The 47,936-nt window shown below is 68.1% G+C and carries 47 protein-coding genes and 1 pseudogene; 30 read left to right on the forward strand and 18 right to left on the reverse strand.

Translation table 11 applies throughout. The features are described 5' to 3' along the window. Positions 1-175 precede the first annotated feature (175 nt). Both A5622_RS23235 and A5622_RS23240 read right to left on the reverse strand, forming a co-directional pair. Positions 176-1,009 carry a carbon-nitrogen hydrolase family protein gene (locus A5622_RS23235; RefSeq protein ID WP_066881478.1) on the reverse strand — a complete coding sequence of 278 codons (834 nt, stop codon included), beginning with the start codon at positions 1,007-1,009 and terminating at the stop codon, positions 176-178. Positions 1,010-1,163: 154 nt separating this feature from the next. Further along, positions 1,164-1,688: a DUF2505 domain-containing protein gene (locus A5622_RS23240; RefSeq protein WP_066881480.1), complete on the reverse strand. Its 525-nt coding sequence runs from the start codon at positions 1,686-1,688 to the stop codon at positions 1,164-1,166. 26 nt (positions 1,689-1,714) lie between these two features. Here A5622_RS23240 and A5622_RS23245 point away from each other — a divergent pair, with 26 nt between their 5' ends. Continuing rightward, complete coding sequence (locus A5622_RS23245) at positions 1,715-2,830, forward strand: UDP-N-acetylmuramate dehydrogenase (RefSeq protein ID WP_066881482.1); 1,116 nt, start codon at positions 1,715-1,717, stop codon at positions 2,828-2,830. 71 nt (positions 2,831-2,901) lie between these two features. After that, positions 2,902-4,233: an Ig-like domain-containing protein gene (locus A5622_RS23250; protein ID WP_066863003.1), complete on the forward strand. Its 1,332-nt coding sequence runs from the start codon at positions 2,902-2,904 to the stop codon at positions 4,231-4,233. Here the strand turns inward: A5622_RS23250 and A5622_RS23255 are convergent. Continuing rightward, a complete protein-coding gene (locus A5622_RS23255) occupies positions 4,217-4,966 on the reverse strand; it encodes an SDR family oxidoreductase (protein WP_066881484.1) in 750 nt (249 codons plus the stop codon). The two genes, A5622_RS23250 and A5622_RS23255, sit on opposite strands and share 17 nt — an antisense overlap. A 236-nt stretch (positions 4,967-5,202) precedes the next feature. Between A5622_RS23255 and A5622_RS23260 the strand changes: the two genes are divergently transcribed. The 6 genes and pseudogenes from A5622_RS23260 (at position 5,203) to regX (ending at position 11,381) form a co-directional block, all read left to right on the forward strand. Further along, positions 5,203-6,480, forward strand: a complete 1,278-nt coding sequence (locus A5622_RS23260; RefSeq protein WP_197498107.1) for an ROK family protein — start codon at positions 5,203-5,205, stop codon at positions 6,478-6,480. Positions 6,481-6,541: 61 nt separating this feature from the next. Continuing rightward, the gene (mshA, locus tag A5622_RS23265) at positions 6,542-7,816 is read left to right on the forward strand and encodes a D-inositol-3-phosphate glycosyltransferase (RefSeq protein WP_066881487.1); all 1,275 of its coding nucleotides are present in this window, start codon (positions 6,542-6,544) and stop codon (positions 7,814-7,816) included. Continuing rightward, positions 7,813-8,353 (forward strand): annotated as a pseudogene (locus A5622_RS23270) (YbjN domain-containing protein); the annotation flags it as partial. The gene mshA and the pseudogene A5622_RS23270, both read left to right, overlap by 4 nt. Before the next feature lie 108 nt (positions 8,354-8,461). Continuing rightward, positions 8,462-9,211, forward strand: a complete 750-nt coding sequence (locus A5622_RS23275) for a phosphoglyceromutase (protein ID WP_066881489.1) — start codon at positions 8,462-8,464, stop codon at positions 9,209-9,211. A 154-nt stretch (positions 9,212-9,365) separates the two neighbouring features. Continuing rightward, positions 9,366-10,595 carry a cell wall metabolism sensor histidine kinase WalK gene (locus A5622_RS23280; protein WP_156753065.1) on the forward strand — a complete coding sequence of 410 codons (1,230 nt, stop codon included), beginning with the start codon at positions 9,366-9,368 and terminating at the stop codon, positions 10,593-10,595. Between the two features lie 102 nt (positions 10,596-10,697). Next, on the forward strand, positions 10,698-11,381 hold the full coding sequence (gene regX / locus A5622_RS23285; protein ID WP_007768263.1) for a two-component sensory transduction protein RegX: 684 nt from the start codon (positions 10,698-10,700) through the stop codon (positions 11,379-11,381). On the opposite strand, the gene A5622_RS23290 is transcribed toward regX, so the two are convergent. From A5622_RS23290 to A5622_RS23300, 3 genes are read right to left on the reverse strand one after another with little or no spacing between them, the layout of a single operon-like run. Beyond that, entirely contained in the window at positions 11,378-11,869 is a 492-nt protein-coding gene (locus A5622_RS23290; RefSeq protein ID WP_066881493.1) for an NUDIX domain-containing protein, read from the reverse strand. The genes regX and A5622_RS23290 overlap by 4 nt on opposite strands. Continuing rightward, positions 11,866-12,810, reverse strand: a complete 945-nt coding sequence (locus A5622_RS23295) for a hypothetical protein (RefSeq protein WP_066881495.1) — start codon at positions 12,808-12,810, stop codon at positions 11,866-11,868. The genes A5622_RS23290 and A5622_RS23295 overlap by 4 nt, the downstream gene beginning before the upstream one ends. Before the next feature lie 43 nt (positions 12,811-12,853). Further along, on the reverse strand, positions 12,854-13,648 hold the full coding sequence (locus A5622_RS23300) for a hypothetical protein (protein ID WP_066881497.1): 795 nt from the start codon (positions 13,646-13,648) through the stop codon (positions 12,854-12,856). A gap of 119 nt (positions 13,649-13,767) precedes the next feature. Between A5622_RS23300 and A5622_RS23305 the strand changes: the two genes are divergently transcribed. The 9 genes from A5622_RS23305 (at position 13,768) to A5622_RS23340 (ending at position 21,287) form a co-directional block, all read left to right on the forward strand. Then, entirely contained in the window at positions 13,768-14,784 is a 1,017-nt protein-coding gene (locus A5622_RS23305) for a Ppx/GppA phosphatase family protein (RefSeq protein WP_066859593.1), read from the forward strand. After that, on the forward strand, positions 14,781-15,767 hold the full coding sequence (locus A5622_RS23310; protein ID WP_066881499.1) for a hypothetical protein: 987 nt from the start codon (positions 14,781-14,783) through the stop codon (positions 15,765-15,767). The genes A5622_RS23305 and A5622_RS23310 overlap by 4 nt, the downstream gene beginning before the upstream one ends. Before the next feature lie 15 nt (positions 15,768-15,782). Next, positions 15,783-16,625: a sugar phosphate isomerase/epimerase gene (locus A5622_RS23315; protein WP_066881501.1), complete on the forward strand. Its 843-nt coding sequence runs from the start codon at positions 15,783-15,785 to the stop codon at positions 16,623-16,625. Positions 16,626-16,649: 24 nt separating this feature from the next. Then, positions 16,650-17,492, forward strand: a complete 843-nt coding sequence (locus A5622_RS23320) for a thioesterase family protein (RefSeq protein WP_066881503.1) — start codon at positions 16,650-16,652, stop codon at positions 17,490-17,492. 27 nt (positions 17,493-17,519) lie between these two features. After that, a complete protein-coding gene (gene proC / locus A5622_RS23325; RefSeq protein WP_197498066.1) occupies positions 17,520-18,395 on the forward strand; it encodes a pyrroline-5-carboxylate reductase in 876 nt (291 codons plus the stop codon). Between the two features lie 138 nt (positions 18,396-18,533). Beyond that, on the forward strand, positions 18,534-18,791 hold the full coding sequence (locus A5622_RS23330; protein ID WP_040629292.1) for a cell division/environmental response transcriptional regulator: 258 nt from the start codon (positions 18,534-18,536) through the stop codon (positions 18,789-18,791). Positions 18,792-18,936: 145 nt separating this feature from the next. Continuing rightward, the gene (locus A5622_RS28625) at positions 18,937-19,038 is read left to right on the forward strand and encodes a 30S ribosomal protein bS22 (RefSeq protein ID WP_003402602.1); all 102 of its coding nucleotides are present in this window, start codon (positions 18,937-18,939) and stop codon (positions 19,036-19,038) included. Between the two features lie 51 nt (positions 19,039-19,089). Further along, on the forward strand, positions 19,090-20,217 hold the full coding sequence (locus A5622_RS23335) for an SDR family oxidoreductase (RefSeq protein WP_066859608.1): 1,128 nt from the start codon (positions 19,090-19,092) through the stop codon (positions 20,215-20,217). Then, on the forward strand, positions 20,199-21,287 hold the full coding sequence (locus A5622_RS23340) for a lysophospholipid acyltransferase family protein (protein WP_197499477.1): 1,089 nt from the start codon (positions 20,199-20,201) through the stop codon (positions 21,285-21,287). Before A5622_RS23335 ends, A5622_RS23340 begins: the two co-directional genes overlap by 19 nt. Positions 21,288-21,348: 61 nt before the next feature. Here A5622_RS23340 and A5622_RS23345 read toward each other — a convergent pair whose 3' ends face one another. The 6 genes from A5622_RS23345 to A5622_RS23360 form a co-directional block, all read right to left on the reverse strand. Further along, on the reverse strand, positions 21,349-22,278 hold the full coding sequence (locus A5622_RS23345) for a cyclopropane mycolic acid synthase family methyltransferase (protein ID WP_066859614.1): 930 nt from the start codon (positions 22,276-22,278) through the stop codon (positions 21,349-21,351). Then, positions 22,279-22,800, reverse strand: coding sequence for a MaoC family dehydratase N-terminal domain-containing protein (locus tag A5622_RS23350; protein WP_066859616.1), 522 nt, complete (start codon positions 22,798-22,800; stop codon positions 22,279-22,281). A gap of 42 nt (positions 22,801-22,842) precedes the next feature. Continuing rightward, a complete protein-coding gene (locus tag A5622_RS23355; RefSeq protein ID WP_066881505.1) occupies positions 22,843-23,751 on the reverse strand; it encodes an HAD family phosphatase in 909 nt (302 codons plus the stop codon). A 318-nt stretch (positions 23,752-24,069) separates the two neighbouring features. Then, on the reverse strand, positions 24,070-24,285 hold the full coding sequence (locus A5622_RS28630; RefSeq protein WP_082994669.1) for a hypothetical protein: 216 nt from the start codon (positions 24,283-24,285) through the stop codon (positions 24,070-24,072). Between the two features lie 67 nt (positions 24,286-24,352). Next, positions 24,353-24,985 (reverse strand): hypothetical protein, encoded by a 633-nt coding sequence (locus A5622_RS28635; protein WP_082994672.1) that lies wholly within the window; start codon positions 24,983-24,985, stop codon positions 24,353-24,355. A 16-nt stretch (positions 24,986-25,001) separates the two neighbouring features. After that, complete coding sequence (locus A5622_RS23360; protein ID WP_232003028.1) at positions 25,002-27,074, reverse strand: glycohydrolase toxin TNT-related protein; 2,073 nt, start codon at positions 27,072-27,074, stop codon at positions 25,002-25,004. 268 nt (positions 27,075-27,342) lie between these two features. On the opposite strand from A5622_RS23360, the gene A5622_RS30335 reads away from it, so the two are divergent. Then, positions 27,343-27,576: a hypothetical protein gene (locus tag A5622_RS30335; protein WP_232003029.1), complete on the forward strand. Its 234-nt coding sequence runs from the start codon at positions 27,343-27,345 to the stop codon at positions 27,574-27,576. Here A5622_RS30335 and A5622_RS23365 read toward each other — a convergent pair whose 3' ends face one another. Together A5622_RS23365 and A5622_RS23370 are read right to left on the reverse strand one after the other, a co-directional pair. Further along, positions 27,577-27,867, reverse strand: a complete 291-nt coding sequence (locus A5622_RS23365) for a WXG100 family type VII secretion target (RefSeq protein WP_066859627.1) — start codon at positions 27,865-27,867, stop codon at positions 27,577-27,579. Continuing rightward, positions 27,860-28,168, reverse strand: coding sequence for a WXG100 family type VII secretion target (locus A5622_RS23370; protein ID WP_066881507.1), 309 nt, complete (start codon positions 28,166-28,168; stop codon positions 27,860-27,862). Before A5622_RS23370 ends, A5622_RS23365 begins: the two co-directional genes overlap by 8 nt. A gap of 59 nt (positions 28,169-28,227) precedes the next feature. On the opposite strand from A5622_RS23370, the gene A5622_RS23375 reads away from it, so the two are divergent. The 7 genes from A5622_RS23375 to A5622_RS23405 all read left to right on the forward strand — a co-directional run bounded on the left by A5622_RS23375 (position 28,228) and on the right by A5622_RS23405 (position 34,497). Beyond that, positions 28,228-28,497: a glutaredoxin family protein gene (locus A5622_RS23375; protein ID WP_066859639.1), complete on the forward strand. Its 270-nt coding sequence runs from the start codon at positions 28,228-28,230 to the stop codon at positions 28,495-28,497. 125 nt (positions 28,498-28,622) lie between these two features. Beyond that, positions 28,623-29,993 carry a glutamyl-tRNA reductase gene (locus tag A5622_RS23380; protein ID WP_066859629.1) on the forward strand — a complete coding sequence of 457 codons (1,371 nt, stop codon included), beginning with the start codon at positions 28,623-28,625 and terminating at the stop codon, positions 29,991-29,993. A gap of 13 nt (positions 29,994-30,006) precedes the next feature. Next, positions 30,007-30,954 (forward strand): hydroxymethylbilane synthase, encoded by a 948-nt coding sequence (hemC, locus tag A5622_RS23385; RefSeq protein WP_066881522.1) that lies wholly within the window; start codon positions 30,007-30,009, stop codon positions 30,952-30,954. 23 nt (positions 30,955-30,977) lie between these two features. After that, a complete protein-coding gene (locus A5622_RS23390) occupies positions 30,978-32,639 on the forward strand; it encodes a uroporphyrinogen-III synthase (protein ID WP_066881508.1) in 1,662 nt (553 codons plus the stop codon). A gap of 52 nt (positions 32,640-32,691) precedes the next feature. Then, positions 32,692-33,675 carry a porphobilinogen synthase gene (gene hemB / locus A5622_RS23395; protein WP_082984722.1) on the forward strand — a complete coding sequence of 328 codons (984 nt, stop codon included), beginning with the start codon at positions 32,692-32,694 and terminating at the stop codon, positions 33,673-33,675. A gap of 13 nt (positions 33,676-33,688) precedes the next feature. Continuing rightward, on the forward strand, positions 33,689-34,240 hold the full coding sequence (locus tag A5622_RS23400) for a DUF3093 family protein (RefSeq protein WP_066868617.1): 552 nt from the start codon (positions 33,689-33,691) through the stop codon (positions 34,238-34,240). Continuing rightward, positions 34,237-34,497: a hypothetical protein gene (locus tag A5622_RS23405; protein ID WP_066881510.1), complete on the forward strand. Its 261-nt coding sequence runs from the start codon at positions 34,237-34,239 to the stop codon at positions 34,495-34,497. The genes A5622_RS23400 and A5622_RS23405 overlap by 4 nt, the downstream gene beginning before the upstream one ends. On the opposite strand, the gene A5622_RS23410 is transcribed toward A5622_RS23405, so the two are convergent. Next, positions 34,481-34,921 carry an STAS domain-containing protein gene (locus A5622_RS23410; protein WP_066881512.1) on the reverse strand — a complete coding sequence of 147 codons (441 nt, stop codon included), beginning with the start codon at positions 34,919-34,921 and terminating at the stop codon, positions 34,481-34,483. The two genes, A5622_RS23405 and A5622_RS23410, sit on opposite strands and share 17 nt — an antisense overlap. A gap of 366 nt (positions 34,922-35,287) precedes the next feature. Between A5622_RS23410 and A5622_RS23415 the strand changes: the two genes are divergently transcribed. Together A5622_RS23415 and A5622_RS23420 are read left to right on the forward strand one after the other, a co-directional pair. Then, on the forward strand, positions 35,288-36,523 hold the full coding sequence (locus A5622_RS23415) for an acyltransferase (protein ID WP_066881514.1): 1,236 nt from the start codon (positions 35,288-35,290) through the stop codon (positions 36,521-36,523). Between the two features lie 90 nt (positions 36,524-36,613). Next, positions 36,614-37,300, forward strand: a complete 687-nt coding sequence (locus A5622_RS23420; protein WP_066868600.1) for a GDSL lipase — start codon at positions 36,614-36,616, stop codon at positions 37,298-37,300. A gap of 1 nt (position 37,301) precedes the next feature. Here the strand turns inward: A5622_RS23420 and A5622_RS23425 are convergent, their stop codons facing one another. The 3 genes from A5622_RS23425 to A5622_RS23435 form a co-directional block, all read right to left on the reverse strand. Continuing rightward, complete coding sequence (locus A5622_RS23425) at positions 37,302-40,619, reverse strand: LuxR C-terminal-related transcriptional regulator (protein WP_066881524.1); 3,318 nt, start codon at positions 40,617-40,619, stop codon at positions 37,302-37,304. Between the two features lie 278 nt (positions 40,620-40,897). Then, the gene (locus A5622_RS23430; RefSeq protein ID WP_082994670.1) at positions 40,898-43,021 is read right to left on the reverse strand and encodes an acyltransferase family protein; all 2,124 of its coding nucleotides are present in this window, start codon (positions 43,019-43,021) and stop codon (positions 40,898-40,900) included. A 51-nt stretch (positions 43,022-43,072) separates the two neighbouring features. Next, positions 43,073-43,936, reverse strand: a complete 864-nt coding sequence (locus A5622_RS23435; RefSeq protein WP_197499568.1) for an esterase family protein — start codon at positions 43,934-43,936, stop codon at positions 43,073-43,075. Between the two features lie 446 nt (positions 43,937-44,382). Between A5622_RS23435 and A5622_RS23440 the strand changes: the two genes are divergently transcribed. The 3 genes from A5622_RS23440 to A5622_RS23450 all read left to right on the forward strand — a co-directional run. Then, positions 44,383-45,528, forward strand: coding sequence for an LLM class flavin-dependent oxidoreductase (locus tag A5622_RS23440; RefSeq protein ID WP_066868594.1), 1,146 nt, complete (start codon positions 44,383-44,385; stop codon positions 45,526-45,528). Between the two features lie 6 nt (positions 45,529-45,534). Further along, positions 45,535-46,881, forward strand: a complete 1,347-nt coding sequence (locus tag A5622_RS23445; RefSeq protein ID WP_066881518.1) for an MFS transporter — start codon at positions 45,535-45,537, stop codon at positions 46,879-46,881. Between the two features lie 42 nt (positions 46,882-46,923). Beyond that, a partial coding sequence (locus tag A5622_RS23450) for an amino acid permease (RefSeq protein ID WP_066881520.1) occupies positions 46,924-47,936 on the forward strand: 1,013 nt, incomplete at its 3' end.

Consider the following 47,936-nt stretch of genomic DNA (forward strand, 5'->3'; position numbering starts at 1 on the left):
GTCGTCGCCTCGGCCGGCTCGCAACCGCAGCTGGTGGTGGCCGGCATCTTCGTCACCGGGCCGCCGGTGCTGATCCGTTCGGTCGGCCGCTCGGTGGGGGGCTGGCCGAAGGGCCCCTGGTTGGAGGGACGGGCCCACTTCGACGGGTCCGGGTTCGGTGGTCCTTGTGGGTTCGTCACCCGACCGATTCTGCCCTATCAACCTGAGCAAAGTCCGAGCGGTTGTGCAGGACCGCGATGCTCTTGCGGGCCTCGGCGACCCGGTCGACGTCGATGTCGGCCACCACCAGCTGCGGTTGCGAGCCGGCCGAGGCGACGACGTCACCGAAGGGGGAGACCACCAGGCTGCCGCCGACGCCGGTCGGTGCCCCCGAACCGGATCCGTGGGCGTCACCAGGATCGGCCTGGCCGGCTGCCGCGATGTAGCTCATCGAATCGAGCGCGCGGGCGCGGGCCAGCAGCGTCCACTGGTCGAGTTTGCCGGGACCCGCGCCCCAGGACGCGCCGACGGCGATCACCTGGGCGCCGCGGCGGGCCAGTTCGGTGTACAGCGCCGGAAACCGAATGTCGTAGCAGACGGTCAGCCCGACGTGGATGCCGTCGACCATGATCACCACCGGGTCGTGTCCCGGCGCGACCGTGCGCGATTCGGTGAAACCGAAGGCGTCGTAGAGGTGGATCTTGTCGTAGTGGGTGTCCGGCCGGCCGGGGTCGTCGGCGCCGGCCGCGAGGAGCGTGTTCTTCACCCGCCCATCGCCGGACGGGGTGAACATGCCGGCGACGACGGCGATGCCGGTGTCGGCCGCGATGCGCCGCACCCCGTCGGCCCAGGGCCCGTCGACCGGCTCGGCGACCGGCCCCAGCGGCACTCCGAACCGGCACATGGTCGCCTCGGGGAACACCACCAGCTTCGCGCCCGCGTCGGCGGCCCGGCGGCTGTATTCGTCCACCAGCTGCAGGTTTGCTGCCGGGTCGGTGCCGCTGAGGATCTGCGCCAAGGCGATTCGCATGAGCGCCAGCTTAGGCCCGGCGACGATGCGCGCCGCTACGGCGGCGGGCGGAGGAGCTGGGCAATGCAGCTTAGGCCCGGCGACGATGCGCGCCGCTACGGCGGCGGGCGGAGGAGCTGGGCAATGCAACTTAGGCGTGGTCGGGACCGAAGGCTCAGGCCGTTTTGGCGATCCACTCCGTGGTGAAGCGCTGCTCGGCGGCGACCAGTTCGGCCAGCCGGGTGCCGATGATGTTCTCCAACTTGCCGCCGATGATCGGGACGCGCACCTGGACGGTGGCGCGGAACGTCAGCCGGGCACCGCCGGTCTCTTCGATGGGCTCCAGGACGGCGGTGCCGGCGAGGTTCACCGGCGCATCCACGATCGATCCCACCACCGACCCCGTCGCCGCCCCGCCGGTGACCGGCCCCCACGTCTCCTCGCGCCGGATGCGCAGGTCACCGCTGTGCAACTGGGTGACCATGCCCGGCAGCTTGTCGCTGCGGATCACCTGCAGCGTGACGACCTCGACGGTGTCCTCGTCCCCGGACTCCCCGCCGACCCGCATCGACTCCAGCGTGGCGAGGTCGACACCGGACCCGGCCAGCCTGGCCCGCCAGTACTCCTCGTCGGTGAAGGCGCGATGAACCTCGTCAACACTGCCGTCGTAATCGGCCGACAAGTCGAATGAACGCGGCATAGCAGGTCAGGCTACCGTTACGGGCCATGAAATCCAGCGGTGCCGGTGCGGAGTTCGCCGGCGCGGCGGTGGCCGACGCGGTGCCACTGGCGCCACTGACCACCCTGCGGGTCGGACCGACCGCGCGCCGCCTGATCACCTGCACCACCAGCGAGCAGGTGGTCGCCACGTTGCGGCAGCTGGACGCCGAAACCGCTGGCGGGCAACGCGACCCGGTGCTGGTCTTCGCCGGCGGCTCCAACCTGGTGATCTCCGACGGCCTGACCGACCTGACCGCGGTGCGGCTGGCCAATGACGGCATCACCGTCGAGGGCAACCTGGTCCGTGCGCAGGCGGGCGCGGTGTGGGACGACGTCGTGCTCACCGCGATCGAGCACGGCCTCGGCGGGCTGGAATGCCTGTCCGGCATCCCCGGCTCGGCCGGGGCCACCCCGGTTCAGAACGTCGGGGCCTACGGCGCCGAGGTCTCCGACACCATCACCCGCGTCCGGGTGCTCGATCGCGCGAGCGGGCAGGTGCGCTGGGTGCCGGGTGACGAGCTGGGCTTCGGCTACCGCACCAGTGTGTTCAAACGCGCCGGCAGTCGACTCGAAATGCCTTCCGTCGTACTGGAAGTGGAGTTCGCGCTGGACGCGTCCGGGCGCAGCGCGCCGCTGCGCTACGGCGAGCTGGCCGCCGAGTTGAACGTGGCCGGCGGCGAGCGCGCCGACCCGCGGGCCGTCCGCGACGCGGTGCTGTCGCTGCGGGCGCGCAAGGGCATGGTGCTCGACGCGGCCGACCACGACACCTGGAGCGTGGGCTCCTTCTTCACCAACCCGGTGATCGCCCCGGACGCCTACGAGCGGTTGGCCGCCGCCGTCGACGGGCCGGTGCCGAACTACCCCGCGCCCGACGGCGTCAAGCTGGCCGCCGGCTGGCTGGTGGAGCGGGCCGGATTCGGCAAGGGCTACCCGGATCCGGGGCCGGACGGCCTCGAACAGCCCTGCCGGCTATCCACCAAGCACGCGCTGGCGCTGACCAACCGCGGCGGCGCCAGCTCACAGGACGTGATAGAGCTGGCTAGAACGATCCGCGACGGCGTCCAGGCTGTGTTTGGCATCACATTGGTCCCCGAGCCCGTCCTGCTTGGCTGCAGGCTGTAGCCGCAAATTTCGCCGACGCGTGCCCGGGCCCGTTTTGTCGTGGCCGGGCTGGCCGATTTTCCCCGGTATCTTTGATTTTCGTGACCCCGTCCAGCGCCCCGCGGCCGTTCAACCGGCGTGCGGCTTTGGCGACCCTGGGACTAGGTGTGTTCGCCCCCAACGTGTTGGCCGCCTGCGGCGGCACGACGGCCAAACAGGCCGAGAAGAAGGAACAGCCGGCACCGCAGCTCAAGTACCAGCCCGCCAACGCGACCGAGAACGTGGTGCCGATCGCCCCGGTCAGCGTCGAGGTGAGCGACGGCTGGTTCCAGCACGTCGCGTTGTCCAATTCGTCGGGCAAGGCCGTCGCGGGCGCCTTCAATCAAGACCGCACCGTCTACACGACCTCCGAGCCGCTCGGCTACGACCAGACGTACACGTGGAGCGGCTCGGCCGTCGGGCACGACGGCAAGGCGATCCCGGTGGCCGGCAAGTTCACCACGGTGTCTCCCACCAAGAAGATCGGGGGCGCCTTCCAGCTCGCCGACGGCCAGACCGTGGGCGTCGCGGCGCCGATCATCATCCAGTTCGACGCGCCGATCACCGACAAGGCCGCCGTCGAAAAGGCGCTCACCGTCACCACGAACCCGCCCGTCGAGGGCAGCTGGGCCTGGCTGCCCGACGAGGCCGCCGGTGCGCGCGCGCACTGGCGCACCCGCGAGTACTACCCCGCGGGCACCACGGTCAACGTCGAGGCCAAGCTGTACGGTCTGCCGTTCGGCGACAGCGCCTACGGCGCCGAGGACATCTCGCTGAACATCCAGATCGGCCGGCGGCAGGTGGTCAAGGCCGAGGTTTCCTCGCACCGTATCCAGGTGATCCGCGACGAGGGCGTCATCATGGACTTCCCGTGCAGCTACGGCGAAGCCGACAAGGCGCGCAACGTCACCCGCAACGGCATCCACGTGGTCAGCGAGAAGTACGCCGACTTCTACATGTCCAACCCGGCGGCCGGCTATAGCCACGTGCACGAGCGCTGGGCGGTCCGGATCTCCAACAATGGCGAGTTCATCCATGCCAACCCGGCCAGCGCCGGCGCGCAGGGCAACACCAACGTCACTAACGGCTGCATCAACCTTTCGACGGGTGACGCCGAGCAATACTTCCAGTCGGCGATGTATGGCGACCCGGTCGAAGTCACCGGCAGCACGATCCAGCTGTCCTACTCCGACGGCGACATCTGGGACTGGGCCGTGGACTGGGACACCTGGGTGGCCATGTCGGCGCTGCCGCCGCCGACCGCGCGCCCGCCGTCAACCCAGATCCCGGTCACCGCGCCGGTCACTCCGTCCAACGCGCCGACCCTGTCCGGCACTCCGACCACGTCGACGTCACCGGCCGGCACCGCTACCCCTGGCGGTTAAAACGGGAGGTCGTCGCCTGATCGCGCGGCTTCATCACGATCAGGTCCAGATCGACGTGCGACGGCCGCGAGGCGACGAATCCGATCACCTCGGCCACATCCTCGGCCACCAGCGGGGTGATGCCGGTGTAGACGGCCTCCGCGCGTTGTTGGTCGCCGTCGAAGCGCACCAACGAGAATTCCGTCTCGACCGCGCCGGGCGCGATCTCGGTCAGCCGCACCGGCTTGCCCAATAGCTCGCCGCGCAGCGTGCGGTGCAGCGCTCCCTGGCCGTGTTTGGCCGCCGTGTATCCGGCGCCGCCGTCGTAAACCTCAAGTGCCGCAACGGAAGTGACGGTGATGATCAGCCCGTCGCCGGAGTCGATCAGCTTGGGCAACAGCGCGCGGGTGACCCGCAGCGTGCCGATGACGTTGGTCTCCCACATCCATCGCCAGTGCTCGAGGTCGGCGTCGGCGACCGGCGCCAGGCCCCGGGCGCCGCCGGCGTTGTTGACCAGAACGTCGACCCGGTCCACTTTGCTCGCCAATGTTTCAACCGCCACCTCGTCTGTGACATCGGCCACAATCGCGGTACCGCCGATTTCACTGGCCAGGGCCTGAATCCGGTCGGATCGACGCGCCACCGCGACGACATGAAAGCCCTGCGCAGCCAGGATTCGGGCGGTTGCTGCACCGATCCCCGAGCTGGCCCCGGTGATTACTGCGACTCGTTCATTCCTGCCAGTTTTAACCATCGAAACAACCTTAATGAACGTGCTAGATTTTGCGTGTGCTCCTTAGCGCCCTGTCCAACACCACGACCACCGCGTGTCTTTGCGCGGCGGGTGCGTGTTGTTGCTGCGCACTTTGCCGCTCCTGACCCAGCCAGGTGTGGCCAAGACGGCCAGCAAAATTCGGACAAATAAGGACGCTCGTGCGCACGAATACCCTCACCCATACCCATCATTCGCCCAGCCGTGCCGTCGGGCACCTGCCGGGCCAAAAGGGCCACCGCTCGGTGCGCCGGCAGATCGTGCCGCCGGCGCTGAACATCCCCGACTCGGCGGCGGCCTCCGTCTTCCGGGCCGTCCGGCTGCGCGGCCCCGTCGGCCGCGACGTCATCGCCGGCGTCACCTCGCTGAGCATCGCCACGGTCAACCGTCAGGTCATCGCGCTCCTGGAAGCCGGCCTGCTCCGGGAACGCGCCGACCTCGCCGTCTCCGGCGCCATCGGCCGCCCGCGTGTGCCGGTGGAGGTCAACCACGAACCCTTCGTGACGCTGGGCATCCACATCGGTGCCCGGACCACCAGCATCGTGGCCACCGACCTGTTCGGCCGCACGCTCGACACGGTCGAAACCCCGACCCCGCGTAACCCGGCCGGGCCCGCTCTGGCGACGCTGGCCGACAGCGCCCGCCGCTACCTGCGGCGCTGGCATCGCCGCCGGCCGCTGTGGGTGGGGGTCGCCATCGGTGGCACCGTCGACGGCGCCACCGGCCAGGTGGACCACCCCCGGCTGGGCTGGCGGCAGGCGCCGGTGGGGCAGGTGCTCGCCGACGCCCTGGGCCTGCCGGTATCGGTGGCCTCGCACGTCGACGCGATGGCCGGCGCCGAGCTGCTGCTGGGCATGCGGCGCTTCCTGCCGAGCTCGCCCACCAGCCTGTACGTCTACGCCCGTGAGACCGTGGGCTACGCGCTGGTGATCGGCGGGCGGGTGCACGTGCCGGCCAGCGGACCGGGCACCATCGCGACCTTGCCGGCGCAGTCCGAATTGCTCGGCGGCACCGGCCAGCTGGAGTCCACCGTCAGCGACGAGGCCGTGGTGGCCATCGCCCGCCAGCAGCGCATCCTGCCGTTCGCCCCGACCAACCGCGCCAGCGGCTCCGCCGCCGGCATCTCGGATCTGTTGCGGGTGGCCCGAGCCGGCAACCAGCAGGCCAAGGACCTGCTCGCCGAGCGGGGCCGCGTGCTCGGCGAGGCGGTGGCGTTGCTGCGCGACATGCTCAACCCCGACGAACTGGTGGTCGGCGGCCAGGCCTTCACCGAGTACCCGGAGGCAATGGAGCAGGTCGAGGCGGCGTTCCTGGAACGCTCCGTGCTCGGACCCCGCGACATCCGCCTCACCGCCTTCGGCAACCGGGTGCAGGAGGCCGGCGCGGGGACCGTCTCGCTGTCGGGGCTCTACGCCGACCCGCTGGGGGCGATGCGGCGCGCCGGGGCGCTCGATGCCCGGCTGCACGACGTGACTCGCGACGAGTCGTCCGCCTGACACGACGGGTGTGTCCAGCGCGCTTGGGCTGGCCGGCGAACCATCCTGTAAAGATGACAGGGTGCGCCACGATGACGTTTTCCGGCTGAACGAACCGCGCCGGGTCGCAGTGTTGGCGGTCCACACCTCACCACTGGCCCAGCCCGGCACCGGCGACGCCGGCGGGATGAACGTCTACGTGCTGCAAACCGCGTTGCACCTGGCGCGGCGAGGCATCGAGGTGGAGATCTTCACGCGGGCGACCGCCTCGGCCGACCCGCCGGTCGCGCGGGTGGCGCCCGGCGTGCTGGTGCGCAACGTGGTGGCGGGCCCCTTCGAGGGCCTGGACAAATACGACCTGCCCACCCAGCTGTGCGCGTTCGCGGCCGGGGTGTTGCGCGCCGAGGCGTCGCACGAGCCGGGCTATTACGACATCGTGCATTCGCACTACTGGCTGTCCGGTCAGGTCGGTTGGCTGGCCCGCGACCGCTGGGCGGTGCCGCTGGTGCACACCGCGCACACGCTGGCCGCGGTCAAGAACGCGGCGCTGGCCGAGGGGGATTCGCCCGAACCGCCGCTGCGCACGGTCGGCGAGCAACAGGTCGTCGACGAGGCGGACCGATTGATCGTCAACACCGATGACGAAGCCAGGCAACTGATCTCGATTCACCACGCCGACCCGGCCAGGATCGACGTCGTCCATCCCGGGGTAGATCTCGACGTGTTCCGCCCGGGCGATCGCCGGGCCGCCCGGACCGCGCTGGGGCTGCCGCTCGACGAAGACGTCGTGGCGTTCGTCGGCCGGATCCAGCCGCTGAAGGCGCCCGACATCGTGTTGCGCGCCGCCGCGAAACTGCCCGGGGTGCGCATCGTGGTGGCCGGCGGGCCCTCGGGTAGCGGTTTGGCCTCCCCGGACGGGTTGGTCCGGCTGGCCGACGAACTCGGCATCACCGAGCGTGTGACGTTCCTGCCGCCACAGTCCCGCCCGAATCTGGCCACGTTGTTCCAGGCGGCCAATCTTGTTGCGGTGCCCAGTTATTCGGAGTCGTTCGGTCTGGTCGCCCTTGAGGCGCAGGCCTGTGGGACGCCGGTGGTCGCGGCCGCGGTCGGTGGGCTGCCGGTGGCGGTGCGCGACGGCGTGACCGGCACGCTGGTGGCCGGCCACGACGTCGGGCGGTGGGCGGACGCGCTGGGCCGGCTGCTGCGTTTGCCTGCGCCGCACGCCGATGCGATGGGCCGGGCGGCCGCCGAGCACGCGGCCACGTTCTCCTGGGATCACACCACCGACGCGTTGTTGGCCAGCTACCGCCGCGCGATCCGCGAGTACACGACCGAGCGCCGCGGGGTGGGCGCATGAGCCCATCGGTAAGCCAGGTGATCGAGGATGCCCTGCAGGACAGTGGGTTGAACTACTCGAAACACGCTGGGGCGCATGGCGGTCTGCCCGGTCTGGTGGTGGAACTGCCCGGCGATCGCAAGCTCAAGACCAACACCATCCTCAGCATCGGCGAGCATTCGGTGCGGGTCGAGGCCTTCGTGTGCCGCAAGCCCGACGAGAACCACGAAGGCGTCTACCGCTTCCTGCTCAAGCGCAACCGCCGCCTCTACGGCGTGGCCTACACGCTCGACAATGTCGGGGACATCTATCTGGTGGGGCGCATGTCGCTGGCTTCGGTGGACGCCGACGAGCTCGACCGGGTGCTCGGGCAGGTGCTCGAAGCGGTGGATGCGGACTTCAATACGTTGCTGGAGTTGGGGTTTCGCTCGTCGATCCAGAAGGAGTGGGAGTGGCGGGTGTCGCGCGGTGAGTCGCTGAAGAACCTGCAGGCGTTCGCCCATTTGATCGACGACGACGAAGACGACGATGCAGAGCGCGAAGCGCGATGGTGAGGAGTCGAGCATCGGGTCACGAAGACGACGATGCAGAGCGCGAAGCGCGATGGTGAGGAGTCGAGCATCGGGGCACGACCGCGACGAATAGGGCCGTGAGAGACTGACCGGCATGGGTGACACCGCCACGCTGGTACTGCTTCGCCACGGCGAAAGCGAATGGAATTCGCTGAACCTGTTCACCGGTTGGGTCGACGTCGGCCTCACCGACAAGGGTCGGACCGAGGCCGTGCGCAGCGGCGAGCTGCTGATCGAGAACAACCTGTTGCCCGACGTCCTCTACACGTCGCTGCTGCGCCGGGCCATCTCCACCGCGCATCTCGCGCTGGACGCGGCCGACCGGCTGTGGATCCCGGTGCGGCGCACCTGGCGCCTCAACGAACGCCATTACGGGGCGCTGCAGGGGCTGGACAAGGCCGAGACGAAGGCCCGCTACGGCGACGAGCAGTTCATGGCCTGGCGGCGCAGCTACGACACGCCGCCCCCGCCCATCGAGAAGGGCAGCACCTACAGCCAGGACACCGATCCCCGCTACGCCGACATCGGCGGCGGCCCGCTCACCGAGTGCCTGGCCGATGTGGTCGTGCGCTTCCTGCCCTATTTCACCGACGTCATCGTTCCGGATCTGCGCAGCGGCAAGACGGTGCTGATCGTGGCGCACGGCAACTCGCTGCGGGCCCTGGTCAAGCACCTCGATCGGGTGTCCGACGACGAGATCGCCGGGCTCAACATCCCGACCGGCATCCCGCTGCGCTACGACCTGGACGCTGACCTGCGGCCGGTGGTTGCCGGCGGCACCTATCTGGACCCGGAGGCGGCCGCCGCGGGCGCCGCCGCGGTGGCCAACCAAGGGCACGGCTGAGCTGGGCCTGCCCGCGCCGATCCGCGAGATAAAGGCGATTTAGCCAAACATCGCGTGAACGGGAGCGGAACACCTGTTGCGCAAGGTGTGACTTGTCCGATTTTGGCCTCGTTGCGCTAGGGCAGCGTTCAGGAAGATTTGTAGGATTTGCTATGTGACTGTGTTCTCGGCGCTGTTGCTGGCCGGGGTTTTGTCCGCGCTGGCGCTGGCCGCGGGGGTGCTGGTCGGGACCCGGCTGTCACCGCGGGCGGTGCAGCGCCGCCAGCGGGTCGGCACCGAGTGGACCGGGATCACCGTCGCGCAGATGCTGCAACGCATCGTGGCGCTGATGCCGCTGGGCGCGGCGGTGGTGGACGCCCACCGCGACGTCGTCTACCTCAATGAACGGGCCAAGGAGCTAGGCCTGGTGCGCGACCGTCAACTCGATGACCAGGCCTGGGAGGCGGCGCAGCAGGCCCTGACCGGCGTCGACGTCGAATTCGACCTGCAGCCGGCGAAACGGTCGGGTGGCCGGTCGGGGCTCTCGGTGCACGGGCAGGCGCGGTTGCTCAGCGAAGAAGACCGCCGGTTCGCCGTGGTCTTCGCCCACGATCAGTCCGACTACGCGCGGATGGAGGCCACCCGGCGCGACTTCGTGGCCAACGTCAGCCACGAGCTCAAGACCCCGGTGGGCGCCATGGCACTGCTCGCCGAGGCCCTGCTGGCGTCGTCGGACGACTCCGAGACGGTGCGGCGGTTCGCCGAGAAGGTGCTCGTCGAGGCCAACCGGCTCGGCGACATGGTCGCCGAGCTGATCGAGCTGTCCCGGCTGCAGGGCGCCGAACGGCTGCCCAACGTCATCGAGGTCGACGTCGACGAGGTTGTCAGCGAAGCGATTTCGCGGCACAAGGTGGCGGCCGACAACGCCGACATCGAGGTTCGCACGGACGCGCCCAGCGGTTTGCGGGTGCTGGGCGACGAAACGCTGTTGGTCACCGCGTTGGCCAACCTGGTGTCGAACGCCATCGCCTATTCGCCGCCAGGTTCGCCGGTGTCGATCAGCCGCCGTCGCCGCGGGGAGAACATCGAGATCGCGGTGACCGACCGCGGCATCGGGATCGCCCTGGAAGATCAGGAACGGGTTTTCGAGCGGTTCTTCCGCGGGGACAAGGCCCGCTCACGGGCTACCGGCGGCAGCGGGCTGGGCCTAGCCATCGTCAAGCACGTCGCGGCCAACCACAACGGCAGCATCGGCGTGTGGAGCAAGCCGGGCACCGGATCGACGTTCACTCTTTCGATCCCGGCGGCCAGGGTGTCTCATCAAGACGATGGTGAATCCGAGCAATCGCAGGGCCGCGACGTGCGGCCCAACCGCTCACAACGAGAGGAAGAACTAAGTCGATGACCCGCGCGTATGACGCTGCACCATGCAGCGATGAGGAGGAATCGCGCCGATGACCCGCGCGTATGACGTTGCAGAGCGCAGCGATGAGGAGGAATCGCGCCGATGACCAGTGTGCTGATCGTGGAGGACGAGGAGTCGCTGGCCGATCCGCTGGCGTTCCTGCTTCGCAAGGAAGGCTTCGAGGCCACCGTGGTGACCGACGGTTCGGCCGCGCTCGCCGAGTTCGATCGGGGTGGCGCCGACATCGTGCTGCTCGACCTGATGCTGCCTGGGATGTCCGGCACCGACGTCTGTAAGCAGCTGCGCGCGCGGTCCAGCGTGCCGGTGATCATGGTGACCGCCCGCGATAGTGAGATCGACAAGGTCGTCGGCCTCGAGCTGGGCGCCGATGACTATGTGACCAAGCCGTATTCGGCGCGTGAGCTGATCGCGCGCATCCGCGCGGTGTTGCGCCGCGGCGGTGACGACGATTCCGAGATCAGCGATGGCGTGCTCGAGTCCGGCCCGGTGCGGATGGACGTCGAACGTCACGTGGTCTCGGTCAACGGCGACACGATTACGTTGCCGCTCAAGGAGTTTGACCTTCTCGAGTACCTGATGCGCAACAGTGGCCGGGTGCTGACCCGCGGGCAGTTGATCGACCGGGTGTGGGGCGCCGACTACGTCGGTGACACCAAGACGCTCGACGTCCACGTCAAGCGGCTGCGGTCCAAGATCGAAGCCGACCCCGCCAACCCGGTGCACCTGGTGACGGTGCGCGGGCTGGGGTACAAGCTCGAAGGTTAGCCCGCCGGTGGCGGACCGTCGGTGTCGAAGACGGTCCGCTCGTCGTCGTTGGCGCTCAACGTGATACGTCGATGCATGTCCGCTGTCATCGGCGGAAGGTCATCGAGGTCGAACCAGGCGGCGGCAGTGCTCTCGTCGTCGGCCGCAAAGGGCTCCCCGGACAGCCACTCCATCCGGAACACGTGATCCAGGTACTGGGCGTGGTCGCCGTTGGCGTGCACGGTCGGCCGGGTCACGTGCACCCACGCCAATCTCGTGGCCCGCGCGCTGACCCCGGTTTCCTCGCGCACTTCGCGGGCCGCGCAGTCGGCCGGATTCTCGCCGGGCTCCACGATCCCGGTCACGGCCGTCCACGCGCCATTGTCGGATCGCTTGACCAGCAACACTTTTCGGCCGCGGATCGTGACGGCGGTGATGCCCGACAACCACAGCGGCGCGTGGCCGATTCGGCGACGAAGCTCGACGATGAATTCCGGAACCGGCGTCACGTCGCGGTTCTCTCGTTGATCGCGGGCGCCGCGTCCCCGCGCAGGCCCACCTCGGCGTGTCCGAGCACCGACCAGCGCCGGTGACCGAGCTCCACATGGATTTCCGCGCGTTCGGTGTTGGTGCACACCGCGGTGCCGCCGTCGGGATCGGTGTAGCCCAGGCTCACGCACCGGTCCGGCGGCTGGTCGACGCTGATGCGTACCCGCCGACCGCCGATGCGACCCACCAGCTGCCAGCCTCGTGGGTCGAGCCTGGTCCGCATCGCAAGCGATGGCAAAAGTATTGTGGGCCAATCTTTTCCGTCGAGCCGAAAGCGCACGAACGCCAGCGGCGCGAGCCTGCGCAGTACCGGCCGGTGCGACACGGCGGTGACCACCTCGAGGACGTCGCCGCCACCGAGGTCTGCGTGGATCCACCCCCAGCGCCGGGCGTTGCCGTGTCCGTAGATGTGGGCGACGGCGCCGCGCCAGCCCGCGATGGGCGCGGCGGCGTCGTGGACGGTCAGCGACCCGGTGAAGTCGGCGGTGGGGGCGAGCACGACCTGCGCGCCGGGCAGCAGCTCGCGTTCCCACGTCAGACGGGGGAAGGTCCACAGCGGACGCGCGGTATCCGTCCAAGACAGGTCCCACGCCAGCGATTCGGCCCGTCCGCGCAGCCGCCCGTCGGCCACTCGCGCCCCGGCGGCGCTGAACCAGTCGGCGCCTGCCGCGGGCCGCGCGGGCTCGGGACCGAAGCGTTCGGTGCGGGGTGACCCGTCGAGCGGAAATCGGGTGACCCAGCCGTGCGCGTAGGGAGCGCCCCGCACGGGAGCGACCGTCTCGCAATGGATCCACAACCCCGCGCCCGTCCGTGGATCTGAGAGGGTCGCGTACCACACTTCGAGGCGCCCGGCCTCACCGCGCCACCGCGGAGCCGCGGCCGATCGCTTTTCGTCGTCCATCGCTTGCTCCCGTGGCCTGCCGGACCCAGCCGGACCGGTGCAGCTACTCGGCGATGCGAGTGGCCGGGTGCACCGCAATGAGCCCTAACTTGCTGCGCCGCTTGCACATTGCCGCCAGCTCCGAGTAGGCCTTGGCGCCCAGCAGCTCGGTGAGCTCGTCGGCCAGGCTTTCCCACACCTGCTTGGCGCCGACGTGGGCGGCCGGGTCGCCGGTGCAGTACCAGTGCAGGTCGGCGCCACCGGAACCCCAACCGCGGCGGTCGTATTCGGTGACCCACGTCTTGAGGATCTCGGTGCCGTCCGGCCGGGTCACCCACTCCTGGCTGCGACGGATCGGCAGCTGCCAGCAGACGTCGGGCTTCATGGTCAGCGGCGGCACCCCCAGCTTGAGAGCCTTGCTGTGCAGCGCGCAGCCGACGCCGCCCGGAAAACCCGGCCGGTTCAAGAAGATGCAGGCGTCTTTGTGCTTGCGGGTGCGGTACTGCGGTTGGCCGTCGTGCTCGTCGAGCTCCAGATAACCCTTGCGGCCCAAGCCTTTTTCGCGGAACTGCCAGTCGGCGTCGGTCAACTTCTGCACCGCGTCGTCCAGGCGGGCGCGGTCGTCGTCGTCGGACAGGAACGCCCCGTGCGAGCAGCACCCGTCGTCCGGGCGGCCCTCCACCGTGCCGCGGCAGGCCGGAGTGCCGAACACACACGTCCACCGGGAGAGCAGCCAGGTCAGGTCCGCTGCGATCAGGTGTTCGGGTTTGTCGGGGTCGTAGAACTCCACCCATTCGCGGGCGAAATCCAGCTCGACCTCTTGTCCGGGTGCGGGGTGCGAATTCGCCACGCAGTCCACGTTAGACCACGATTCGGGCCATCCGAGTCGCTGACACTCGGGCCCTGTATGGCCGTGATCACGGCGGGTTAGCCGGGTCGCGCAAAGCACCGCTGCTGCGGCTTCGTTAGTTTGTTTACGTGCGATTGGGCGTTCTCGACGTGGGCAGCAACACGGTGCATCTGCTGGTGGTCGATGCCCACCGGGGCGGTCACCCGACGCCGATGAGTTCGACGAAAGCCACGCTGCGCCTGGCCGAGGCGACCGACAGCGCCGGCAAGATCACCAAACGCGGTGCCGAGAAGCTGATCTCGACGATCGACGAGTTCGCCAAGATCGCCGACAGTTCGGGCTGCGCGGAGCTGATGGCCTTCGCCACGTCCGCGGTCCGCGACGCCGGCAACTCCGACGACGTGCTGAGCCGGGTGCGCAAGGAGACCGGCGTGGAACTGCGGGTGCTGACCGGCGTGGACGAGTCGCGGCTGACCTTCCTGGCGGTGCGCCGGTGGTACGGGTGGAGCGCGGGCCGCATCATCAACCTCGACATCGGCGGCGGCTCGCTGGAGATGTCCAGCGGCGTGGACGAGGAGCCCGAGGTCGCCTTGTCGCTGCCGCTGGGCGCCGGGCGGCTGACCCGCGAGTGGCTGCCCGACGACCCGCCCGGCCGGCGCCGGGTGGCGATGCTGCGGGACTGGCTCGATGCCGAGCTCGCCGAGGCCAGCGTGAACATCCTCGAGGCGGGTAGTCCCGACCTGACGGTGGCGACATCGAAGACCTTTCGGTCGCTGGCACGACTCACCGGCGCGGCGCCCTCGGGCGCCGGACCGCGGGTCAAGAGGACGCTCACAGCAAACGGCCTCAGGCAACTCATATCTTTCATCTCTAGGATGACGACCGCTGACCGGGCGGAACTGGAAGGAGTGAGCGCCGAGCGGGCACCGCAGATCGTTGCGGGCGCGCTGGTGGCGGAGGCAAGCATGCGAGCGCTGTCGATCGAATCGGTGGATATTTGCCCGTGGGCATTACGGGAAGGTCTCATCTTGCGCAAACTCGACAGCGAAGCCGACGGATCGGCCCTCATGGAGCCTTCGGTGCGTAATGCTGGAGGTCAGGTAGTTGATCGGAATCAGCACCGATCGAGAGGCGACAAACCATGACCGGACCGCACTCCGAAACCGAGAACCCGGGCACTCGGCCGATCTCGGTGGCCGAATTGCTGGCCAGAAACGGAACCATCGGTGCCCCGGCGGTCACCCGGCGGCGCCGCCGCCGGCGCGGCGACAGCGACTCAGTGACCGTCGCAGAACTGACCGGCGAAATTCCGGTGGTGCGAGATGACGAAGAAGCCGACCACGGCGCCACCGACTCGATCGAGGTTGCCGAGCCGGCTCCGGCCGAACCCGCTACCCAGGACGTCGTCGCCGAGCCGGTGACCGAAGACGAACCCAAAACCCCTTACTGGTCGGAGCCCGAGCCACGCTGGCCCAAGTCACCGCCGCAGCCCAAGCGGGCGCCGGGACCCGAGCGCAGCGAATATCCACGGCCGTTGCCCGACGCCGGCCGACCCGGCTCGTCCCGCTCGTCCGTTAATGGCACCGGGCAGCCGGGGCAGGCCTCCGGGGCCGAGGGCATGAGCCCGGACCCCATGGACCACTACGCCGACGTCCCGGTGGACGTCATGGACTCCGAAGTGCGCGAGGCCGAGCCGGCGCTGGAGGACTCCGCGTACGTGCGCTCGTTCTTGCGGTCCGGAGATGCCGAGCTGGACGAGGACGCCGAGGGATCAGTGGGCGCCGGGGTGCTGGGCGAGGAGCACCTCGATGACGACGGGCACGCGGACGCGGACCTGGCTGCCCACCCGGAGCACGGCAGATTCGACACGCTGTGGCGCGGCGGCGTGGTCGTGCTGCAGTCGATGCTCGCCGTGGCGTTCGGCGGCGGGTTGTTCGTGGCCTTCGATCAGCTGTGGCGGTGGAACAGCCTGGTCGCGCTGGTGCTATCGGTGCTGGTCATCCTGGGCTTGGTGGCCGGGGTGCGGGTGGTGCGCAAGACCGAGGACATCGCCAGCACGTTGATCGCGGTCGCGGTGGGTGCGCTGATCACCCTGGGACCCTTGGCGCTGTCGTTGCAATCGGGTTAGCGGCAACCGTAAACAGTGCGCCCAGCCATCAAAGTCGGCCTTTCCACGGCTTCGGTGTACCCGTTGCGGGCCGAGGCCGCCTTCGAATACGCGGCCCGGCTCGGCTACGACGGCGTCGAGCTGATGGTGTGGGCCGAGTCGGTCAGCCAGGACGTCGCCGCCGTCGAGAAGCTGTCGCGGCGCTACCGCGTCCCGGTGCTGTCCGTGCACGCGCCGTGCCTGCTGATCTCGCAGCGGGTGTGGGGCGCCAACCCGGTGCCCAAACTGGATCGCAGCGTGCGCGCCGCCGAACAACTGGGTGCGCAGACCGTGGTCGTGCACCCGCCGTTTCGCTGGCAGCGGCGCTATGCCGAGGGTTTCTCCGAGCAGGTGGCGTCGCTGGAAGCATCCAGCGACGTGCTGGTCGCGGTGGAGAACATGTTCCCGTTCCGGGCGGACCGGTTCTTCGGGGCCGGCCAGTCGCTGGAACGGATGCGCAAACGCGGCGGCGGCCCCGGCCCGGCGATTTCGGCGTTCTCGCCCTCCTACGACCCGCTCGACGGCAACCACGCGCACTACACGCTGGATCTGTCCCACACCGCGACCGCGGGCACCGACTCGCTGGACATGGCCCAGCGGATGGGTAGCGGCCTGGTCCACCTGCACCTGTGCGACGGCAACGGCCTGCCCGCCGACGAGCACCTGGTCCCCGGGCGCGGCACCCAACCCACCGCCGAGGTGTGCCAGATGCTGGCCGGCAGCCAATTCGCCGGACACGTCATCCTGGAAGTGTCGACGTCCAGCGCGCGGTCCGCCAACGAGCGCGAGGCCATGCTCGCCGAATCGCTGCAGTTTGCCCGCACGCACCTGCTGCGCTGACCAAGCCAGGAGAACCCAGACACCATGAGTGCGCTATTCACCACCGCGATGACGTTGCGGGAGGTCGGTTCCGGCGTCTTCGAGGGCGAACTCGACAAGCGCTGGACCATCGGCCCCAAGGTGCACGGCGGCGCGATGCTGGCGCTGTGCGCCAACGCCGCCCGCACCGCCTGCGGCGGCCAGTCGGCCGGCGTCGAACCGGCTCAGCAGCCGGTCGCGGTGTCGGCGAGCTATCTGTGGGCGCCGGATCCCGGGCAGGTGCAGTTGGTGACGTCGGTACGCAAGCGGGGCCGGCGGATCAGCGTCGTCGACGTCGAGCTGAACCAGGGCGACCGCACCGCGGTGCACGCCGTGGTCAACCTCGGCGAGCCCGAGCATTATCCGGTCGACGGTGCGGCCAGGCCGCTGCTGTCGGCCCACCCGGTGGCCGACCTGATGGCGCCCGAACCGCCGGACGACATCGAGCCGATCGGCCCCGGGCATCCGCTGGCCGGCCTCGTGCACCTGGGGGAGGGGTGCGACGTGCGGCCGGTGCTGTCGACCATGCAGCCCCGCACCGACGGGCGTCCGCCGGTGATCCAGATGTGGGCGCGCCCCCGCGGGGTGGCCCCGGACGCGCTGTTTGCGCTCATGTGCGGTGATCTGTCGGCGCCGGTGACGTTCGCGGTGGACCGCACCGGCTGGGCGCCCACGATCCAGCTGACGGCGTTTCTGCGCGGCCTGCCGGCCGACGGCTGGCTGCGCATCATCGCGACCTGCACCGAGATCGGGCACGACTGGTTCGACGAGGACCACACCGTCGTCGACAGCCTGGGCCGCCTGGTGGTGCAGGCCCGCCAGCTGGCATTGGTCCCTGCCGCTCGCTAGTGCGCGGGGTCTGCGATGCTGTCCGGCATGGCAAGAATCGCGATCATCGGTGGCGGCAGCATCGGGGAGGCACTGCTGTCGGGTCTGCTGCGGGCGGGTCGGCAGGTCAAGGACCTGGTGGTGGTCGAGCGGGTTCCGGAGCGGGCCAAGTACCTGGCGGACACGTATTCGGTGCTGATCAGCTCGGTGCCCGACGCGGTCGAGAACGCGTCATTCGTCGTGGTCGCGGTCAAGCCCGCCGACGTCGAGTCGGTGATGGCCGAGATCGCCCGCGCGGCCGGCGCCGCCGAAAGCGACACCGCCGAGCAGGTGTTCGTCACCGTCGCGGCGGGGATCACCATCACCTATTTCGAGTCGAAGCTTCCCGCCGGGACGCCGGTGGTGCGGGCCATGCCCAACGCGGCGGCCCTGGTCGGCGCCGGGGTCACGGCCCTGGCCAAGGGGAGGTTCGTCACCGCGCCACAACTCGAGGGCGTCTCGGCCCTGTTCGACTCGGTCGGCGGGGTGCTGAGCGTTCCGGAGGGCCAGATGGACGCCGTCACCGCGCTGTCGGGGTCCGGCCCGGCGTATTTCTTCCTGCTGGTCGAGGCCCTGGTCGACGCCGGCGTCGCGGCGGGTCTGAGCCGCGAAGTGGCTGCCGATCTGACCGCCCAGACCATGGCCGGCTCGGCCGCGATGCTGCTGGAACGCATGGACGCCGATCGGCGGCTGGGCGAGGCCGAGGCGCCGGGGCTGCGGGTGGACGCCACCGCAACGCAGCTGCGGGCGACGGTCACGTCGCCCGGCGGCACCACCGCGGCCGCCCTGCGTGAGCTGGAACGAGGGGGCCTGCGAGCGGCGGTCGACGCGGCCGTTCAGGCCGCAAAAATGCGCTCTGAGCAGCTAAGAATTACATCAGAGTAATCCAAGTTTTTTGAACTGATTGTCCCCCACCAGTACCAGTAACCCCATTAGTCCCGCTATTCTCCTCATGTAAGCACGTGTTGGTGCCAGCGGAGGGGAAGCCGCTGGCATGCGCGTGCCTGACACGATTGGGTTGCGATGACGTCTAGTAACGGGCCATCAGCGCGAGATGCTGCAGGTAAGCCACGGGACGCCAGTTCCGTTGACAGCCAGCAGGGCAGGACGCAGTTCCTCACCGTCGCCGAGGTGGCGGCGTTGATGCGGGTCTCCAAGATGACGGTGTACCGGTTGGTGCATAACGGCGAGCTGCCTGCGGTCCGGGTAGGCCGGTCTTTCCGGGTGCACGCCAAGGCCGTCCACGACATGCTCGAGACGTCCTACTTCGACGCCGGCTGACCTGAAACGTGCCGCTCGCGGGCGGCATTCAGGCTCCGCCGTGGCGCGGCGATCGGCCGACACCGGTTTGGTGTTCGGTGCGTTCCGCCGGGTAAAGTGTCCGGGTCCAATCTTTGAAGCAGGTCACGGTCAGATAGCGGAGTTCATGGGTTCAGTAATCAAGAAGCGGCGCAAGCGTATGTCGAAGAAGAAGCACCGCAAGCTGCTGCGTCGCACCCGGGTGCAGCGCAGAAAACTCGGCAAGTAACCCCGTCCGCGGCATAGTGCCGCCATCTCGCCCGGCCGCTAGGCTGTTCGGGTGGATCCGTCGAACGGGGAGAACACCGGGCCGGGCGACACCGCCGGCAACACGGTGCATTACCCCAAAATCGTGCTGGTCACAGGTGCCTGCCGGTTCCTGGGTGGCTACCTGACGGCCCGGCTCGCGCAGAACCCGATGATCAAAGGGGTCATCGCGGTGGACGCGATAGCCCCGAGCAAGGACATGCTGCGCCGGATGGGGCGCGCCGAGTTCGTCCGCGCCGACATTCGAAATCCCTTCATAGCCAAGGTGATTCGTAACGGCGACGTCGACACGGTGGTGCACGCGGCGGCGGCGTCCTACGCGCCGCGATCCGGCGGCACGGCGGCGTTGAAAGAGATCAACGTGATGGGCGCCATGCAGCTGTTCGCGGCCTGCCAGAAGGCGCCCTCGGTGCGCCGGGTGGTGCTCAAGTCGACGTCCGAGGTGTACGGGTCGAGCGCGCACGATCCGGTGATGTTCACCGAGGACAGCACCAGCCGCCGGCCTTTCCGTGACGGTTTCGCCAAGGACAGCCTCGACATCGAGGCCTACGCGCGCGGATTGGGACGGCGCCGGCCCGATATCGCGGTGACGATCCTGCGGTTGGCCAACATGATCGGCCCGGCGATGGACACGACGCTGTCGCGTTATCTGGCCGGGCCTTTGGTGCCAACGATGTTCGGCCGCGACGCGCGATTGCAGCTGCTGCACGAGCAGGACGCGCTGGGTGCGCTGGAGCGTGCGGCGATGGCCGGCAAGGCGGGAACGTTCAACATCGGCGCCGACGGAATCATCATGCTGTCGCAGGCGATCCGGCGTGCCGGCCGGATTCCTTTGCCAGTACCGGGATTCGGCGTTTGGGTATTGGATTCCTTGCGGCGCGCAAATCATTACAACGAGATCAGTCGCGACCAATTTGATTACTTGAGTTATGGCCGCGTCATGGATACCAGCCGAATGCGCTCAGAACTCGGCTTCCAGCCGAAATGGACGACGGCAGAAGCCTTTGACGACTACGTTCGCGGCCGAAGCCTGACTCCCATTATCGACCCGCATCGGGTACGCTCCTGGGAAGGTCGCGCCATATCCCTGGCCCAGCGCTGGGGTAGCCGAAATCCAATTCCGTGGGGTGGGGTCAGGTAGGTATCGTGGCGGGTGAAACCAGAGCGAATGTCATTCCACTGCACACTAATCGGGCTCGGGTAGCGGCGCGTCGGAGAGCCGATCAACGAGCCGAGTCAACTCGCCAACACCCTTCGTTACTTTCGGATCCTAATGGCCGCGCGTCGGCCGAGCAGATCGCCGCGGTGGTTCGCGAAATCGACGAACACCGCCGCGCCGCCGGCGCCTCGTCCGCCGACGCCCCGCTGAATGATTTGGCGCAGCGCGTCGCCGCCGTTGCCGGATTCCTGCGTCAACGAATCACCGGGGACTACAGCGTCGACGAGTTCGGCTTCGATCCGCACTTCAACAGCGCGATCGTGCTGCCGGTGTTGCGGCTGTTCTTCCGGAACTGGTTCCGGGTCGAGGTGAGCGGCATCGAGAACCTGCCGGCCGACGGCGCCGCGCTGGTGGTCGCCAACCACGCCGGCGTGCTGCCGTTCGACGGGTTGATGCTGTCCGTGGCCGTGCATGACGAGCACCCGGCGCACCGCGAGCTGCGCCTGCTTGCCGCCGACATGGTGTTCGACCTGCCCATCGTGGGCGAGGCGGCCCGCAAGGCCGGCCACACCATGGCTTGCACGACGGACGCGCACCGGCTGCTCGCCGCCGGCGAGCTGACCGCCGTCTTCCCGGAGGGCTACAAGGGGCTGGGCAAGCGCTTCGAGGACCGCTACCGGCTGCAGCGGTTCGGCCGCGGCGGGTTCGTCACGGCGGCGCTGCGGACCAAGGCGCCGATCATCCCCTGCTCGATCATCGGGTCCGAGGAGATCTACCCGATGCTCACCGACGTCAAGCTGCTGGCACGACTTTTCGGGCTGCCATATTTCCCGATCACCCCGCTGTTCCCGTTGGCCGGGCCGGTCGGCCTGGTGCCGCTGCCGTCGAAATGGCACATCACGTTCGGTGAACCGATCTACACCGACGACTACGCCGCCTCCGACGCCGACGACCCGATGGTCACCTTCGAGCTGACCGACCAGGTGCGCGAGACCATCCAGCAGACGCTGTACCGGCTGCTCGCCGGGCGTCGCAACATCTTCTTCGGCTGAGCCGCGCAAAAGGAAACGCCACCGCGGAAATCCGCGATGGCGTTGACCTTTGAGAAGCCGGCTACTTGACCAGGGTGAACTGGCAGACGTTGGTGTAGCCGTCCCGGAACAGGTCCGAGCAGCCGCGCAAGTACTTCAAGTAGATGTCGTAGGTCTCCTGCCCCTTCAGGGCGATCGCCTCCTCCTTGTGCGCCTCGAGGGCGTCCGCCCAGGCCGTCAGCGTCGGAACGTAGTTCTTGCCGATGAAGTGATGGCGCTCGATCTTGAAACCCGCGTCCGTCGAGTACTTGTCGACCAGGTCGACCTGGGGCAGCTTCCCGCCCGGGTAGATCTCCTTGAGGATGAAACTGATGAATCGCAGCAGGGTCATGTTCACCTGCAACCCCAACTTCTTGCCCTCCTCGGCGTTTGGCACCACGATGCTGTGCAGCAGCATCCGGCCGTCGTCGGGCAGCAGGTCGTAGTACTTCTTGAAGAAGGTGGCGTAGCGCTCGTACCCGGCGTCACCCGCGCCGTCGGCGAAGTGCTCGAACGCCCCCAGCGACACGATGCGGTCGATCGGCACGTCACCCGGGAACTCCTCCCAGCCCTGGATCCGGACCTCTTTGCGGCGGGGGCTGTCCATCTTGTCGAACTCGGCCACACAGTGGGCGTACTGGTTCTCGCTCAGCGTCAGTCCGATGACGTTGACGTCGTACTCGGCCACCGCGTGCCGCATCGTCGAACCCCAGCCGCTGCCGATGTCCAGCAGCGTCATGCCGGGCTCGAGGTTGAGCTTGTCCAAGGCCAGCTTGCGCTTGGCGTACTGCGCCTCTTCCAGCGTCTTGGTCAGATTCTGCGGGTCAGGATTCTCGTCGAAGTAGCCACAGCTGTAGGTCATCGACGGGTCCAGCCACAGCTTGAAGAATTCGTTTGACTTGTCGTAGTGGGATCGGACCGCTTCGACCGGCGGTTTGAGTTGCGTGCTTCCCGTTTCCCCCTGAGCAGTCATTTACAACGCCCCTAACTTTCCTGCGGATATGGATGCCACTGCCGCGGCGGTAGCTTCAACGTCCTCCTGGTTTGAGGACTCTCCCAACATCGTGACGACACTCGTGACGATCGGTTTACCATCGGCGTCGGTCACTTCGCTCCGGATCTCCGCAAGCACGGTGCCGTGGGACTCAATCACCGAGTCGAGGTAAGTGTCGAAGTACAGCCTATCGTGAGCCAGGATCGGCCGGTGGAACTTGAACTTCTGGTCGCGGTGAATGACCCGGGCGATGTTGATCGGAATGCTGAACTTGGTGAAGATCTCCAGCTGCACGCGGCGCCCGGCGATCGCGAGGAACGTCAGCGGCGCCACCATGTCCGGGTACCCAGCGTTCGCGGATTCACTCTCATCGAAGTGCGCGGGGTGGTCATCCTTGATCGCCAGGGCGAACTCACGGATCTTCTCCCGGCCGACCTCGAAGTAGTCCGGCGCGCGGTAATGGCTGCCGATCAGTCCTTCGGCTTCCTTGGGGGTCGTCATGGCGCAATGCCCTCCGTAATTGTGTCTGCGCGGCGCAGCCTATCAGCGTGATTGCCGCCGAGAGGCCAGCGCGGCCAGCGCACCACCGGCTGCGCCCAGCGCCAACGCCGAGGGCACCCCGATCCGGGCCGCCTTACGGGCGGTGCGGAAGTCGCGGATCTCCCAGCCGCGCTCCCGGGCCAGGGCACGCAGTCGGGCGTCGGGATTGATGGCGACGGCCGTGCCCACCAGCGACAGCATGGGCACGTCGTTGTAGCTGTCCGAGTACGCCGTGCAGCGTTTCAGGTTGAGCCCCTCGCGAATTGCCAGCGACCGCACCGCGTGCGCCTTGCCGGTGCCGTGCAGGATGTCGCCGACCAGCCTGCCGGTGAAGACGCCGTCGACCGATTCCGCGACCGTGCCCAGCGCGCCGGTCAGGCCGAGCCGTCGCGCGATGGTCGCGGCGAGCTCGTAGGGCGTCGCGGTGATCAGCCACACCTGCTGGCCGGCGTCCAGGTGCATCTGGGTGAGCTCGCGGGTGCCGGGCCAGATCTTGTCGGCGATGATCTCGTCGTAGATCTCCTCGCCCAGGGTGACCAGTTGTTCGACCGATCGGCCCTCGATGAAGGCGAGCGCCTTGCGTCGGCCGGCGGCCACATCGTTGCTATTCTCCGTGCCGAGGATCTGAAACTTGGCCTGCGCGTAGATGAATCCGACGACGTCGCGGTAGGTGAAGTAGTTCCGCGTGGCCAGCCCGCGCCCGAAGTGCACGGCCGACGAGCCCTGCACGAGCGTGTTGTCCACGTCGAAGAAGGCGGCCGCGGTCAGGTCGATCGGCGGCTGAGGGCGATCCTCGGAGGCGGCGGCTTCCTGCATGCCCTCGATCGCGCGGGCGGCGCTGGCGTCCGCGGCCAGCGTTTCCGGGTCAACGTAACCGGTGTGGTCCGGGTTGACCGGGTCAGAGGAAGTCATCGCCAAACCTCCTAGATCGCTGTGGTGCCTGGCGACCCAGCGGGTGCCCGATCCCCAACCCTATCGGGCAGATGGCGTGCGGGCGTTGACGTGTCCGCGGGCTGAGGAACCGCGTTCGCGGCATCACGCACTTCGAATTTGTGACTGGACGGCCCAGTTCGATCTGACGCCATAGTAGACGCTTCTCTGCTAGCCGCCGCGGCCGTATTGCCGGAGTCGATGATGCATAACCGGGATCTATGCGCAATCGTGCTTCTCCTATTGCGCTACGCGCTGGCCGCCATTACTGGATTTATTGCGCGAGTATAGGAAAGCAGCTTAACGTTTCTTATTGGGATCGTACTCGGTGCCAGAGATGTCGTCCCAGAATTTCGGCGAAACGTTGGTTTTGCGATCTTCTGTCGCAACAGCGTCGACTTTGGCCTGAAACTCTTCGAAGCCTCGCCTTGCACGCGCTAATTCTTCCTCTGTTGGCGCAGTAACACCGGCTTCTTCCGGCGTCGAAAAGGTTTTTCCAGCAATCTTTTTGCTCATCTGGAACTCCCGTCATGATCGATGAGGTGGGAAACGCTGTCAGCGTTCGATTATCTCGATGATCGTCCTACCTGTCTGAGGATTTGTTTGTGAACCAGTCCGCCGGAATCCCGTCGCGAAGAACGGAATCAAGTACTTCGAAGCTTAGGACTATGATATGAGAACCTGCGGGAGCGTCAGTCTCGCCCATCCAACCTCGATCTGTAGGTTCTTGGTCCACTCTCAAGCTAACTCGTCCGGGGTAATTCACCGGGTCCGGTCTCGTCAAGGTGACTCTGGGATTCAACCCTTCTTGATACCAGCGGTAAGCGGGGCTATCTGTATACCGACCAGGCCGAGCGGTCTGGCTTATCAGAAACAAGAGATATTTTTCAGCATCTTCGAAACGCCTGAACATCCAGTATGTCTCTCGTGAACCGCGTTCCTGGGAGTCAATAAAAAAGCCATCGTCTTCGCAGACCAAGTAAAAAGAAACATCGGCGTCATCAAGGAGTGCTAATTCGTTCCGGTCGGTCATTTCGGGTGGACGGCGGCCCCAAAAGACTTGCTCGGGGGTCTCTCCGAGCTTCGGCTGACGCTGAGCCTCGCCAGGAAACCGGTTGCGACCGCGAAGGTAAACCTTCTGCCACACGTACCAGGATGTAACGATACGATGGAGGAACGCGGGAAAAGGGGTGAGGTCGAGATGGTAGTCGGTCATATAACTCCTCATGCTGTTAAGGCGGATTAAGGAAATGTCTGTCGATTAAGGCCTGAACACTGGGCCGTACACCTTTGGGTGCCAGTAGGAGGAATTGCGGTTCACCGCCCGGTTGGCCGAACCAAGGTGCCGCTCTTGAAAATTCTATTTTCCACCCGGGCGGAAGTCCGGCCGACGCGTTAACTTTGTAAGCATTATACGGTTCGTCAAGACTCGTGTGGGGAAGTGAACGGCCTTCGAACGGCGTCCCTTCAAAAGCGAGCCATCTTCCGCGTGCACTGCCGATGCGGTCTAGCCATTGGCCGTCCAACGACGCAATATCGTCAGCCGTATAAACCCGCACTGTGCCCGGAATTGCGTACGGTTTAGCGGGATCATCCATATCCGGATACCTGAGTCGCCCGTTTTCGTCTTCGAAGAGTTCGCGGTATTGCTCCTCGGAGAGCTCGCCGAATTCTTCTGCGTCAGGGAAAACGTCCCTCGCCTTACGTGGGCCGTTATGGCCGCCGTCGCCGTGGGGATGATCACCGGATGTATCACCGTCATCGCCGGGGTGGGGGTCATGTTGCCCTCCGCCGTCGCTATCGGGATGGCCGTCACCGGGCAGACGGCCGTCGCCAGGTTGATGTGGCCCTCCGCCGTCACCGGGCAGATGAGCGTCGCCAGGTTGACGTGGCCCGTTGCCGTCACCGGGTGGGTGCGGACCCCCGCCGTGCGGCTCTCCGGGATGGGCCGGGGGTTCACCACCATGCGGCACATCGCCCAAGCCGGGAGGGATTTCGGCAGGGGGACCACCACCCATCGGGACTGAAGGCGGCGTCGGCAGGTGCGGAGCCGCGGGGGCTGCGGGTGCGGATCCGGGTGGAGGACCGGCGTGCGGAGCCGGCGCAGCCGGAGGTTCACCGGGAGCCGCAGGCGCGTGGGCGGGAACGGGTTCGGGCGGTTTCGAATGGGGTAGCGGTGTGTCTCCTGGCGGCGCCCCCACCGGGGCCCTACCGCCGGGCTCGCCCGGCGTCGCCGTCGGCTTGAGCGGCTCGACGGCCGGGGGCTTTTCGACCGGTGGCGGCTTGGATTCGGTGGGGCTGTGCGGCAGCGGACCGTCGGCGGGCCCGGGCGCCGGCTTGCCCGAGGGCCCCGGTTTGCCCTGGGGCGCTGGTGCCGGCTGGCCCGATTCCGGTGGCTTGGGCGCGGGCGGGGGAGGCTTGACCTCCGGCGGCGTGACCTCCGGCGGCTTGACCTCCGGCGGTTTGAGCTCGGGCGGCTTCTTCAAACCTCTCAGCGCGTCGGCAGCGCCGTGACCGACCTTTCCCAACTTGGAGAGCGGTCCACCGGGCAAGGCGAAGGTGGCCACATCGAAGATCGATTTCCCGAGCGCTTCTGCGGGGTTCGTACCCCACTCGTCCCAGTGGGTGACGTCCTTACCCACTGCCTTCCAGGACTCGGCGACGCCGGGCCCGCCGTCGGGCCCCAATCCGACGAGTGGCAATTCCGCGGAGACCATGCCGTAGACGTCTTTGGCGTAACCCACCGGATCGCTTTGCAGCCGGCTCGGGCTGAATTTTGCAAGCTGCTCGAGGAAGTCATACCCCTCAACGCCCACGCCTTTGAGGGTCTGGGCCACCTGGTTGAGCGCCCTACCCACCGGCGTGCCGTGCAGAAAGTGGTTCCACTCCTTGTCGGCCCAGTGGGCCATATCCTTCGCGGCGGTGGCGGCCGCCGACATGGTGGCCTTGATCTGGTCGGCGAGCGTTTCGGCTTCCTGGGAAAAGTTGTCGACCACCGTTTTGATGTCGTCGGCGATTCTTTTGATCTCGTCTTCGTCTTCGTCGGTGAGAAGGTCCCAAACCTCTTTGATGCCGGTCAGCGGATCACAGATGCGCGACAACAGGTCCAGGATCGCCGCGTGCACTTTGTCGATCTTGGCCGCGTAGCTGTTGAGCTGCGCCGCGATCGTCTGGCATTGGCCCGCAACGCTGATGGCGGCACGAGAGGCGTCGGTCAACGCCTTGTTGATGGCGGTGCCTTCCGGAATCTGTTGCGCGGCAATGGCGGCCATGGTGCCGCCGCCGGCCGCGAACTCGGTCGTCATGAAGGTGGCACCCGCGGTCGTCCATGCCGCGGCGGCGGCGCGTAGTTTCGCCGAATCGCCCGTGGGCCAGATCATTCCGATATACGGCGCGACCCAACTCCAACCCGCCGGGGCGCTGCTTCCGGCGCCCACCGCCGATGGCGGATGAGACGCCGCGGTCAGCGGCGCCGTCACCGGCGGCGTCGGCAGAGTTGCGGCGTGGCCCGTCACGTCCGACATCGCCTCGGCCAGCGCATAGTTGTGCGCCGACATCCGCACCCCGTCGCCGATGCTGGCCAACCCATTGCGGGTGCCGGTCATCGCCTCGATCACCTTGGCCGCTGCACCGTCGTACGCGCGGCCCAGCGCCACACCCACCGGATCGTCACCGGCCATGCCCGCCGTGTCGGCCAACGCCGTGGTCAACGTCGAGATCACCGAACCCAAGGAGACGCCGGTGGTCAGGACCGTGGCACCGGCTCGGTCTAGGGCAGTCGGGTCACACGCCAGCGGCGCCATTTAGTCACGACCACATACCGAGATTCGTCGACATTGCGCCGGTGTAGTTGCCGTGCGCGGTCGTGGCCACCTTCTCCAGTTGGGCCAGCGCCTGGCGCATCATCGCCTCGCCGCGAACCCAGTGCTGATGCGCCTCAGCGTGCGCCGCGGCGGCTTCGCCCGTCCACACTGCATGCAAACGCGTTACGCGCGAATCGATTTCGGCGATCATGTCTTCGGCATAGCGTTGGAACGCCGCCATCCGGTGCACCGCATCGGCCAGCGCCTGCGGATCCACCCGAAACGCCTCAGCCACCGCGCACCCCGCGCTCCGCCTGGGCGGATCCGGCCTCGTTGGCCTGATACGCCCCGCCGGCCTGGCCGACCAGGTGCGCCAGCATCGACAGCCCGAGCTCAACCTCGCGGGTGCCGTTGTGCCACAGCTCCCACGCGGATCCGTACGCACTGCCGGCCACACCCTGCCAACCGCCCAGCAGCTGGCCCACCTGGTCGTCGAGCTGGGACAGCTGGGCCGAAAGCTGCTCGGCCGCACCACCGAGCGAGGCGGCGGCACCCTGCATCACGACAGGATCGACTCGCAGCGTTTCGTCGGCCATTGTCGGAACATAACGCCTGGTAGATGGCCCCACAAGTCACCGATGCCACACTGGTGCCCATGACTGAGGCGACCGGCCGGCCACGGGTGGAGCTGCTGACCCGCGACGGGTGTGCCATCTGCGAGCGGGTGCACGCCCGGTTGGTCGAATTGGCCGCCGAGCTGGGCTTCGAGCTGTCGATGACCGACGTCGACGCGGCCGCCGCTACGGGCAACACCGCGCTGCGTGCCGAGTTCGGCGACCGGCTGCCGGTGATCCTGCTCGACGGCCGCGAACACAGCTACTGGGAGATCGACGAGCCTCGGCTGCGGGCCGATCTCGCCCGCTAACCGACCGGCCGTCGCCCGGTCGGCCGGCGGCGGGCCATTATTTGGTAGCCCAGCTGATAAACGATTACCTTGGACAGCAGTTCATTTACTGGAGGAAGCAAGGGAGCTGGCCAGGTGATGCTGCCGTGAGCGTCTTGCTCTTCGGGGTTTCGCACCGCAGTGCGCCGGTCTCCGTCCTGGAACAACTCAGCATCGACGAGGCCGATCAGGGCAAGATCGTCGACCGGGTGTTGCAGTCGCCGCTGGTGACCGAGGCGATGGTGCTGTCTACCTGCAACCGGGTCGAGGTCTACGCGGTGGTCGACGCGTTCCACGGCGGGTTGGCCGTGATCGGGCAGGTGCTGTCGGAACAGTCCGGCATGTCGATGGCCGACCTCACCAAATACGCGTACGTCCGGTACAGCGAGGCCGCCGTCGAGCACCTGTTCGCGGTCGCCAGCGGCCTGGATTCCGCGGTGATCGGCGAGCAGCAGGTGCTCGGCCAGGTCCGTCGCGCCTATGCCGACGCCGAGACCAATCGCACCGTCGGCCGGGTCCTGCACGAGCTGGCCCAGCGGGCCCTGTCGGTGGGCAAGCGGGTGCACTCCGAAACCGCCATCGACGCCGCCGGCGCCTCGGTGGTGTCGGTCGCCCTGAACATGGCCGAACGCCGGCTGGGCGGGCTGTCCGGTAAGTCGGCGGTCCTGGTCGGCGCCGGAGCGATGGGCGCCCTGGCCGCGGCGCACCTGTCCCGGGCCGGCATCGGGCACGTCCATGTACTCAACCGCTCGCTGTCCCGGGCCCAGCGCCTGGTCCGCAAGATTCGCGACACCGGGGTGCCGGCCGACGCCCTGCCGTTGGACCGACTGGCCGACACCCTGGCCGGCGCCGACGTGGTCGTCAGCTGTACCGGAGCGGTGACCCCGGTGGTCTCGCTGGCCGACGTGCACCACGCGCTGGCCGCCGCGCACCGCGACGAAGAGGCGAACCCGCTGGTGATCTGCGACCTGGGCATGCCGCGCGACGTCGACCCGGCGGTGGCCGGCCTGCCCGGCGTCTGGGTTGTCGACGTGGACCGCGTCCAGCACGAGCCCTCGGCCCACGCCGCGGCCGCGGACGTCGACGCCGCCCGCAACATCGTCGCCACCGAAGTTGCTGCCTATCTCGCCGGCCAGCGGATGGCCGAGGTCACGCCGACGGTCACGGCGTTGCGCCAGCGCGCCGCCGACGTGGTCGAAGCGGAGCTGCTGCGCCTCGACAACCGGCTGCCCGGGCTCGAGAGCGCCCAGCGCGAAGAGGTGGCCCGGACCGTGCGGCGGGTGGTGGACAAGCTGCTCCACGCGCCGACCGTGCGGATCAAACAGCTCGCCAGCGCGCCCGGTGGCGACAGCTACGCCGAGGCCCTGCGCGAACTCTTCGAACTCGACCAGACCGCCGTCGATGCCGTGGCCGCGGGCGAATTGCCGGTCATCGCAAGCGGATTCGACGCGGGAACCCCGCAGCAAACCGCCGAGTAGCCGATTGGCGAACGTGATCCGGATAGGCACGCGGGGCAGCCTGTTGGCCACCACCCAGGCCGGAACGGTCCGAGACGCTTTGATCGCGCTGGGACACCCGGCGGAGCTGGTGACCATCACCACCGCCGGGGACCGGTCGTCGGCGCCCATCGAAGACCTCGGGGTCGGTGTCTTCACCACCGCCCTGCGCGAGGCCATGGAAGAGGGCCGTGTCGACGCCGCCGTGCACTCCCACAAGGACCTGCCCACCGCCGAGGATCCGAGGTTTGCTCTGGCGGCCATACCGGTGCGCAACGACCCGCGCGATGCGGTGGTAGCGCGCGACGGGCTGGTGCTCGCGGAGTTGCCGGCCGGTTCGCTGGTGGGCACCTCCTCGCCGCGGCGGGCCGCGCAGCTTAGAGCATTGGGTCTCGGTTTGGAAATCCGCCCCCTACGAGGCAACCTAGATACCAGGTTGAACAGGGTAAGCAGTGGTGATCTCGACGCGATCGTGGTAGCCCGGGCGGGACTGGCCCGGATCGGTCGCCTCGACGATGTCACCGAGACGCTAGAGCCGGTGCAGATGTTGCCAGCACCGGCTCAGGGCGCGCTCGCCGTCGAATGCCGTGCCGGCGATAGCCGGTTAGCGGCGGTGCTGGCGGAACTGGACGACGCCGACACGAGGGCGTCGGTCACTGCGGAGCGAACCCTGCTGGCCGAACTGGAGGCCGGTTGCTCCGCACCGGTGGGCGCGATCGCCGAAGTGGTCGAGTCCATCGATGAGGAAGGCCGGATCTTCGAAGAGCTGTCGCTGCGCGGTTGCGTGGCGGCGCTGGACGGGTCTGATGTGATCCGCGCGTCCGGTATCGGCAGTCCCGGTCGGGCACGAGAGCTTGGGCTCTCGGTGGCCGCGGAGCTGTTCGAGCTGGGCGCCCGAGAGCTGATGAGCGGCGCGCGGCAAGACCCGACGCGAGGAAATTAGAAGCGAGTTACGTGGGAGCGACAATGACGACGCGAGGGCGTAAGCCGACACCCGGCCGCATCACGTACGTGGGCTCCGGCCCGGGTGACCCGGGATTGCTGACGACCCGGGCCGCCACGGTGCTGGCGAACGCCGCCCTGGTGTTCACCGACCCCGACGTGCCCGAGCCGGTGCTGGCCCTGATCGGCAAAGACCTGCCGCCGGTTTCCGGCCCGGCTCCGGCGGAGCCGGCCGCCTCCACCGGCGACGGCGGATCCGAGCCGACCAAGACGCAGCCGGCGGTGATCTCCGGTGGTCCCGACATCCGCCCGGCCCTGGGTGATCCCGCCGAGGTGGCCAAGACGCTGACCACCGAGGCCCGCACGGGCGTGGACGTGGTGCGCCTGGTGGCCGGCGACCCGCTGACGGTCGACGCGGTCATCACCGAGGTGAACGCCGTCGCGCGCAGCCACCTGCACATCGAGATCGTGCCCGGGCTGGCCCCCAGCGATGCCGTGCCGACGTATGCGGGGCTGCCGCTGGGCTCTTCGCACACCGTGGCCGACGTGCGCGACCCACAAGTGGATTGGGAGGCGCTGGCCGCCGCGCCCGGTCCGCTGATCCTGCAGGCCACGTCGTCGCATCTGGCCGACGCGGCACGCACCCTGATCGAGCACGAGCTCGCCGAGAACACCCCGTGCGTGGTGACCGCGCACGGCACCACCTGCCAACAGCGTTCGATCGAGACCACGCTGCACGGCCTGACCGACTCGGCGGTGCTGGGCGGCACCGACCCCGCCGGTCCGCTGACCGGACCGCTGGTGGTGACCATCGGCAAGACGGTGGCCAGCCGGGCGAAGCTGAACTGGTGGGAGAGCCGCGCGCTGTACGGCTGGACCGTGCTGGTGCCGCGCACCAAGGACCAGGCCGGCGAGATGAGCGAACGCCTGACGTCCTACGGCGCGCTGCCCATCGAGGTGCCGACCATTGCCGTCGAGCCGCCGCGCAGCCCCGCTCAGATGGAGAGGGCCGTCAAGGGATTGGTCGACGGCCGCTTCCAGTGGGTGGTGTTCACCTCCACCAACGCGGTGCGCGCGGTGTGGGAGAAGTTCGGCGAGTTCGGTCTGGACGCGCGCGCGTTCTCCGGAGTGAAGATCGCGTGTGTGGGCGAATCGACCGCCGACCGGGTGCGCGCGTTCGGGATCAGCCCGGAGCTGGTGCCGGCCGGTGAGCAGTCCTCGCTGGGCCTGCTCGACGACTTCCCGCCCTACGACAGCATTTTCGACCCGGTCAACCGGGTCCTGCTGCCGCGTGCGGACATCGCCACCGAGACGCTGGCCGAGGGTCTGCGCGAACGTGGTTGGGAGATCGAGGATGTCACCGCCTACCGGACGGTGCGGGCCGCCCCGCCACCGGCGGAGACGCGAGAGATGATCAAGACCGGTGGCTTCGACGCCGTGTGCTTCACGTCCAGCTCCACGGTGCGCAACCTGGTCGGCATCGCCGGCAAGCCGCACGCCCGGACGATCATCGCCTGCATCGGTCCCAAAACCGCAGAGACCGCAGCCGAATTCGGTCTGCGGGTGGATGTCCAGCCCGAGACCGCCGCGGTTGGTCCGCTGGTCGACGCGCTGGCCGAACACGCCGCGCGGTTGCGCGCCGAGGGTGCGCTGCCGCCGCCGCGCAAAAAGAGCCGCAGGCGCTAGTGGCGATCGCAAGCGCGCTGGAGCGCGCGCAGCGGGTCGCCACTCAACGAGCATGAGTGCCTACCCGCGGCAGCGCCCGCGTCGGCTTCGCACCACCCCGGCTTTGCGCCGTCTGGTGGCGCAAACCTCCTTGGAGCCAAGGCATTTGGTGCTGCCGATGTTCGTCGCCGACGGCATCGACGAACCCCGGCCGATCACGTCCATGCCGGGCGTGGTACAGCACACCCGTGATTCGTTGCGCAGCGCGGCCGCCAGCGCGGTCGCCGCCGGGGTGGGCGGGTTGATGCTGTTCGGCGTGCCCCGTGACGAGGACAAGGATTCGATCGGTTCGGCCGGGACCGACGCCGACGGGATCCTCAACGTTGCGCTGCGAGACCTGGCCAAGGACCTCGGCGAGGCCACCGTGCTGATGGCCGACACCTGTTTGGATGAGTTCACCGACCACGGCCACTGCGGCGTCCTGGACGGCCGGGGCCGGGTCGATAACGACGCCACCGTGGCCCGGTACGTGGAACTCGCTGTGGCGCAAGCCGAATCGGGCGCTCAGGTGGTGGGGCCGAGCGGCATGATGGATGGACAGGTGGGCGCGATCCGCGACGGGTTGGACGCCGCGGGCTTCACCGACGTGGCGATCCTGGCCTACGCCGCCAAATTCGCCTCGGTGTTCTACGGCCCGTTTCGTGAGGCGGTCAGCTCGAGTCTGTCCGGCGACCGGCGCACCTACCAGCAGGAGGCGGGCAACGCCCGCGAGGCGCTGCGCGAGATCGCGCTCGATCTCGACGAGGGTGCCGACATCGTGATGATCAAACCGGCGATGAGTTATCTCGACGTGGTCGCGGCCGCGGCGGATGTCTCGCCCGTTCCCGTCGCCGCCTATCAGGTGTCGGGGGAGTACGCGATGATCTGCGCTGCCGCCGCGAACAATTGGATCGACGAGCGCGCCGCGGCGCTGGAGTCGCTGACCAGCATCCGGCGCGCCGGGGCCGATATCGTTCTCACCTATTGGGCCGCCGATGCGGCAGGGTGGCTTTCGTGAGATGGGGCTTGCGATGACGACCGGCGGCGACACCGCACCCAAGCCGTTGTTCTACGAACCCGGTGCGAGCTGGTGGTGGTTGGCGTGCGGCCCGCTCGCGGCGGTGGCGATGATCCTGATCGAAATCTGGAGCGGTGCCCCGGTGTCGCTGGTGGTCCCCGCGATCTTCCTGGTGCTCGTGTCGGCGTTCCTGGGGATACAGGTGAAGGCCGCCCGGATCCACGTCTCGGTCGAGCTCACCGAGGACGCGCTGCGCCAGGGCACCGAAACGATTCTGGTGCGCGAGATCGTCAAGGTGTATCCCGAGCCCGAAAATCACGAGGCCTCCGGGAAGGACCTGGCGCGCTGGCAGTCGGCCCGGGCCCTGGGCGAACTGGTCGGGGTGCCGCGCGGACGCGTCGGCATCGGCCTCAAGCTCACCAATGACCGCACCGCCCAGGCCTGGGCGCGTCGGCATCGTCAGCTGCGGGCCGCGCTGACCCCACTGGTGCAGGAGCGGGTGGAGCCGACCCGCTCCGATGCCGTCGACCGGGAGTGGGACGACGACACCGGGGCGGCGCAATGAACTCCCGCTATCGCGCGATCCTCGAGCTCGGCCTGGCCGGCGCCGCGTTCGTCTGCTCGGGGTTGTCCTGGTGGCACTCGCATCACACCGTGTCGGTGGCGCCGATCGCGGACGGTCAACCCTCCACCACGTCGGTGATCTATGACCCGCAGCTGCTGCTGCTCACGCTGGTGCTGTTGACCACAGCCGGGGTGCTGGCGGTCGTCGGAGGTGCCAGGCTGCGCCGGTTGCGCTCGCGCGCTAAGGCGTCTTCCTGACCAGCGGCAACGCCATCCGGCGGCGCAGCACGATGGCGTCGGCCCGATCCTGCAGCGCCTCGTGAACCGAGCGCATGATCGGGAAGCTGGCGTCATGACCGGTGTCATCTAGCGCCTGGGTCACCGCTGAGCTGGCGACGAGGGTCCAGTCCACCCCGGCGGCGCGACAATCGGCGTCAAACGCGTACAGCAGCGAGATGCCGGCCTCAGCAAATTCACTGACGTCCGCCACGTCGAGCACCACGGGGTTTTCTCCCAGCGTGAACCGCGCGATGTGGTCACTGAGGCGGTCGACATTTTCGTCGTCGATTTCGCCGCGAATGTGCACCACGGTCGCCAGGTGGCGGTAGTGCGCCCGGACTTGTGCGCCGTCGCAGTCAAATACGCAGTTGTCGTGGCCGGTCTGGTTGCCTGCGATCGTCATGCAGACCCCTCACTCTCCGTGGCGCTCGCGCGGTCTTCGGAGGGCGCCGCCACGCTCACCAAAGTGTGATTCAAACGTTAGGCCGCAAGCCTAAGGGGATCGGAAGCCGTGTCTAACGCTTTGCTAAGAAGCGAATGCGGCCCCATTGCGGCCGAGGGCTGAGCAAACGCCCAGCGGGTCATCGGGCCCATGGATTACCCCGGAACCCGGTTTGCCACACCACAACCGTCCACCCGAGCCGACGATTGCGCTGCTAGGCTGCCAAGGCTGCCGGTTCTAGTCGGGGGGCTTGTGAAAAGGCGAGATTTCCCGCTCGGCCGAAGTAGCGCGAAACGGAACGGCCACGATTCGGACGGGAAGAGCAGCGTGCGGGGCGGAGAGATCAGGGGCGAGATCACGGCCCTGACGGGGCTCCGCATTGTCGCCGCGCTCTGGGTGGTGCTGTTCCACTTCCGGCCGATGCTCGGCGACGTCTCGCCCGATTTCCGCGACGCCCTTGCGCCGGTGCTCAACTGCGGCGCCCAGGGTGTCGACCTGTTCTTCATCCTCAGCGGGTTCGTGCTGACCTACAACTATCTCGACCGCATGGGCCGGTCCTGGTCGACCCGCGCGACCCTGCATTTCCTGTGGCTGCGGCTGGCCCGGGTATGGCCGGTGTATCTGGTCACCCTGCATCTGGCCGCCCTGTGGGTGATCTTCACCCTGCACGTCGGTCATGTGCCGTCGCCGGACGCGGCGTCGCTCACGGCGATTAGCTACGTGCGCCAAATCCTGTTGGTGCAGTTGTGGTTTGTGCCGTTCTTCGACGACTCGAGTTGGGATGGGCCGGCCTGGTCGATCAGCGCGGAATGGCTGGCTTACGTGCTCTTCGCCGTCATGGTGCTGGTCCTGTTGCGGATGAAACAGGCGACCAGGGCGCGCAGCTTGATGGTCCTGGCCTTCGCGGCGTCGCTGCCGCCGGTGCTGATGTTGCTCGCCAGTGGCCACTTCTACACCCCGTGGAGCTGGCTGCCCCGAATCGTCACCCAGTTCACCGCCGGCGCGCTGGCCTGCGCCGCGGTGCGCAGGCTGCGCCTGACCGATCGCGGCCGCCGCGTCGCCGGATACGTGTCCCTGCTGCTGCTGGCCGCCATGGTGGGCGTGCTGTATTGGTTTGGCGCGCACCCGATATCGGGAGTCGTGGAGAACGACAGCGGTGGCGTCGTCGACGTGTTGTTCGTTCCGCTGGTGATTTCGCTGGCCGTGGGGCTGGGCAGCCTGCCGCGGGTGCTGTCGACCCGAGTGATGGTGTACGGCGGCAAGATCTCGTTCTGCCTGTACATGGTGCACGAGCTGGTGCACACCTCCTGGGGATGGGCCGTGGAGCAATTCGAGCTGCCGACTTTGGATAACCCGTGGAAGTGGAACATCATCGGCCTGCTCGCGATCGCCCTGGGCGCCTCGGTGCTGCTGTATCACGGCGTCGAAGAGCCCGCCCGCCGCTGGATGCGCAAGATGGTCGATGTCAGGGCCGTCAACGCGAGAAGCGATCCCGGCGAGCCAAACAGTAAGCTGCATCCGATCGACCGTCCGCTGGAAGCGGTTTCGGCCCGCGCGGTGTGATGGCCGCCTCAGCGGCCGGCCGCGACTCACGGGGAATACTTGATGAGGACGCGGCGGCACCCGACGATGCCGTTGACAGTGGAGGTGAGAGTGAGTCGTCTGGCCACCTTTCTCATTGGGTTGAGTTTTCTGGCGGGCGTAGGCATCGCATACCCGGTGCAGGTGCGCACCTACGAGACACTGACGCTCGACTTCCGGCTGAATCATGTGGCGGTGGTGGGGGACTCGTATACCACCGGAACCGATGAGGGCGGTCTGGGTTCCAGATCCTGGACGTCGCGCGCCTTCCAGGTGCTCGGGTCACGCGGTTCGCGGATCTCGGGCAGCGTGGCGGCGGAAGGCAGGGCCGGTTATGGCACCCCCGGCGACCACGGCAGCATCTTCGAGGATCTGACGCCCAAGGCGGTGCAGCCCGACGACGCGCTGGTGGTGTTCTTCGGGTCCCGCAACGACCAAGGGGTCGATCCCGGGTACCTGACCGAAAAAACCCACGCCGCTTTGGATCTGGCGCGCCGGCTGGCGCCGGCGGCGCGGCTGCTGGTGATCGGACCGCCGTGGCCGACCGCCGACGTGCCGCCTTCGATGTTTGTGATCCGCGACATTCTCGGCGGCGCGGCCGGGGCGGCGGGGGCAACCTTCATCGACCCGATCGCCGAACACTGGTTCGTCGGCCGGCCCGACCTGATCGGTGCGGACGGCGTGCATCCGAACGACGCGGGGCACCAGTACATGGCGGACAAGATCGTTCCACTGATTCGCACCCAGCTGTCGACCTGACTCAGGCGTGGCGGGCGGCTTCCCGGGCCAGCTGAACCCGCGAGGACACCGCGAGTTTGGCGTACACGTGCGTCAGATGGGTCTGGACGGTGCGCGGGGAGATGAACAGCCGCGCCGCGACGTCTTTGTTGGGCAGTCCTTGGCTGACGAGCCGGATGACGTCGCGCTCGGTGGGAGTCAGGGACTCCCATCCGCTGGCCGGGCGTCCGCGTGCACCGCGGCCGCGCCGCGCGTAGCTAATGGCCTCCTGGGTGGATAGCGCCATGCCTTCGGACCATGCCGATTCAAATGCGCTGTCGCCCAGTGTTTCTCGTGCTTGCGTCACCGAGTCGTCGTAGGCGGCCTGAAACACCTGGAACCGTACCTCGCCATGGCGGCGGCGGATGCCCTCGGCCGCACCGAACAGCCGGGCGGCGTGCTCCGGGCTGGTGTCGGCGGCCAGGGCGGCGAGGCGTTCGAGGGCGCCGGGCAGCTGCAGGTAGCCGCCGGTGCGTTCGGCGGTTTCCAAAGCCTCGTACAGATCGCGTTCGGCCTGCTGCGGTTCGCCTTGCGCGACCGCGACTGCCGCCCGCGCGGTCAGCACCATCACCCGATGACTTCCCGGAACCACGGCGACGGCATCGTCGGCCCAGCGGCGAGCGGCCACGAGGTCACCACAGCCCAAGGCCGCATCGGTCATGGGCGCCAGGCTGCGCACAAACAGCTCCTTGAGCGGAGAGGTCGACTGCCAGGCCGCCTCACACGCATCCCTGGCCGCCGCGACGTCGCCGCTTGCCAACTCGGCGTTGGCCAGCGCCACGTACGCGGTGTCCTCATGGAAACCGCCCATGGCAGCACCGTTGTCCAAGGCTACTTGCGCCGCGGCGCGGCCCGCGGCGGCATCGCCAGTGAACGTCAGCGCCTGTGCCAGCGTCATGAGGCCGAATGTTTCCATCGCGAGATCCTGTGCGGCCCGGGCTTCTTCGACCAGCGCACGCGATACCCGTAGCGCCTGGGCGAACTTGCCCTGCATCGCTAACGCGCCGGTGAGAAACACCCGGCCGTAGCGCGACATGAAGCTGTCGCCCAACTGGTCCGCGAGGGCACGCCCTTCCTCGCCGGCGGCCTGCGAAGCGACGGGATCACCGCTGACGTTGCCGACGAAGCATTGATAGCAACGCACGTGGTAAAGCGCGGCGTCGTCACCCGCGGCGCGGGCCAGCTCGGCCGCCTCGGCGAAATACGGCTCCGCCAGCGCGGCTTCGTTCATCGCCAGTACGGCGCAGGCCAGTAGGATGCTCACCAACAGTGCGTGGTCGCCCAGTTGACGGGCAGCGGCCAACGCTTCCTCTGCCCGCTGCGGGCTGGTCGGGACGGAGTGCCAGACCGCCAGCAGGTTGGCATCGGCCACCGCGCGTACCCAGATCTCCGGGGCGACAGCGTCATCGCTATAACGCTCGTCGGTGAAGACCGCGTCGAACCCGGCCACACCCTCCCGAAATCGCCCGCGCGTCACCCAAACTCGCTGCAGCGACGAGACGACCTGCAGCGCGAGCCCGAATTCGCCCGCGTCGCAACTCCACGCGTGTGCCGCCCGCAGGTTGTCCATTTCGAGTTCGGCCCACGGCACCAATGGCGTTCCGTCGCCGCGAATCTGCGATTCCAGCGTCACCGCGGTGGCGGTGTAGTGGTCGCGGTGCCGGGTCCGCACCACCTCGGCCTCGCCCGACTCGGCAAGTTTCTCCAGACCGTACTGGCGGACGGTCTCCAGCAGGCGGTAGCGCATGATGCCGTCGATTTCGTCGGTCACGACCAGTGACTTGTCGACGAGCAGCCCGAGCAGATCGATCAGCTGGAAGTGCTCGGCATCGGTGTCGGCGCCCACGGCGTGCGCGGCGTCCAGGTCGAAACCGCCCATGAACACCGCCAGCCGGCGGAACAGGACGCGTTCCGGTTCGGTGAGCATGGCGTGCGACCAGTCGATGGACGCGCGCAGCGTCTGCTGACGGCGAACCGCGGTGCGCGCACCTCCGGCGAGCAGGCGGAAGTTGTGATGCAAGCCGTCGACGATCTGGCTGAGCGACAGCGTGCGGGTCCGGGCCGCGGCGAGCTCTATCGCCAGCGGCATGCCGTCGAGGCGACGGCAGATCTCGGCAATCGCGGACGAATTAGCCTCGGAAAGAACGAAATCCGGACGGGTACGGCGGGCGCGGTCGACGAACAGTTCGACGGCCTCACCGTCCACCGACAGCGACGGCACCCGCCAGGTCAGCTCGCCCACGATGCCGATCGGCTCGCGGCTGGTCGCCAGCACGGTGACCTCGGGTCCCGCCTCCAGCAACGCCACCACCAGCGCCGCGCTGGCGTCCAGCAGGTGCTCGCAATTGTCCAGAATCAGCAACATCTTTCGGTTGGCGACGTAGCGGGACAGGGTCTCCATCGTGGAGCGGCCCGGCTGGTCGGGAAGACCCAACGTGCGTGCCACGGTGACGGGGACCACCAACGGATTGGTCACCGGGGCAAGGTCGATGAACCACGCCCCGCCGGAGAACCCGGCGCCGATCTGGTCGGCGACCTGCACCGCCAACCGAGTCTTGCCGACGCCGCCCGCCCCGGTCAGGGTCACCAACCGGTTTTCCTTCAAAATCTGTGCGATGTCGTCGATTTGGGCGCCGCGGCCGACGAAGCTGGTCAACTGGCTCGGAAGCCGGTTTCCCACAACGTCATTCGCTGTGCGCAGCGGCGGGAAGTCATTGCGCAAACCGGGGTGGCTGAGTTGGAAGACCCGTTCCGGTCGGGGTAGATCCCGCAGCGCGTGCTCGCCCAGGTCCGTCAGCCACGCATCGGCGGGCAACCGGTCGATCACCAACGGTTCGGTCGCGCCGGACAGCACGGTCTGGCCGCCGTGGGCGAGGTCGCGCAGGCGTGCGGTCCGGTTGATGGTGCTTCCCGCGTAGTTACCGGCGTCGCGCAGCTGAATCTCACCGGTGTGCAGCCCCAGGCGGATCCGGATCGGCGGCTGCACCGTTAGCTGAATCTGCAGCGCGCAGGCGACCGCGTCGCTGGCCCGCGCGAACGCCAGCACGAAACTGTCGCCCTCGCCCTGTTCGACCGGCCGCACGCCGCCGTAGCTGGCCACCAGCTCGTTGACCGTCCGGTTGAGCTGCTCGAGCGCGGTCGTCATGGTGTCGGACTGGGTTTCCCACAGCCGCGTCGAGCCTTCGACGTCGGCGAGCAGCAGCGTCACCGTTCCAGTGGGCAGCTCGCTCACGCTCTGCTCGCTCCAATTCAGCAGCGGCATGTCCGCCGGCGGATCAATCCTGATCATGTTAGCCAGCATGCGGGCGCCGCGCGGGGAAAACATCAGCACAATCGCGTACACCGCGGCCGCGACCATGCGGATCTACCGAGAATGGTCCTTTGCTAAGGGCGAATCAGTCGTCGGCGTGCCGCTCGTAGTCCCAGCGCTCCAGGCGGTCCTGCACATGCAGGAAGCCGATTCCGGCGAAGGGCGCGGCTAGTGCGATGCAGACCAGCAACAGCGGAGACATGACCCTAAGACCTCCAAAAACCCTTCACTGATCTGACGTCGGTCGACCACGAGAAGTTCATTACCGTTCACCCGTTCGCCAGGGCGCGGTCCGCGAGCGCACCCATAAGCGGTGCCACCAACTGCGCGTACTCGGTTGTCACATGGTTGTCGTCGCGGAAGACCAGCGTGTTGCCGACGACGATCGGGCAGCGGTCAGGGGTGCAGAACATGTCGGTCAGGTCGGCGTAGTGGCCGCCGCTGCGCGCCGTCACCGCCTGCTCGGCGGCGATCCCGTCGCCGTCCACCGCCGCGACCTTCGTTGGCGTGCAGGCGTTTACGTCGTCGAGGTGGGCGGACAGGCAGGTCGGCGCCGACGAATGCGGGTCGGGTGCGGGCCCGAGCACCAGGACGGTCGCGCCGGTGTCGCGCAGCTGCGCCACGGTGCGCCCGAGGGTGTCGATCCAGGCCGGGTCGTAGGAGGCGAAGCCGAAGTCCCCGCCGTAGCGCCGGCTCATGTCCAGCACGATCAGGCGCGGGTGTTCGGCCCTCATCCGGCTCATGATCTGGGTGCGCCACTGTTCGCATTCGGTGTACTCGCGGCCCAGGTACGGGCTCACGATGCGCAGGTCCTGCAGCGGGCAGGTCACCTTGGCCAGCGTCTCCAGCCGCCAGTGCCGTTGCTCGGCGAGCTGCTCGAACGCGGGGTTCCACATGGCGGCGTGCGAGTCGCCGATCAGGGCGACGGTGGTCGGCGAGGCGGTGTCGCCGGTCGCGCACTCGCTTTGTCCGACGTCGCGCCAGGAGCGCACGCAGCCGTTGACGAACACCGCGGCCTTGTCGGCGGACGCCTTGGCCAGCGGCGGGTCCAGGTTCGACGGGACGGCTCGCAGGCCGACGGCCGCGGCGAGCGCCACGCGGGCCTGGTCGAACGCCTGACGAACCGCCGCTTCCTGCGCGCTGACGGCGGGGACGCTGGACGGGGGCGTCGCAATGATGTTGGCGCGGGGAGCGGCGACCCCGTGCCCCACCGGTGCCGGTATCACGTTGAGCAGCAGCATGCATGCGCACGCGGTGGCGGCACTCGCGCCGCCCGCCACCACCAGGCTGACTTTCGCCGAACGGCGCAGCGCGGCGGCGAAGCGGCCGGGATTCTCGACCAAATGAAGGGTGATGACGGCGAGTCCGGCCGACACGGCCGTCGCGCTCAGCCGGGCCGGCAGCCCCGCGGGCTCACCGAGCAGCGCCGGCATCAGCAGCAGCACCGGCCAGTGCCACAGGTACCAGGAGTAGGAGATCCGGCCGATCGCGCGCATCGCCGGGCGGCACAGCAGGCGGCCGGGCCCCAGCCCCCCGGTGACGGCGCCGCCGCCGATGATCAGCGCGGTGCCCAGCACCGGCAGCAGCGCCTCGGTGCCGGGATAAGGCGTGTGGGAGTTGAGCTGGGTGCAGGTCAGCAGGATCAACGCCAGACCGCCCCACCCGACGATCGACGCCGTTCGCAGCGACAGCCGGCGCCACTGCTGGATCGACAGGGCCACCAGGCCGCCGGCCGCCAGCTCCCAGGCGCGGGTGGGCAGCGAGAAGAACGCCCACGACGGCGAGGTGCGGGTCCACACCGCGCCTGCGGTCAACGACGCCGCGGCCACCGTCGCGAGGATCACCGCGTACGGTGTCGCGCGCGTCACGTCACCGCGCAGCCGCGGGATGCGCCGCAGCAACCAGGCCGTGGCGATGATGAGCAGCGGCCACACCAGGTAGAACTGCTCCTCCACCCCCAGCGACCAGTAGTGCTGAAACGGTGACGGCGCGTCGGTGGTCAGGTAGTCGGTGCCGCGCAGCGCGAACCGGTAGTTGCCGACGTACAGGGCGCTGGCGATGCCGTCGAGGAACACGCTGCGCGCCTGCAGCGGCGGCAGCACCGCGGCGGCACCGATCGCGGTGATGGTGCCGACGATGGCCGCGGCCGGCAGCAGCCGTCGGGCGCGCGCACCGTAAAACCGGCCCAGCGCAACGGTATTCGTGGTGCTCGCCTCGCGAAACAGCAGCCCGGTGATGAGGAACCCGGAGATGACGAAGAAGACGTCCACACCGATGTAGCCGCCGGTGATTCCGGGGATGCCGGCGTGGTAGAGCACGACGGCGATCACCGCGACGGCGCGCAGTCCCTCGATGTCGGGCCGGAATCCCCTTCGGGCGGTCCGCCGCTCCACCTGTTGTGGGCTGCTGGCGACCGATTGCTCCCGAAGTGTCATCTGCGTGGGCTAGGTCGCCATCCAGGCCAGCTCGCCGGGCAGTTGGCTTCGCCAGTAGGCGATGTCATGGCCGCCCAGCGAGAAGCTGCCCGCCGGTTGGGTTTTCAACTGGTAGACGAATTGCTTTGTGGCGAAGTAGAAGCGGTCGAAGTTGCCGCAGTCCACGCGCAGCGGAATCGAATTCAGTGCCGGCAGGCCGAGCACGCTGTTCTGCACGAAGTCGTCGTTGCTGTCGAACGCCCCGGGGGCGCTGGTCGCATAGGAGGTGTACAGCGCCGGGCTGATTGCGCAGATGCCGGCGGTGCGCGACGGGCCGAGCTTGGCGCCCAGGCGAAGCGCCCCGTAGCCACCCATTGACCACCCCATGAAGCCGACCCGGGAGGTGTCGAAACCCATCGTCGAGAGCATCGGCAGCAGCTCGTCGAGCACCATGGCGCCGGAGTCCTCACCGGAAGTCCTTTTATGCCAATAGGTGTTGCCGCCGTCGACGCCGACCACCGCGAACGGCGGCTTGCCCTCCTTGACCAGCTGGGCCAGCCCGTCCGGGACGCCCATGTCGAGCATCTGGTTCGCATCCCCGTCCACGCCGTGCAGGGCGATCACCGGGCGCAGCATCCCGGTCTGCCCCGGCGGCACCGCGATCACGTAATTGGTCTTGATGCCCCCACGGGCCGCCGAGACGAAAGAACCGGTCAGCTTGGTCGGCAGGGTCTTGCCCGCCGTCGGCGGCTCGAACGGCGCGGGAGCCTGCGGCAACGTCGCGGCGTGCGACGTTCCGGGAGCCAGCAGGGAGCTGAATGCGAGCACGCCGGCGGCTCCGAGGGTGCCACCGGCGCCCATCCGGAGCACCGCTCGGCGTGTGAGGTCAGGCATGATCGCAATAATGCCGCGCTGACCGGGGATTACCCGCCGAGCCACGCCGTATTGGAAGCATTGTGTGATCCGGTGTGACCATTCGGTCACGCAGCGGTGATCTTTTCCGGCGTCGGGCGGTCACCGGCCAGGGCGATGGTGGCGCCGGGTTGCGGCATCGCGCGGAAGATCGTAGTCATCGTAGCGCCGTTATCGCCGGATGCCGCCGCCTGAATCATTGCGATCGTATTGCCTTCCGGGACAGCGCAGATGCGGTGCGCGGGTGCCGCCCGTCCGGCGGCCGGACGTCCCCGCTCGGCGCTCGCCGCCGCGGGTTGCCGTGGTGACGGCGGCGCCCGGACGGGGATGCAATCTCGCAGGTTTCAACCCTCGCCCCTCGGCGGTGACTTCAGCAGGATGGACGGTTGCTGCACAGGGCCCACAGCGGAGCGAAAGAGGATTGTGAATTGAGTCTCGCGTTTCATTGGTTTCTGCCGACCTACGGCGATTCGCGGAATCTGGTCGCGGGCGGGCACGGCACGCCGATGTCGGGCAATCGGCCCGCGACACTGAAGTACCTGCACCAGATTTGTACGGCCGCCGAAGACAACGGTTTCGAGGCGGTCCTCACGCCGACGGGATTGTGGTGTGAGGACGCGTGGTTGACGACGGCGATGCTGGTCGAATCGACCGAGACCCTGAAGTTCCTGGTCGCGTTCCGTCCCGGCATGCTCAGTCCCACCCTGGCCGCCCAGATGGCCGGGACGTTCCAGCGGCACTCGGACGGACGGCTGCTGCTCAATGTCGTCACCGGCGGTGAACCGCACGAGCAGCGCGCCTATGGCGACTTCCTGGACAAGGAGGCGCGGTATGCCCGCACCGCCGAGTTCTTGCACGTGGTGCGGCAGCTGTGGACCTCGAACGAGCCGGTGACCTTCGCCGGGGAGCACATTCAGGTCGAGGGTGCCCAACTGAACAACCCGCCCGACCCGATACCGGCGGTGTTCTTCGGTGGATCGTCGGCATCGGCCGGACCGGTGGCGGCCAAGCACACCGACGTGTACCTCACCTGGGGCGAACCGCTGACCGCGGTCGCCAAGAAGCTGGACTGGATCCGCGGGCTGGCCGTCGACGCCGGCCGAATCCTGCAGTACGGCTTGCGGATTCACGTGATCAGCCGTGATACCTCCGCCGAGGCCTGGGCGGAGGCCGATCGGTTGCTGTCCGCGATCGATCCCGCCGACATCGAGCGGGTGCAGAGCAGCCTGGCGCGCAGCGAATCCGAGGGCCAGCGCCGCATGCTGGACCTGCACGGCGGCGACAGCAGCAAGTTGCTGGTCGCGCCCAACCTGTGGGCCGGGGTGGGCCTGGTCCGCGGGGGAGCGGGCACCGCGCTGGTCGGCTCGCACGCCGAGGTCGCCGAGCGGCTGGCCGAATACGCCAAACTGGGCATCTCCCACTTCATCTTGTCGGGATATCCGCATCTGGAAGAGGCCTACTGGTTCGGCGAGGGCGTGCTGCCGATCCTGGAGCGGATGGGGTTGTGGCGCCACCCCAACCGCCAGTCCCATCCGGCCGCGGGTACGCCGTTCGCGGTCGCCTCGGCGCACTAAGGGGTCATGGCAGCCACCCTGCCCGCGTCCGCACCCGCCGGCCGGGCTTCCGACACGGTAGACGAATCCGCCGCGCAACGGCGCCGGCGGCTGCGCATCGTGGTCGCGGCGAGCCTGCTGGGCACCACGGTCGAGTGGTACGACTTCTTCCTGTACGCCACCGCGGCGGGCCTGGTGTTCAACAAGGTGTTCTTTCCCAACGAGAGTTCCTTGGTGGGAACGCTTTTGGCGTTCGCGACCTTCGCCGTCGGGTTCGTCATGCGGCCCATCGGCGGGCTGGTGTTCGGCCACATCGGCGATCGCATCGGACGCAAGCGCAGCCTGGCGTTGACCATGCTGATCATGGGCGGCGCGACGGCACTGATCGGGGCATTGCCCACGGCCGCCCAGATCGGCGCGTGGGCGCCGGTGCTGCTGCTGGCACTGCGGGTGCTGCAGGGTTTCGCGCTCGGCGGTGAGTGGGGCGGGGCCGTGCTGCTGGCCGTCGAACACAGCCCCGGCGACCGGCGCGGCCGCTACGGTGCGATCCCGCAGGTGGGGCTGGCCCTGGGTCTGGCCCTGGGCACCGGCGTGTTCGCCTTCCTGCAGGTCGCCTTGGGCCAGACGCGGTTTCTGTCCTACGGCTGGCGCATCGGCTTCCTGCTGAGCGTGCTGCTGGTGGCGATCGGCGTGGTGGTGCGGCTGCGGGTCGAAGAGACCCCGGCGTTTCGTGAGCTGGGCGAGCTCGAGGCGGCGTCCAGCGTGCCCATCCGCGACATCGTCCGCGAACCCCGGTCCCGGCGAAACACCTTGCTGGGGCTGCTGTCTCGCTGGGCGGAAGGTTCGGCCTTCAACACCTGGGGCGTTTTCGCGATCAGCTACGCCACCGGCGCGCTGGGCTTCAACAAGGTCTCGGTGCTGGTGGTGGTGACCATCGCCGCCCTGCTGATGGCGGTGCTGCTGCCCGTCTCGGGAGCGTTGACCGACCGGTACGGCGCCCGACGGGTGTATTTGGTCGGGGTGGCCCTCTACGGCCTGGCGGCCTTCCCGGCGTTCGCCTTGTTCGGCACCAGGAACCTGGTGTGGTTCGGGCTGGCGATGGTCCTCGTGTTTGGCGTCGTGCATGCGCTGTTCTACGGCGCCCAAGGCACGCTGTACTCGTCGCTGTATCCGACCGGCACCCGCTACACCGGTTTGTCGTTCGTCTACCAGTTCTCGGGCGTGTACGCGTCCGGGGTGACGCCGATGATTCTCACCTCGCTCATCGCGGCCGTCGGTGGCGCGCCATGGCTGGCCTGCGGGTATCTGGTTGCCACCGCGGTGATCAGCGTGATCGCCACGGCCCTGATCCGCGATCGCGACCTGTACCTGTAAGTCGTTGTTGCTGCGGGCCGCAAAGCCCGCTAGCGTCCGGGCATGGCCAGCAATCCGCAACTGCGCCAACGGCTGTCGCAGCGGCAGCTCAGCATGATCGCGCTCGGCGGCGTGATCGGCGCCGGCCTGTTCGTCGGGTCCGGGGTGGTGATCAAGAACACCGGTCCTGCCGCGTTTCTCACCTACGCGCTTTGCGGTGTGCTCATCGTGTTGGTGATGCGGATGCTCGGTGAGATGGCGGCCGCGAACCCCTCGACCGGATCGTTCGCCGACTACGCGGCCAAGGCCCTGGGCGGCTGGGCGGGCTTCTCGGTCGCGTGGCTGTATTGGTACTTCTGGGTGATCGTGGTGGGTTTCGAGGCGGTCGCCGGCGGCAAGGTGCTCAACTACTGGTTCCACGCACCGCTATGGCTGCTGTCGCTGTGCCTGATGGTGTTGATGACGGCGACCAACCTGTTCTCGGTGTCGTCGTTCGGTGAATTCGAATTCTGGTTCGCCGGAATCAAAGTCGCGACCATCGTGATCTTCCTCGTAGTGGGAACGGTGTATGTCGCAGGGCTGGTGCCGGGCCATCACGGTGGTCTGGCCAATCTGGGATCGCACGGCGGGTTCTTTCCCCACGGCGTGGGTGCGGTGTTCGCCGCCATCGTGGTGGTGATCTTCTCCATGGTGGGCGCCGAGATCGTCACCGTCGCCGCCGCGGAGAGCCGCGACCCCGAGCTCGCGGTGCAAAAGGCGACCCGCTCGGTGGTGGCCCGCATCGGGATCTTCTTCGTCGGTTCGGTCTTCCTGCTCGTGGTGCTGTTGCCCTGGGACTCCGTGGAACTCGGCGCCTCGCCGTACGTGGCCGCGCTCAAACACATGGGGCTGGGCGGCGCCGATCAGGTGATGAACGCGGTGGTGCTGACCGCGGTGCTGTCCTGCCTGAACTCCGGTCTCTACACCGCGTCGCGCATGTTGTTCGTGCTCGCCGAGCGGGGCGAGGCGCCGACGCGGTTGGTCAGGCTGAGCGGACGCGGCGTCCCCCACATCGCGATCCTGTGCTCGTCGGCGGT

Origin of the sequence: Mycobacterium sp. 1245801.1, assembly GCF_001673055.1 — a bacterium.
Classification (GTDB): domain Bacteria; phylum Actinomycetota; class Actinomycetes; order Mycobacteriales; family Mycobacteriaceae; genus Mycobacterium; species Mycobacterium europaeum_A.

What these genes read in the sequence shown, in the direction of transcription:
- A5622_RS28625 (WP_003402602.1), top strand. Translation starts at nt 18,937, where the DNA reads ATGGGTTCAGTAATCAAGAAGCGGCGCAAGCGTATGTCGAAGAAGAAG.
- A5622_RS23360 (WP_232003028.1), bottom strand. Translation starts at nt 27,074, where the DNA reads ATGACGACCGAGTTCGCGGCCGGCGGCGGCACCATGGCCGCCATTGCC.
- A5622_RS23330 (WP_040629292.1), top strand. Translation starts at nt 18,534, where the DNA reads ATGACGTCTAGTAACGGGCCATCAGCGCGAGATGCTGCAGGTAAGCCA.
- A5622_RS23390 (WP_066881508.1), top strand. Translation starts at nt 30,978, where the DNA reads ATGACGACGCGAGGGCGTAAGCCGACACCCGGCCGCATCACGTACGTG.
- regX (WP_007768263.1), top strand. Translation starts at nt 10,698, where the DNA reads ATGACCAGTGTGCTGATCGTGGAGGACGAGGAGTCGCTGGCCGATCCG.
- A5622_RS23235 (WP_066881478.1), bottom strand. Translation starts at nt 1,009, where the DNA reads ATGCGAATCGCCTTGGCGCAGATCCTCAGCGGCACCGACCCGGCAGCA.
- A5622_RS23255 (WP_066881484.1), bottom strand. Translation starts at nt 4,966, where the DNA reads ATGGTTAAAACTGGCAGGAATGAACGAGTCGCAGTAATCACCGGGGCC.
- A5622_RS23435 (WP_197499568.1), bottom strand. Translation starts at nt 43,936, where the DNA reads ATGCCTGACCTCACACGCCGAGCGGTGCTCCGGATGGGCGCCGGTGGC.
- A5622_RS23370 (WP_066881507.1), bottom strand. Translation starts at nt 28,168, where the DNA reads ATGGCCGACGAAACGCTGCGAGTCGATCCTGTCGTGATGCAGGGTGCC.
- A5622_RS23425 (WP_066881524.1), bottom strand. Translation starts at nt 40,619, where the DNA reads ATGCTGGCTAACATGATCAGGATTGATCCGCCGGCGGACATGCCGCTG.
- A5622_RS23410 (WP_066881512.1), bottom strand. Translation starts at nt 34,921, where the DNA reads ATGACGATCGCAGGCAACCAGACCGGCCACGACAACTGCGTATTTGAC.
- A5622_RS23400 (WP_066868617.1), top strand. Translation starts at nt 33,689, where the DNA reads ATGACGACCGGCGGCGACACCGCACCCAAGCCGTTGTTCTACGAACCC.
- A5622_RS23240 (WP_066881480.1), bottom strand. Translation starts at nt 1,688, where the DNA reads ATGCCGCGTTCATTCGACTTGTCGGCCGATTACGACGGCAGTGTTGAC.
- A5622_RS23355 (WP_066881505.1), bottom strand. Translation starts at nt 23,751, where the DNA reads ATGACTTCCTCTGACCCGGTCAACCCGGACCACACCGGTTACGTTGAC.
- A5622_RS23310 (WP_066881499.1), top strand. Translation starts at nt 14,781, where the DNA reads ATGACCGGACCGCACTCCGAAACCGAGAACCCGGGCACTCGGCCGATC.
- A5622_RS23245 (WP_066881482.1), top strand. Translation starts at nt 1,715, where the DNA reads ATGAAATCCAGCGGTGCCGGTGCGGAGTTCGCCGGCGCGGCGGTGGCC.
- A5622_RS23320 (WP_066881503.1), top strand. Translation starts at nt 16,650, where the DNA reads ATGAGTGCGCTATTCACCACCGCGATGACGTTGCGGGAGGTCGGTTCC.
- A5622_RS23375 (WP_066859639.1), top strand. Translation starts at nt 28,228, where the DNA reads ATGACTGAGGCGACCGGCCGGCCACGGGTGGAGCTGCTGACCCGCGAC.
- hemB (WP_082984722.1), top strand. Translation starts at nt 32,692, where the DNA reads ATGAGTGCCTACCCGCGGCAGCGCCCGCGTCGGCTTCGCACCACCCCG.
- A5622_RS23345 (WP_066859614.1), bottom strand. Translation starts at nt 22,278, where the DNA reads ATGACTGCTCAGGGGGAAACGGGAAGCACGCAACTCAAACCGCCGGTC.
- A5622_RS23405 (WP_066881510.1), top strand. Translation starts at nt 34,237, where the DNA reads ATGAACTCCCGCTATCGCGCGATCCTCGAGCTCGGCCTGGCCGGCGCC.
- proC (WP_197498066.1), top strand. Translation starts at nt 17,520, where the DNA reads ATGGCAAGAATCGCGATCATCGGTGGCGGCAGCATCGGGGAGGCACTG.
- A5622_RS23445 (WP_066881518.1), top strand. Translation starts at nt 45,535, where the DNA reads ATGGCAGCCACCCTGCCCGCGTCCGCACCCGCCGGCCGGGCTTCCGAC.
- A5622_RS28630 (WP_082994669.1), bottom strand. Translation starts at nt 24,285, where the DNA reads ATGAGCAAAAAGATTGCTGGAAAAACCTTTTCGACGCCGGAAGAAGCC.
- A5622_RS23350 (WP_066859616.1), bottom strand. Translation starts at nt 22,800, where the DNA reads ATGACGACCCCCAAGGAAGCCGAAGGACTGATCGGCAGCCATTACCGC.
- A5622_RS23275 (WP_066881489.1), top strand. Translation starts at nt 8,462, where the DNA reads ATGGGTGACACCGCCACGCTGGTACTGCTTCGCCACGGCGAAAGCGAA.
- A5622_RS23295 (WP_066881495.1), bottom strand. Translation starts at nt 12,810, where the DNA reads ATGGACGACGAAAAGCGATCGGCCGCGGCTCCGCGGTGGCGCGGTGAG.
- A5622_RS28635 (WP_082994672.1), bottom strand. Translation starts at nt 24,985, where the DNA reads ATGACCGACTACCATCTCGACCTCACCCCTTTTCCCGCGTTCCTCCAT.
- A5622_RS30335 (WP_232003029.1), top strand. Translation starts at nt 27,343, where the DNA reads ATGCTGGCCAACCCATTGCGGGTGCCGGTCATCGCCTCGATCACCTTG.